General features: G+C 64.6%; 55 protein-coding genes (1 of these 55 running past the window's edge). 37 read left to right on the plus strand and 18 right to left on the minus strand.

Annotated features, from left to right (window positions below; all coding sequences use genetic code 11):
* From ASE31_RS05905 to ASE31_RS05920, 4 genes are all read left to right on the plus strand, one after another.
* Window positions 1–643 (plus strand): MBL fold metallo-hydrolase (locus tag ASE31_RS05905; RefSeq protein ID WP_235514278.1); only part of this gene is annotated, 643 nt, incomplete at its 5' end.
* 104 nt (window positions 644–747) lie between these two features.
* Complete coding sequence (locus ASE31_RS05910) at window positions 748–1662, plus strand: DMT family transporter (RefSeq protein ID WP_235514279.1); 915 nt, start codon at window positions 748–750, stop codon at window positions 1660–1662.
* Between the two features lie 15 nt (window positions 1663–1677).
* Window positions 1678–2877: an NADH:flavin oxidoreductase/NADH oxidase gene (locus tag ASE31_RS05915; protein ID WP_057200589.1), complete on the plus strand. Its 1200-nt coding sequence runs from the start codon at window positions 1678–1680 to the stop codon at window positions 2875–2877.
* Window positions 2874–3593, plus strand: a complete 720-nt coding sequence (locus ASE31_RS05920) for an EthD family reductase (RefSeq protein ID WP_057200590.1) — start codon at window positions 2874–2876, stop codon at window positions 3591–3593. The genes ASE31_RS05915 and ASE31_RS05920 overlap by 4 nt, the downstream gene beginning before the upstream one ends.
* Before the next feature lie 11 nt (window positions 3594–3604).
* Here the strand turns inward: ASE31_RS05920 and ASE31_RS05925 are convergent, their stop codons facing one another.
* Window positions 3605–3952 (minus strand): hypothetical protein, encoded by a 348-nt coding sequence (locus ASE31_RS05925; protein WP_057200591.1) that lies wholly within the window; start codon window positions 3950–3952, stop codon window positions 3605–3607.
* A gap of 9 nt (window positions 3953–3961) precedes the next feature.
* Window positions 3962–6886 carry a DNA topoisomerase III gene (locus ASE31_RS05930; protein ID WP_057200592.1) on the minus strand — a complete coding sequence of 975 codons (2925 nt, stop codon included), beginning with the start codon at window positions 6884–6886 and terminating at the stop codon, window positions 3962–3964.
* A 119-nt stretch (window positions 6887–7005) separates the two neighbouring features.
* Here ASE31_RS05930 and ASE31_RS05935 point away from each other — a divergent pair, with 119 nt between their 5' ends.
* The 4 genes from ASE31_RS05935 (at window position 7006) to ASE31_RS05950 (ending at window position 9961) form a co-directional block, all read left to right on the plus strand.
* Window positions 7006–7611 carry an SET domain-containing protein gene (locus ASE31_RS05935; RefSeq protein WP_057200593.1) on the plus strand — a complete coding sequence of 202 codons (606 nt, stop codon included), beginning with the start codon at window positions 7006–7008 and terminating at the stop codon, window positions 7609–7611.
* The gene (locus ASE31_RS05940) at window positions 7608–8456 is read left to right on the plus strand and encodes a biotin--[acetyl-CoA-carboxylase] ligase (protein ID WP_057200594.1); all 849 of its coding nucleotides are present in this window, start codon (window positions 7608–7610) and stop codon (window positions 8454–8456) included. The genes ASE31_RS05935 and ASE31_RS05940 overlap by 4 nt, the downstream gene beginning before the upstream one ends.
* 13 nt (window positions 8457–8469) lie before the next feature.
* Window positions 8470–9138, plus strand: coding sequence for a hypothetical protein (locus tag ASE31_RS05945; RefSeq protein ID WP_057200595.1), 669 nt, complete (start codon window positions 8470–8472; stop codon window positions 9136–9138).
* A 79-nt stretch (window positions 9139–9217) separates the two neighbouring features.
* Window positions 9218–9961: a DUF6882 domain-containing protein gene (locus ASE31_RS05950; RefSeq protein ID WP_057200596.1), complete on the plus strand. Its 744-nt coding sequence runs from the start codon at window positions 9218–9220 to the stop codon at window positions 9959–9961.
* A 33-nt stretch (window positions 9962–9994) separates the two neighbouring features.
* Here the strand turns inward: ASE31_RS05950 and ASE31_RS05955 are convergent, their stop codons facing one another.
* From ASE31_RS05955 to ASE31_RS05980, 6 genes are all read right to left on the minus strand, one after another.
* Window positions 9995–10963: a tripartite tricarboxylate transporter substrate-binding protein gene (locus tag ASE31_RS05955; protein WP_057200597.1), complete on the minus strand. Its 969-nt coding sequence runs from the start codon at window positions 10961–10963 to the stop codon at window positions 9995–9997.
* Window positions 10964–11083: 120 nt separating this feature from the next.
* A complete protein-coding gene (locus ASE31_RS05960; protein WP_057200598.1) occupies window positions 11084–12100 on the minus strand; it encodes an MBL fold metallo-hydrolase in 1017 nt (338 codons plus the stop codon).
* Window positions 12101–12179: 79 nt separating this feature from the next.
* Entirely contained in the window at window positions 12180–13628 is a 1449-nt protein-coding gene (locus ASE31_RS05965; protein WP_057200599.1) for a sensor histidine kinase, read from the minus strand.
* A gap of 37 nt (window positions 13629–13665) precedes the next feature.
* Window positions 13666–14340, minus strand: coding sequence for a response regulator transcription factor (locus ASE31_RS05970; RefSeq protein WP_007860685.1), 675 nt, complete (start codon window positions 14338–14340; stop codon window positions 13666–13668).
* Window positions 14341–14438: 98 nt separating this feature from the next.
* Window positions 14439–15371, minus strand: a complete 933-nt coding sequence (locus ASE31_RS05975) for an N-formylglutamate amidohydrolase (RefSeq protein WP_057200600.1) — start codon at window positions 15369–15371, stop codon at window positions 14439–14441.
* Window positions 15372–15509: 138 nt separating this feature from the next.
* Entirely contained in the window at window positions 15510–16475 is a 966-nt protein-coding gene (locus ASE31_RS05980) for a tripartite tricarboxylate transporter substrate binding protein BugE (protein WP_057200601.1), read from the minus strand.
* Between the two features lie 108 nt (window positions 16476–16583).
* Between ASE31_RS05980 and ASE31_RS05985 the strand changes: the two genes are divergently transcribed.
* Window positions 16584–17507, plus strand: a complete 924-nt coding sequence (locus ASE31_RS05985; RefSeq protein WP_057200602.1) for a LysR substrate-binding domain-containing protein — start codon at window positions 16584–16586, stop codon at window positions 17505–17507.
* A gap of 14 nt (window positions 17508–17521) precedes the next feature.
* On the opposite strand, the gene ASE31_RS05990 is transcribed toward ASE31_RS05985, so the two are convergent.
* The gene (locus ASE31_RS05990) at window positions 17522–18064 is read right to left on the minus strand and encodes a MarR family winged helix-turn-helix transcriptional regulator (protein WP_057200603.1); all 543 of its coding nucleotides are present in this window, start codon (window positions 18062–18064) and stop codon (window positions 17522–17524) included.
* 143 nt (window positions 18065–18207) lie between these two features.
* Here ASE31_RS05990 and recA point away from each other — a divergent pair, with 143 nt between their 5' ends.
* Both recA and recX read left to right on the plus strand, forming a co-directional pair.
* Window positions 18208–19287 carry a recombinase RecA gene (recA, locus tag ASE31_RS05995; RefSeq protein WP_057200604.1) on the plus strand — a complete coding sequence of 360 codons (1080 nt, stop codon included), beginning with the start codon at window positions 18208–18210 and terminating at the stop codon, window positions 19285–19287.
* 146 nt (window positions 19288–19433) lie between these two features.
* Complete coding sequence (gene recX / locus ASE31_RS06000) at window positions 19434–19892, plus strand: recombination regulator RecX (protein ID WP_057200605.1); 459 nt, start codon at window positions 19434–19436, stop codon at window positions 19890–19892.
* A 36-nt stretch (window positions 19893–19928) separates the two neighbouring features.
* On the opposite strand, the gene ASE31_RS06005 is transcribed toward recX, so the two are convergent.
* Complete coding sequence (locus ASE31_RS06005; protein ID WP_082604036.1) at window positions 19929–20966, minus strand: OmpA family protein; 1038 nt, start codon at window positions 20964–20966, stop codon at window positions 19929–19931.
* Window positions 20967–21078: 112 nt separating this feature from the next.
* Window positions 21079–22011, minus strand: coding sequence for an N-acetyl-gamma-glutamyl-phosphate reductase (gene argC, locus ASE31_RS06010; protein WP_057200607.1), 933 nt, complete (start codon window positions 22009–22011; stop codon window positions 21079–21081).
* Between the two features lie 193 nt (window positions 22012–22204).
* Between argC and sucC the strand changes: the two genes are divergently transcribed.
* The 14 genes from sucC to ASE31_RS30870 all read left to right on the plus strand — a co-directional run bounded on the left by sucC (window position 22205) and on the right by ASE31_RS30870 (window position 38827).
* Window positions 22205–23365 carry an ADP-forming succinate--CoA ligase subunit beta gene (sucC, locus tag ASE31_RS06015; RefSeq protein ID WP_057200608.1) on the plus strand — a complete coding sequence of 387 codons (1161 nt, stop codon included), beginning with the start codon at window positions 22205–22207 and terminating at the stop codon, window positions 23363–23365.
* A 15-nt stretch (window positions 23366–23380) separates the two neighbouring features.
* Window positions 23381–24277 (plus strand): succinate--CoA ligase subunit alpha, encoded by an 897-nt coding sequence (gene sucD, locus ASE31_RS06020; protein ID WP_010464520.1) that lies wholly within the window; start codon window positions 23381–23383, stop codon window positions 24275–24277.
* A gap of 134 nt (window positions 24278–24411) precedes the next feature.
* A complete protein-coding gene (locus ASE31_RS06025; RefSeq protein ID WP_057200609.1) occupies window positions 24412–25101 on the plus strand; it encodes a TerC family protein in 690 nt (229 codons plus the stop codon).
* A 143-nt stretch (window positions 25102–25244) separates the two neighbouring features.
* Window positions 25245–27911, plus strand: a complete 2667-nt coding sequence (locus ASE31_RS06030) for a CHASE2 domain-containing serine/threonine-protein kinase (RefSeq protein ID WP_235514283.1) — start codon at window positions 25245–25247, stop codon at window positions 27909–27911.
* 19 nt (window positions 27912–27930) lie between these two features.
* On the plus strand, window positions 27931–28719 hold the full coding sequence (locus ASE31_RS06035) for a Stp1/IreP family PP2C-type Ser/Thr phosphatase (RefSeq protein WP_057200611.1): 789 nt from the start codon (window positions 27931–27933) through the stop codon (window positions 28717–28719).
* Between the two features lie 40 nt (window positions 28720–28759).
* Entirely contained in the window at window positions 28760–29416 is a 657-nt protein-coding gene (locus ASE31_RS06040) for an FHA domain-containing protein (RefSeq protein WP_057200612.1), read from the plus strand.
* A gap of 83 nt (window positions 29417–29499) precedes the next feature.
* Complete coding sequence (locus ASE31_RS06045) at window positions 29500–31758, plus strand: CHASE2 domain-containing protein (protein WP_057200613.1); 2259 nt, start codon at window positions 29500–29502, stop codon at window positions 31756–31758.
* A gap of 65 nt (window positions 31759–31823) precedes the next feature.
* The gene (locus tag ASE31_RS06050; protein WP_057200614.1) at window positions 31824–32615 is read left to right on the plus strand and encodes an MBL fold metallo-hydrolase; all 792 of its coding nucleotides are present in this window, start codon (window positions 31824–31826) and stop codon (window positions 32613–32615) included.
* Between the two features lie 224 nt (window positions 32616–32839).
* The gene (locus ASE31_RS06055; RefSeq protein WP_057200615.1) at window positions 32840–33376 is read left to right on the plus strand and encodes a pilin; all 537 of its coding nucleotides are present in this window, start codon (window positions 32840–32842) and stop codon (window positions 33374–33376) included.
* A 72-nt stretch (window positions 33377–33448) separates the two neighbouring features.
* The gene (locus ASE31_RS31450; RefSeq protein WP_235514284.1) at window positions 33449–34255 is read left to right on the plus strand and encodes a hypothetical protein; all 807 of its coding nucleotides are present in this window, start codon (window positions 33449–33451) and stop codon (window positions 34253–34255) included.
* Window positions 34256–34272: 17 nt separating this feature from the next.
* Window positions 34273–36000 carry a phosphoethanolamine transferase gene (locus ASE31_RS30860; RefSeq protein WP_082604037.1) on the plus strand — a complete coding sequence of 576 codons (1728 nt, stop codon included), beginning with the start codon at window positions 34273–34275 and terminating at the stop codon, window positions 35998–36000.
* Window positions 36001–36135: 135 nt separating this feature from the next.
* Entirely contained in the window at window positions 36136–36639 is a 504-nt protein-coding gene (locus ASE31_RS31455; RefSeq protein ID WP_157412371.1) for a hypothetical protein, read from the plus strand.
* A 1-nt stretch (window position 36640) separates the two neighbouring features.
* Entirely contained in the window at window positions 36641–38176 is a 1536-nt protein-coding gene (locus ASE31_RS30865; RefSeq protein WP_082604038.1) for a spermidine synthase, read from the plus strand.
* 87 nt (window positions 38177–38263) lie between these two features.
* Window positions 38264–38827, plus strand: a complete 564-nt coding sequence (locus ASE31_RS30870; RefSeq protein WP_082604039.1) for a pilin — start codon at window positions 38264–38266, stop codon at window positions 38825–38827.
* 159 nt (window positions 38828–38986) lie between these two features.
* Here the strand turns inward: ASE31_RS30870 and moaC are convergent, their stop codons facing one another.
* Window positions 38987–39508: a cyclic pyranopterin monophosphate synthase MoaC gene (gene moaC, locus ASE31_RS06060; protein WP_057200616.1), complete on the minus strand. Its 522-nt coding sequence runs from the start codon at window positions 39506–39508 to the stop codon at window positions 38987–38989.
* A gap of 276 nt (window positions 39509–39784) precedes the next feature.
* On the opposite strand from moaC, the gene ASE31_RS06065 reads away from it, so the two are divergent.
* Window positions 39785–41278 carry a M48 family metalloprotease gene (locus ASE31_RS06065; RefSeq protein WP_369819438.1) on the plus strand — a complete coding sequence of 498 codons (1494 nt, stop codon included), beginning with the start codon at window positions 39785–39787 and terminating at the stop codon, window positions 41276–41278.
* Here ASE31_RS06065 and ASE31_RS06070 read toward each other — a convergent pair.
* The 3 genes from ASE31_RS06070 to ASE31_RS06080 form a co-directional block, all read right to left on the minus strand.
* Window positions 41246–41599, minus strand: coding sequence for a phage holin family protein (locus tag ASE31_RS06070; protein ID WP_057200825.1), 354 nt, complete (start codon window positions 41597–41599; stop codon window positions 41246–41248). The two genes, ASE31_RS06065 and ASE31_RS06070, sit on opposite strands and share 33 nt — an antisense overlap.
* Before the next feature lie 89 nt (window positions 41600–41688).
* Complete coding sequence (locus tag ASE31_RS06075; protein WP_057200618.1) at window positions 41689–42153, minus strand: hypothetical protein; 465 nt, start codon at window positions 42151–42153, stop codon at window positions 41689–41691.
* A gap of 85 nt (window positions 42154–42238) precedes the next feature.
* Window positions 42239–42973 (minus strand): TerC family protein, encoded by a 735-nt coding sequence (locus tag ASE31_RS06080; RefSeq protein WP_057200619.1) that lies wholly within the window; start codon window positions 42971–42973, stop codon window positions 42239–42241.
* A 537-nt stretch (window positions 42974–43510) separates the two neighbouring features.
* Between ASE31_RS06080 and ggt the strand changes: the two genes are divergently transcribed.
* The 3 genes from ggt (at window position 43511) to ASE31_RS06095 (ending at window position 46304) form a co-directional block, all read left to right on the plus strand.
* A complete protein-coding gene (ggt, locus tag ASE31_RS06085) occupies window positions 43511–45376 on the plus strand; it encodes a gamma-glutamyltransferase (protein WP_057200620.1) in 1866 nt (621 codons plus the stop codon).
* A gap of 88 nt (window positions 45377–45464) precedes the next feature.
* Window positions 45465–45956: a DUF3717 domain-containing protein gene (locus ASE31_RS06090; protein ID WP_057200621.1), complete on the plus strand. Its 492-nt coding sequence runs from the start codon at window positions 45465–45467 to the stop codon at window positions 45954–45956.
* 42 nt (window positions 45957–45998) lie between these two features.
* Window positions 45999–46304: a hypothetical protein gene (locus tag ASE31_RS06095; RefSeq protein WP_057200622.1), complete on the plus strand. Its 306-nt coding sequence runs from the start codon at window positions 45999–46001 to the stop codon at window positions 46302–46304.
* A gap of 23 nt (window positions 46305–46327) precedes the next feature.
* Here ASE31_RS06095 and ASE31_RS06100 read toward each other — a convergent pair whose 3' ends face one another.
* Together ASE31_RS06100 and purB are read right to left on the minus strand one after the other, a co-directional pair.
* Window positions 46328–46888, minus strand: coding sequence for a YaeQ family protein (locus ASE31_RS06100; RefSeq protein WP_057200623.1), 561 nt, complete (start codon window positions 46886–46888; stop codon window positions 46328–46330).
* A 160-nt stretch (window positions 46889–47048) separates the two neighbouring features.
* A complete protein-coding gene (purB, locus tag ASE31_RS06105; protein WP_057200624.1) occupies window positions 47049–48428 on the minus strand; it encodes an adenylosuccinate lyase in 1380 nt (459 codons plus the stop codon).
* Window positions 48429–48679: 251 nt separating this feature from the next.
* Between purB and ASE31_RS06110 the strand changes: the two genes are divergently transcribed.
* The 8 genes from ASE31_RS06110 (at window position 48680) to ASE31_RS06145 (ending at window position 55924) form a co-directional block, all read left to right on the plus strand.
* Entirely contained in the window at window positions 48680–49294 is a 615-nt protein-coding gene (locus ASE31_RS06110) for a glutathione S-transferase N-terminal domain-containing protein (RefSeq protein WP_057200625.1), read from the plus strand.
* A gap of 50 nt (window positions 49295–49344) precedes the next feature.
* On the plus strand, window positions 49345–50064 hold the full coding sequence (locus tag ASE31_RS06115) for a TetR/AcrR family transcriptional regulator (RefSeq protein WP_057200626.1): 720 nt from the start codon (window positions 49345–49347) through the stop codon (window positions 50062–50064).
* A 106-nt stretch (window positions 50065–50170) separates the two neighbouring features.
* Complete coding sequence (locus ASE31_RS06120) at window positions 50171–50746, plus strand: TRAP transporter small permease (protein ID WP_057200627.1); 576 nt, start codon at window positions 50171–50173, stop codon at window positions 50744–50746.
* Between the two features lie 34 nt (window positions 50747–50780).
* On the plus strand, window positions 50781–52061 hold the full coding sequence (locus ASE31_RS06125) for a TRAP transporter large permease (RefSeq protein WP_057200628.1): 1281 nt from the start codon (window positions 50781–50783) through the stop codon (window positions 52059–52061).
* Window positions 52062–52117: 56 nt separating this feature from the next.
* Window positions 52118–53122, plus strand: a complete 1005-nt coding sequence (locus tag ASE31_RS06130) for a TRAP transporter substrate-binding protein (protein ID WP_057200629.1) — start codon at window positions 52118–52120, stop codon at window positions 53120–53122.
* Window positions 53123–53213: 91 nt separating this feature from the next.
* Window positions 53214–54074 carry a shikimate dehydrogenase gene (locus ASE31_RS06135; protein WP_200961077.1) on the plus strand — a complete coding sequence of 287 codons (861 nt, stop codon included), beginning with the start codon at window positions 53214–53216 and terminating at the stop codon, window positions 54072–54074.
* A 36-nt stretch (window positions 54075–54110) separates the two neighbouring features.
* Window positions 54111–55004 (plus strand): 4-hydroxyphenylpyruvate dioxygenase, encoded by an 894-nt coding sequence (locus tag ASE31_RS06140; protein ID WP_057200630.1) that lies wholly within the window; start codon window positions 54111–54113, stop codon window positions 55002–55004.
* A 14-nt stretch (window positions 55005–55018) separates the two neighbouring features.
* Window positions 55019–55924, plus strand: coding sequence for a sugar phosphate isomerase/epimerase (locus ASE31_RS06145; RefSeq protein WP_057200631.1), 906 nt, complete (start codon window positions 55019–55021; stop codon window positions 55922–55924).
* 12 nt (window positions 55925–55936) lie between these two features.
* Here the strand turns inward: ASE31_RS06145 and ASE31_RS06150 are convergent, their stop codons facing one another.
* Window positions 55937–56356: the 3' portion of a nuclear transport factor 2 family protein gene (locus ASE31_RS06150; RefSeq protein WP_057200632.1), read on the minus strand. 36 nt of this gene lie beyond the right edge of the window; only the last 420 of its 456 coding nucleotides appear in the window; the start codon falls outside the window, past its right edge; it ends in the stop codon at window positions 55937–55939.

The raw sequence follows: 56356 nt of genomic DNA on the forward strand, positions 1-56356 counted from the left end.
TTTGATCGTCGAGCGCGGCCAGTTCGACAAGGACAGCGAGATCGGCCGCTTCCCGCGCCTGTTCCAGAACGTGGAAAGCGTGCCCGAAGGCCTGACCTGGCCGACCATGACCTTCAACAAGAAGATGACCCTGTGGCTCGGAAAGCTGGAAGTGCAGATCCTGCAGCTGGGCCGGGGCCACACCAAGGGTGACACCGTGGCCTGGCTGCCGGCGGAAAAGATCCTGTTCTCGGGCGACCTGGTGGAATTCGGTGCCACGCCGTATGCGGGCGATGCCTACTTCAAGGACTGGCCACAGACCCTGGACAACCTGGCGGCGCTGAAGCCCGAGAAGCTGGTGCCCGGACGCGGCGCCGCGCTGCAGACCCCGGCGCAGGTGCAGGAAGGCTTGGCGGGCACGCGCGCTTTCATCAGCGACCTGTACGAGAGCGTCAAGGCCAGCGCTGCCAAGGGCGAAGACCTGCGCAAGGTGTACGAGGCTACGTTCGCCAAATTGCAGCCCAAGTACGGCAACTGGGTGATCTTCAACCACTGCATGCCGTTCGACGTGACGCGGGCCTATGACGAAGCCACGCAGTACCCGGACCCGCGCATCTGGACGGCCGAGCGGGATGTGCAGATGTGGAAGTCGCTGGAAGGCTGAGCGCCCCACCCTGACCGCGCGGCAACCGTGCGGTCGCAATCCATGGCCCGCCCGTCGGTCGCACGGGTGATGCCGCCCTGTTGGCGCTTGCAGGAGCTCTGGACATGAATGACCGCCAAACGCTGGCCGTGCAGGCCGTCCTGATCGGTGCGATGGCTGTGTGGGGCCTGAACCTCACGTCCGTGAAGTGGCTGACCGCCTGGTTCGAGCCCACCATGCTGGCCTGTGTGCGCATGCTGGTGGCCTGCATCGCGCTCACCGCCATCGTCGTGGCCAAGCGCTGCGCGCGCATGCGCTTCACCGGGCGCCAGTGGGCGGCGATGGGACTGTGCGCGGTGTTCATGGTGTACGCCAACCAGGTGCTGTTCGCCCAGGGCCTGCAGCGCTCCACGGCGACCAATGCGGCGCTGGTGATGGCGCTGAGTCCCCTGGCCTCGGCCCTGCTGGCGGCGCTGGCGTTCCGCGAGCCGCTCACGCTACAGCGCGGCTGCGGCGTGCTGCTGGGCTTTGCCGGCGTGGCGGCGGTGGTGCTCAGCTACCCGGGCTCGGGGCTGTCCAGCGCGGGCGTGGGCGACCTGCTCATCATCTGCTCGGTGGTGAGCTTCGCCGCCGGCGGTGCCATGGTGCAGCGCCTCGCGCGCCAGATCCACCCGCTCACCCTGTGCTGGCTCACCTACTGCATCGGCACCGCATTGCTGGTGGTGCACCTGGCGCTGGGGCCATCGGCCGTGACGGTGGCCACGCTGTTCCCGGGTTGGTGGCCATGGGCGCTGGTGCTGTTCTCGGGCATTTTCGCCACGGCGCTGTGCAACGTGGTGTGGAACCAGGCCATCGCCTCCATCGGCGTGGCGCGCACCGCCGTCTTCCTCTACTGGGTGCCGGTGTTCGGCGTGCTTTTTGCCGCCCTGCTGCTGGGCGAGCAGCTCACGCTGTGGCATCTCGTGGGATTTGCCGCCGTGATGGGTGGTACCTGGCTGGGCACGCGCCGGCACGTGGCCGTGGCGCCTGCCGTGCCCTGAATCTTCTCTCTGACCATGACCTATTCACAACCTCCCCTGCTGTTCCAGCCCCTGGCCCTGCGCGGGCTCACCCTGCGCAACCGCACCGTCATCTCGCCCATGTGCCAGCACGCCGCAGAAGGCGGGCACGCGACGCCCTGGCACCTGGTGCACCTGGGCAAGTTCGCCCTGGGCGGCGCGGGCCTCATCCTCACGGAAAGCACGGCCGTGGACCCGCGTGGGCGCATCGGCACCGCTGACCTCGGGCTGTGGAAAGACAGCCACATTGACGCACTCAAGCCCGTGGTGGATTTCGTGCACGCCAACGGCAGTGCCATCGGCGTGCAGCTGGCGCACGCCGGCCGCAAATCCGGGAGCCAGCCGCTGTGGGAGGGCGGCGCGGCACTGGGCGACGCGCAGATGGCCGCCGATGCGGAGCCCTGGCAGCGCCTGGGCCCGAGCGCCTTGCCTGCCGGGCCCGGCTGGTCTGCACCCATGGTGCTCGATGCGGCTGGCATCGAAGACATCGTGCAGCGTTTTGCCGATGCTGCGCTGCGTGCCGACCAGGCCGGGATGGACGTGGTCGAACTGCACTTCGGCCATGGCTACCTGGTGGCCAGCTTTCTCTCGCCCCATTCCAACCACCGCGGCGACGAATGGGGCGGCAGTTTGCAGGGGCGCATGCGCCTGGCCCTCACCATCGCGCGCCGGGTGCGTGCCGTGTGGCCTGCCCACAAGCCGCTGTTCGCCCGCCTCTCGGTCGTGGACGGCAGCCGCGAGGGCGGCTGGGACGTGGAGGATTCGATCGTGCTGGCGCGTGAACTCGCGCAGTGCGGCGTCGATGTGATCGACTGCTCCTCCGGCGGCCTGACCGAGGAGACGCGCGCCCTGCCCGTGCCACGCGGCCTGGGCTTCCAGGTGCCGTTTTCCGCCCGCATCCGGGCCGAGGCCCAGGTCAAGACCCAGGCCGTGGGCATGATCGTCGATGCCGCGCAGGCCGAGGACATCCTCGACCGCGGCCAGGCCGATCTCATTGCCCTGGGCCGCGAGGCGTTGCTCGACCCCTACTGGCCCCACCACGCCGCAGCCGCCCTGGGGGCCGACCCAGGCTACGAGCGCTGGCCCGTGCGCCACGGTGTCTGGCTGGCCAAGCGGGCTCCGGGCCTGGCGCGTGCGCGTGCCGATCAGGCGGACGGTACGTCCTTCACCAGTGACAACCACAAGGAGACACGATGAGCAGCCACCACATCCCGAGCCGTGTGAGGATGGGCCTGATCAGGAAGCAGCCCGACTGGAGCATCGAGCGCTTCGATGCCTACTGGCGTGACCACCACGGCGCACTGGCGGCGCGCGTCCCCGGCTTGCAGGCCTATTGGCAAAACCTGGTGACCGACCGGCTGCAGCGCGGCATCGACTACGCGCGCGGTCCGTGGGATTTCGACGGCTTCTCGCAGCTGTGGCTCGACGGGGAGCGGCGCGCAGAGGCTGCCTTCGGGCAAGGCAACCTGGCCGCCGAGCTGGTAGCGGACGAACAGCATTTCCTCTCGGGCCTGCACATTGTGACCACCGAGCAGACCGAGGTCATCGCCCTGCCCGCCGACCCGGCGGCCCGCGCGCGGCTGCTCAAGCGCATCTCCACCCTGCGCCGCCGCGCCGATATCTCCGAGGACGATTTCAGGCGCGAATGGCGCGTGCACGCCGGCCTGGTGCGCACCATGCCCGGCGTGAGTGGCTACCGCCAGAACGTGGTGACCGAACGCGAGCGCGTGAAGGGCCAGCCCTGCGGCTATGGCGATCTGCCCATTGACGGCATCGTGGAGCTGTGGTTCGAAAGCCCAGAGGTACTGACGGCTGCGTTTGCGTCACCTGAGGGACAGCGCACCATGGCCCATGCCAGGACCTTCCTGGCGGAGATCACGGCCTTTCTGGTGACCGAACGCCGCGTGGTCTGACGGGCCGGTCCTCACGGTGAGCGTGGGAAGGATGTGACTTCGCCATTCACCTTGTGCTCCTGGCCGCCGGGCGCGCAAGGCTGGTCGGTGTAGACCGTGCGCCCCTCCTGGACGCACTTGCGCAGCTGGGGTGCGGGCGCCGATGCAGCGCCTCGCGCGCCCGCGGCAGTGCCTTGCGCGTTCTTCTTTTCCGGCGGCAGGGAGTCTTCTCCGGGGCGCATCAGCCTGCCCCACGTCTTTTCGACCCACGGCCCGGCCTGGGGCAGCCATTGGTCGGCTTTCCACCAGGCCACGGCGGCGCCAGCCACCAGCAGCACCACGGCGATGGTCCAGGCGGTACGTTCGCGGGCGCTGCGCATGCTGCTGCGTCAGCCCAGGTGCTGGCCCAGAATGCCGGCCAGCTCGAACATGCCTGCACTGTCCTTGCCGAACACCGCCCGCAGCTTGTCGTCGGCGACGATGGTGCGCTTGTCCTTGGGGTCCTGCAGGTTGTTCGCCTTGATGTACTCCCAGAGCTTCTTCACGGCCTCGGGCCGGGCCACCGGCTCGCTGCCGATCACGGCGGCCAGGGCGGCGCTGGGGGCGGCGCCGGCGGCGGCCTTGCGCGGCGCCTTGGCGGCGGCGGTCTTGGTGGCTGCGGCCTTCTTGGCAGGGGCCTTCTTCGCTGCAGCTGCCTTGGCCGGGGCCTTGGCGGCCGCTCCGGCCGTCTTGCCGGCAAAGGCGCCGGCAGCCGGCTTGCGCGGCGGGAACTTGCTCGGCGCGAACTCGAAGTTCACCTTGCCCGCCTCCTTGTCCCAGGCCAGGAAGGCCTTGAACGCGCGGCGCGTGCGCATGGAGACGAATTTGTCAAGCAGGTCGGTCTTGCCGGTCTCCAGCAGCTTGTGCATCTGCTCGCGCTCCACCGGCTGCTGCAGGATGATCTTGCCGCTCTTGAAGGTGCAGCTCGGCGTGGGCTGGGCAGCGGTGGGCACGGCCTTGCTGCATACGTAGTTGGCGCCATGCTCGTGCACGCCGGCGCCGCAGATCGGGCAGGGGCCCAGGGACGCATCGGCAAACTCCACCAGCTCGCCCGATTCCTCGGCGTTCTTGTCGTCGCCGAAATCGAACTCGAGCTTGTAGTTGTGCGCTTCGTCGTCGTACTTGATGACGATCTCGGAGGTGAAGGGCCAGCCCGCCTTGGAGCGGAATCCTTCGAGCGGCCCGATCTTCTTGTCGCGCAGCAGGGCCTCGGCCTCGGCGGTCTCGAAGGTGCGGCCCGCAGGCGACTTGCCGAAGCTGAAGCCGCAAGGCTCGGCACCGGGCTTGCCCACGCAGGCGAAGCGGCGGTAGTTTTCCTTCACCACGCCGCCGCAGTTGGGGCAGGGCGTGGTCAGCGTGGCGTAGTCACCGGGAATGGTGTCGCGGTCGTACTCCTTGGCCTTCTTGACCATGCGCTCGGTCATGGCGGCGATGTCGGCCATGAAGGACTCGCGGCTCAGTTGCCCCTTTTCCATCTGCGAGAGCTTGAACTCCCACTCGCCGGTCAGGTCGGCGCGGCACAGCTCCTCCACCTCCAGCCCGCGCAGCAGCGTCATGAGCTGGAAGGCCTTGGCCGTGGGGATCATCTCGCGGCCTTCGCGCAGCATGTACTTTTCGGTCAGCAGGCCTTCGATGATGGCCGCGCGCGTGGCAGGCGTGCCCAGCCCCTTCTCCTGCATGGCCTCGCGCAGTTCCTCGTCATCGATCTGCTTGCCGGCGCTTTCCATGGCGCCCAGCAGCGTGGCTTCGGAGTAGCGCGCCGGCGGCTTGGTCTTGAGGCCCTTGGGGTCGACCTGCTGGGTCTGCACCGTTTCGCCGGGCTTCACGGGCACCAGGTTCTGGCCCTTGTCGCCGTCCTTGCCACCCTCCACTTCGTCGGCGGCTTCCTTGCCGTAGATGGCCAGCCAGCCGGGGCGCACCAGCACCTTGCCCTCGGTCTTGAAGCTGTGGCCCACGGCCGTGCTGATGCGGGTCGTCACCGTGTACTCGGCACTCGGGAAGAACACCGCCATGAAGCGCCGCACCACCAGGTCGTACAGCTTTTGCTCGGCCTCGGACAGGCCGCTCGGCGCCTGCAACGTGGGGATGATGGCAAAGTGATCGCTCACCTTGCTGTTGTCGAAGATGCGCTTGGAAGGGCGCACGTAGTTGTTGGTCAGCGCCGTGCGCGCATGCGGTGCCAGGTGGCGCATGCTGCTGTCGGCCAGCATCTCGAAGGTCTGGCGTGCCACGGGCACATAGTCCTCGGGCAGCGCGCGCGAGTCGGTACGCGGGTAGGTCAGGGCCTTGTGGCGTTCGTACAGGCTTTGCGCCAGTGCCAGCGTGGTCTTGGCCGAGTAGCCGAATTTGCCGTTGGCCTCGCGCTGCAGGCTGGTCAGGTCGAACAGCAGGGGCGATGCCTGGGTGGTGGGCTTGCTCTCCTCGGTGACGCTGGCCTTCTGGCCGCGCACGGCGTCGGCAATGGCCTGGGCTTCGCGCTGCGACCAGACGCGGTCGGCGCGCATCTCCACGTCCTCGTTTTTCTTCCACTTGGGGTCGAACCACTTGGCGGGGTACTCGCCGGCCTCGGCCTGGAAGGCGGCATGGATTTCCCAGTAGTCGCGGCTCACGAACTTGCGGATCTTTTCCTCGCGCTCCACCACCAGCGACAGCGTGGGCGTCTGCACCCGGCCCACGGTGGTCAGGAAGAAGCCGCCATCGCGCGAGTTGAAGGCCGTCATGGCCCGCGTGCCGTTGATGCCCACCAGCCAGTCGGCCTCGCTGCGGCTGCGCGCCGCATGCGCCAGGCCCGCCATCTGCTGCTCGCTGCGCAGGGCGTCGAAGCCATCGCGGATCGCCTGGGGCGTCATGGACTGCAGCCACAGCCGCTTGACCGGCTTGCCCAGGGGCTTGGCGCCGCCGGCGTACTGCTCGATCAGGCGAAAGATCAGCTCCCCCTCGCGACCCGCGTCACAGGCGTTGATGAGTTGCGTCACGTCCTTGCGCTTGGCCTGCTTGACCACCGCGTTCAGGCGGGTCTTGGTCTTGTCCACCGGCTTGAGGTCGAAATACGGGGGGATCACCGGCAGGTGGGCAAAGCTCCACTTGCCGCGTTTCACGTCGAATTCCTCGGGTGCCTGGATCTCCACCAGGTGGCCCACGGCGCTGGTGACTACATAGCGGTCGTTCTCGAAGTGGTCATCGTGCTTTTCGAACTTGCCCGCCACGGGCGTCAGTGCGCGCACGATGTCCTGCGCCACTGAGGGTTTTTCTGCAATTACCAGGGTCTTGGTCATTTTTTGGTTTCTCGCCAGTCTGGCTGTCCGGCATCCGGCCGGTCGCTTCTACAATTCGTTGCCTCACGCGTACACGCGCACGCGCATGTGTGCATATTCAAGTTAACAGAGTTTTTGCCATGCCCCGCACCGCATTGCCCGCCGCCCCTTCCAACCCACCGGGCCGCCGCATCCAGACGCGGCGCTCGGGCGTGCACGGCAACGGCGTGTTTGCCGTGCAGGATATTGCAGAGGGCGAAGTCCTTGTCGAGTACACGGGCGAGGTCATCGGCTGGGAGGAAGCCCAGGATCGGCACCCCCACGATCCCCTGCAGCCCAACCATACCTTCTACTTCCATGTGGATGAAGACCGCGTGATCGACGCCAAGTTCGGCGGCAACTCCTCGCGCTGGATCAACCACAGCTGCAACCCCAACTGCTATGCCGACGAGCGGGACGGCCGGATCTTCATCACCGCCCTGCGCAACATCCACGCTGGTGAGGAACTCAACTACGACTACGGCCTGATCATCGACGAACCCTACACCAAGAAGCTCAAGGCCGAGTATCCCTGCTGGTGCGGCAGCGACAACTGCCGGGGCACCCTGCTTGCGCCCAAGCGGGGCTGGCGCCCTCCCATGCCGGCTGAGCCTGTAGCGCCCCCGCGTAAAAAGAGTAACAAAAAAAGCGGCGACGATGACACGGGCAACAAGGCCTCCCAGCCCGGGCGGCGCGCAAAGCCATGACCCCGCTTTCCATCCGCTGGCCTGCCGAAGCCCTCTGGGAAGCCGTGGTGCCCCAGTTGCCGGGCTTTTCCGTCGAGGTGCTGCCCAGCATCGACTCCACCAACACCGAACTCATGCGCCGCGCGCGCGCAGGCCTGTGCGACCCCACCCTGCTCGTGGCCGAGCAGCAGACGGCGGGGCGCGGGCGCCTGGGCCGGGTCTGGCAAAGCGATGTGGGCGCCTCGCTCATGATGTCGCTCGGCCTGCCCCTGGCACCGGCCGACTGGTCGGGCCTGTCGCTGGCCGTGGGGGTGAGCGTGGCCGAGAGCCTGCAGCCGGTGCTGCCGCCGGAGGTCGAGGGCCAGCCCCCCCGCGTCGGCCTCAAGTGGCCCAACGACCTGTGGACCACCGGCGACCGCAAGCTCGGCGGCATCCTGGTCGAAACGGCCAGCTTTGTGGCGGCGCAGGGCAGCAGTGCCATGCCGGCGGGCAGCGCGGCCCGCTACGTGGTGGTGGGCATCGGCATCAACGTGCTGCCGCGGGGCGGCGATGGCATGAGCATGCCCCCGGCCAGCCTGCAGGAGGTGGAACGCGGCCTCACTGCCCCCGAGGCGCTGCGGCGCATCGTGCCGCCCCTGGTGGCCATGCTGCAGTCGTTCGAGGGCTATGGCTTTTCCCCCATGCAGGCGCGCTTTGCGCAGCGCGACATCCTGCAGGGCCGCGCCGTCACCATGAGCGACGGGCAGGCCGGCACCGCCCACGGCGTGGGCGAGGATGGTGCGCTGCTGGTGCAGACGGCCAACGGGATGCAGGCCATCACGAGTTCGGAAATCAGCGTGCGGCCCAGCCCCGCGCTGCCGTCATGAAAGAAGGATCTGCATGCTGCGCCTTCTCATCCTGATCCTGCTGTTGGCCAATGGCGGCTACTACGCCTGGTCGCAGGGGCATCTGCGCGAATGGGGCTTTGCGCCAGTGCAGGAGGGCGAGCCCCAGCGCATGGGCCAGCAGCTGCGCCCTGACACCTTGCAGATCCTGCGGGCCAGGCCGACCAACCCCGCCCCGCCAGTTCCCGTGTCCGAGGCCACGCCACCCGCGGGCACCGCGGCCGAATGCCTGCAGGCCGGCGTGCTCGACGAACGGCAGGCCGAAGCCGTGCGCACGGCGGCAGCCGCTCTGCCCCAGGGCAGCTGGGTGCTCGAATCGACACCCACGCCGGCCCGCTGGATGGTCTACATGGGCCGTTTCGAAGACCAGGAGACCCTGGACAAGAAGCGCGCGGAGTTGCGTGCCCGCAAGGTCGACTTCGACCGCCCCGGCGGCACGCTGGAGATCGGCCTGTCACTGGGCCGTTTCACCACGGAGGACGCGGCCAAGCGCGAGCTGGCGTCACTGGGCGAAAAAGGCGTGCGCACCGCCCGGGTGATCCAGGAGCGCACCGAAACCCCCGGCTTCACGCTGCGCCTGCCCGCCGTGACCGATGCGCTGCGCTCGCAACTCGACACGCTGCGCAGCGCACTGGCCGGCAAGGCGCTGCGCAGTTGCAGCTGAGCTGAGCTGCCGGCGCCTGCAGGCTCTGCACGCGGTGGCGCTCGATGCCGTTCCCTTTTTCCTTTGCGAACCTGATCCCATGACCGAAGAAGCCTCTTCCATCCAATGTGGCGAGCACGGAGAAGCCACGCCCACCTATGTCTGCGGGCACCTGCACCGCCACCCCGCGCAGCGCTGGTTCTGCGACGCCCCCGAGGCCGACTACCCCTTCCCCGACGCCTGGTGCGCCACTTGCAATGCCGAGTTGGTGAAGGAAGGCGGCGAGTGGAACGACCGCAACGAGGGCTGTCTGGACCTCAAGATCCTGTGCAACCACTGCTACCAGGGCTCCATGGCCCAGAGCATTGGCGCCATGCCCGAGCCGCAACTGCACGCCTGGGAAGACGCGGTGGTCGATGCCCACCATGCGCTGGTGCACAAGCAGCAGGCGCTCGAATCCGACCACGGCGTCTCGCGCTTCGAGCGCTGGGACTACGACCAGGCGCAAGGCACGCTGACCTTCTCGCACGAGGGGGCTCCCCGGGTCGTGGCGGACATCGAGTTCATCGGCTCGGTCTCCAAGGCCAGCGGCACCTGGCTCTGGGCCTGGGCGAACTTCAGCCACCATGCCAAGGTGAGCACCCGCATCCCTGCGGTGCGCGAGTGGGGCGAGGTCCAGGGCTTTCTGCCGCTGACCGTGCCCCGCTGGGATGCGGACGTGACGGACGGCTGGGAGCTTTCGGGCGTGGCCGCGCAGGTGCTCGGTGCGCGCGGGGTGTACCGGGCGCCCACGGACAATGGCTACCTCTTCATGGCGTTGATGTCGGTGCGGGCGGTAGGGTAGCTTTGGGATGGCGCCTGTGCCATCCCAGGGCCTTCAGTCCAGCACGATGCGCGCGAAACGGCTCACGCGCCGCATCTTGTCGACTTCCTTGCGGATCTGCGCGCCGAACTCCTCGGGCAGGCTGCCGGAGCCGAAGAGACCCTGGTCCGCCAGCTGGGTCTTGACGCTGGGTTCCTGCAGCACGGCGGCCACGGCATCGCGCCACTGCCTGGCCATGGCGGCTGGCATGCCCGCTGGCGCCACCAGGCCGAACCACGACGGGTCGTTGCTGGAAAACAGGCTCAGCTCGGCATAGGTGGGCACCGTGGGCAGCACCGCCAGCCGCTCCTTCCACGACACGGCCAGTGCCCTCAGCCGGCCGGCCTGGATGTGCGGCAGGGAGGAGGCCACCTGGTCGAAATAAACGGGTACCTTGCCGCTCACCACGTCGGCCAGTGCCGGTGACGCGCCCCGGTAGGGCACATGGGTCATGAAGGTGTTGGTGGTGCTCTTGAGCAGCTCGCCCCACATGTGGCCGATGGTGCCATTGCCGGGCGAGGCATAGGCCACCTTGCCGGGTTGCGCCTTCACGTAGCGGATGAACTGCGCGAAATCCCGCGCCGGCAGGTCGGGGTGCACCACCAGCACGCCGGGGGCCTTCACGATTTCGGTGATGGGCGTGAAGGCGTCGATGTTGTAGGGCAGGTGGCGGTAGACCGCAGGGTTGACACCGTGCGTGGACAGCGTGGCGATGCCCAGTGTCAGCCCATCGGGCGCGGCGGCCGCGACCTCGGTCATGCAGGTGGCGCCCCCCGCGCCGGGGCGATTCTCCACGGTGATGGGCCGCTGCATCCGCTGCGACAGCGGGCCGGCGATGGCGCGTGCCGTGATGTCGGTGGCACCGCCCGCTGCAAACGGAACCAGCAGCCGCACCGGGCGCGTATCGGCCGTGGATTGGGCCCATGCGTGGCCTGCAGCCCATGGAATGGGGAATGCCCCGGCCAACAGAGTGCGTCGTTTCATCGGGGGCCTTGTCGGTAGTGAAAGGCCCATTCTGGAGAGTTGGTGCCGCCGTGGATAACGACGTTTGGCACTCAGCATAGTCCTGGCAGGAATGTCCCGGTCGTGCCACGCCTGCGATGGCTACTCCAGCGGGATCGCCCGCGTCTCCCCGTGCCGCATCAGCCACACGCGTTCGGTGGGCACGCCGCGCTCGGCCAGGGCGGCGGCCAGGTCGCGCGGCGGGTGGTCGAAGGCCTCCTGGGTGAGTGCAAAGGTGCCCCAGTGCACGCCCATGGCCTGGCGCGCCTGCACGTCCAGCATCAGCTGCACGGCGTCGGCCGGGTTCACGTGCATGGGCTTCATGAAGTCGCGCGGCAGGTAGGCGCCGATCGGCAGGGCCAGAAAATCGACGGCACCGATGCGCTGGCGGATGGCCTTGAAGTCGTCGCTGTAGCCCGTGTCGCCCGGAAACAGGAAGCGCCAGGGCCCTGCCGCATCGGGCCGGCTCCACTCGAGCAGGTAGCCGCCCCAGAGCGAGGCATTGGTGTCGTTCAGGCTGCGGCGGCTCCAGTGCTGGGCGGGGGTGAAGTGCACGCGCACGCCAGGCGCCAGCTCCACGGACTCCCACCAGTCGAGTTCGGTCGTGTTGTCCATTGCGCGCCGCACGAACCAATCCTTGAGCCCCATGGGCACGATGAAGCGCGGGTTCTGCCCCGCTGCCCTCAGGCGCTTCAAGGTGGCACTGCACAGGTGGTCGTAGTGGTTGTGCGAGACCAGCACGGCATCGATGCGCGGCAACTGTTCGGGCGCGAGCGGCGGCGGCACGCGCCGCGGGGCGCCAAAGCGCCCCAGCGGACCGGCATGGCTGGCCAGCGTGGGGTCGATCAGCACGTTCAGCCCCGCCACCTGCAGCAGCATGGAGACATGGCCCAGCCAGGTGACCAGCGGCGCCTCGTGCCTTTGCGCCAGCAGTGCATGGTCCACGGGCTGGGTCCAGTCGCTCACGAAGCGCGCGTAGCCCCCGGCGGGTTCGGTGCGGGGCTTGAAGTCACCACGCAGCGAGCGCCAGGCCATCTCGTACCAGGGGAAGTCGCCGATCACGACCCCTGCATCGGTGTTGCGAAAGCGGCGCGGTGGCGAAGAGGGAGAAGCAGGCATGGGGCATCCGGCAGAACGGGATTTCATGATGCCTCAAACCAGTCCTTCCGGCTGCTGCCTCGGGCCGATGGCCCTGGTTTCAGGCGGGCGCGTGCTCGCTGGCCGCAAAGCGCACGCTGAAGCGCGCCCCCGGCGGCTGCATGCCGGGGTGGGCATCTTCGAGCACCACCTCGGCCCCGTGCTTGCGTGCGATCTCCAGCACAATGGGCAGGCCCAGGCCCGATCCGTCCGCATCGCTGCCCAGTGCCCGGTAGAAGGGCTGGAAGACCAGATCGCGCTCGGATTCGGGCACGCCCGGGCCCGAGTCTTCCACCTGCAGCAGCAGCACGCGGCCGAAGGTGTCGGCCAGCACGCGCGCGGTGACCACGCCGGGCCTGTCGGGGGTCGACGGGGTGTAGTTGAGCGCGTTGTCCACCAGGTTGCGCACCAGCTCCTTGAGCAGAGTCGGGTTGCCGTCCACCCAGACACCGGGCGAGCCAGGCTCGGCGCCGTCGTAGCCCAGGTCGATGTGCTTTTCGAGCGCGCGCGGCACGGAGTCGCGCACCACCTCGATGGCCAGGCGCGCCAGGTCGCAGGGCTGGCGCGCAAAACCCACGCCGCTGCCCTCGGCGCGTGCCAGCGCCAGCAACTGGTTGACGGTGTGCGTGGCTCGGATGCTGGAGCGGCCGATCTGCTGCAGCGAGCGCTTGAGCTCCTCGGTGCTGGTTCCCTCGCGCTGCGCCAGGTCGGCCTGCATGCGCAGGCCCGCCAGCGGTGTCTTGAGCTGGTGGGCCGCGTCGGCCAGGAAGCGCTTTTGCGTGGCCAGCGAGTCGTGCAGGCGCGTGAGCAGGTCGTTCACCGAGGCGACCAGCGGCGCCACCTCCAGCGGCACGGTGCGGTCGTCCAGCGGCGAGAGGTCGTCCGGGTTGCGCGCGCGGATGCGCTGCTCCAGCTGGTTCAGCGGCTGAATGCCGCGCGCCAGCGCCAGCCAGACCAGCAGCACGGCCAGCGGCAGGATCACGAACTGCGGCAGCATCACGCCCTTGATGATCTCGGTGGCCAGCACACTGCGCTTCTCACGGGTCTCGGCCACCTGCACCAGGGCCAGCGGGCTGTCCTTGAGGGCCAGGCGCACCCAGATGTAGGCCACGCGGATGTCGATGCCGCGCAGCTCGGCATCGCGCAGGCGCACCTCGCCGGGCATGGGCACTTCGTCGGAGGGGGGCGCTGGCAGTTCGCGCTCGCCCGAGAGGAACTCCCCGCCCACGCCCTTGACCTGGTAGTACACCACGTCGGAATCGTCGGCGCGCAGGATCTCGCTGGCGGGCTGGGGCAGGTTGAATTGCACCGTGCCCTTCTGCACCCCCACCAGCTGTGCCAGCGCGTGGGCGTTGTACTCCAGCGCGCGGTCGAAGGGCTTGTTGGCCAGGCCCTGGGCCACCAGCCAGGTCAGCGCCAGGCTTACGGGCCACAGCAGCAGCAGCGGGGTGAGCATCCAGTCCAGGATCTCGCCAAACAGGGAGCGCTGCTCGCGCTGGAAGATTTTCAAGGTGTAGGGTGAAGAGCTGCAAGTGCCGAGGGAAGGGTCAGCCTGGGATTTTTTCCAGACAGTAGCCCAGACCGCGCACCGTGGCAATGCGGATCGGGCCGCGCTCGATCTTCTTGCGCAGGCGGTGGATATACACCTCGATGGCGTTGTTGCTCACTTCCTCGCCCCACTCGCACAGGCGTTCGACCAACTGCTCCTTGCTGACCAGGCGCCCGGCGCGCTGCAGCAGCACCTCCAGCAGGCCGAGCTCGCGCGCCGACAGCTCCACCATCTTGCCGTCGATGGTGGCCACCCGGCCCGCCTGGTCGTACACCAGCGGGCCGTGCTTGATGGCGCTGCTGGTGCCACCCATGCCGCGGCGTGTGAGGGCGCGCACGCGGGCTTCGAGCTCCTGCAGGCTGAAGGGCTTGGCCATGTAGTCGTCGGCCCCGAAATCCAGGCCCTTGACGCGCTCCTCCACGCTGTCGGCCGCAGTAAGAATCAGCACCGGCAGCGCCGAGCCGCGGCTGCGCAGCTTCTTGAGCACTTCCAGCCCATGCATGCGCGGCAGGCCCAGGTCCAGAATCAAGAGGTCGAACTCGTTGTTGGTCAGCAGCGCGGCATCGGCCTCGCTGCCGCTGGCCACATGGTCCACCACGGCGCCGGAGCTGCGCAAGGTGCGCAGCAGGCCATCGGCCAGCACCTGGTCGTCTTCGGCAATGAGGATGCGCATGCGGGTGTCTCCTGTTGGGTGGCATCAGTCTGGTGCTGAGCCTCCCTGGATTCTAGGCGTGCACCGCGTCCAGGGCCTTGCGGCCAGCTTGCGCCGGATCAGCCGCGCGGGTCGTGTGCCAGCAACTTGTCCACCAGCGCGCGCAGGTCGGTGCGCAGCCGCGCCATGCCCTCGGGGTGCTGGGCCAGGGTGGTCTCGTCCATGTAGAGCTTGCGGTTGATCTCCAGCTGGATGCTGTGGCGCTGGCCGGCAGGGTTGCTGTAGCGGCGCACCAGCTCCACGCCCTTGTAGGGGTGGTTGTATTCCACGCTGTAGCCACAGGCGCGCAGGTGCTCGCACACCAGGGCCGAAAGGGCCGGGTCGGCGGTCGTACCATCGCGGTCGCCGACCACGAAGTCGGCATGCACCAGGCCCGGGAAATCGGTGGCGTGGCTCGCGGCCACGGCGGGCATGGAGTGGCAGTTGATGTGGATGCTGTAGCCGTGGCGGGCGTGCGCGGCGGCTATGGCCTGCTGCACGGCACCGTGGTAGGGCCACCAGCAGCGGTCGATGCGGGCCCGCACCTCGTCCACGCCCAGCAGCCGGTTGTAGATGGGCTCGCCCTCGTCCGTGAACTTCCAGATCAGGCCCTTGCCCAGGCGCACCTTGGAGAGCACGCGCGGGTCGGTGGAGATGGGGTCGGTCCACTCACCGTCGAGCAGCGTGGTGTCCAGCTCGGTGGTGTCGCGGTTGGCATCCAGGTAGATGCGGGGAAAGTGGGCTTCCACCCAGGCCACGCCCAGCGCGGGGGCGAAGTCGTAGATCTTCTCGACATGGGTGTCTTCGGCGCGGCGCAGCGTGGGCAGGTCGCAGGCGGATCCGAAGTCGTCGGGGTAGCGGGTGCCGCTGTGCGGCGAGTCGAGTACCAGGGCGGTGGTGCCCGGCAGGTAGGTGAAGGTTGCCGCAGGCGCCAGCGGGGTGCCGGGGGAACCGGTGGCACCGGGCTGGGCCTGCTGGAATCGTCGGTTGATCAGTTTCAAAGCGGCATGCATAGGCAGAGTGTGCGCAATAAGGGGCGGCTGGCCTAGCCGCCCGGACCGGTTGGAGACTATGGTTATCCCTGAAAGGGATCCCGCAGTGCCGCCGGCTGTGGCCTTTGCCGACCCCATTTCTCGGAGGCCGGCGGGGTGTCAGTCGAGCGCGATCTTGGCGTAGGCCGCCACGCGCTTCATCTTGTCGATCTCGCGTACCAGCTGGGCCGAGAACTCCTTGGGCGTGGTGCCCGAGGGGTACAGGCCCTGGCCGGCCAGGCGCTCGCGCACGGCCGGCTCCTTGAGGGCCTGGGCCACGGCCTGCTGGATGCGGTCCACGGCAGCGGCGGGCGTGCCCGCAGGGGCCACCAGGCCGAACCACGAGGGATCGTTGTTGTTGGCGAAACCCAGTTGTGCATAGGTGGGGACGTCCGGCAGCACGTCAAGCCGCTCGGGCCAGGAGACCGCCAGCGCCTTGAGCTTGCCCGACTTGATGTGCGGCAGCGACGAGGCCACCTGGTCGAAATACACGGCCACCTGGCCGGCCAGCACGTCGTTGATGGCCGGGCCTGCACCACGGTAGGGGATGTGCACCATGGAGGTGCCGGTGCTGCTCTTGAACAGCTCGCCCCACATGTGGCCGATGGTGCCGTTGCCGGGCGTCGCGAACGACACCTTGCCCGGGTTGGCCTTGAGGTACTTCACCAGGTCGGCGAAATCCTTGACCGGCAGCGCGGCAGGATTCACCACGACCACACCGGGGGCCTTGACGATCTCGGTCACGCCCACGAAGTCCTTGAGCGGGTTGTAGGGCAGCTTGCTGTAGACGGCGGGGTTCACACCGTGGGTGGACAGGGTGGCCACGCCCAGCGTGAGGCCGTCGGCCGGGGCGCGCGCCACTTCGGCCATGCCGATCGAGCCGCCTGCGCCGGCACGGTTGTCCAGCACCACAGGCTGCTTGAGGATGCGGGTGAGCGACTCCTGCAGGGCGCGCACGGTGATGTCGGTGGCGCCGCCGGGTGGAAAGGGCACGACGATGCGCAGGGGCTTGCCTTCTTGCGCAAAGGACATTCCAGGAATGAAAGATGCAGCAGCCAGGGTGGTGAGCAGGTGACGGCGTTTCATGTGCGGTTTTCCTATGAAGGGGGTTTGAGATTAAATGATCCGGTGCCCACTACCAAGCAATGGATGTGCCTGATAACATTCCAATATGGAATGATTTGAGAACTTACTATGTCTTCTCTTCGACGCCTCTCCCCACCCTTGCACCTTCTGCGTGCCTTTTCCACCGTGACCCGGTTCGGCGGCGTTTCGCGCGCGGCCGAGGCCCTGCACCTGACTCAGAGTGCAGTGAGCAAGCAGGTCAAGGAACTGGAGGGCTGGGTGGGTGTGCCGCTGTTCGAGCGCAGCCGCAAGCGCCTGGCGCTCACGCCCGCCGGGGAGCGCTACGAAAAGGCCGTGCGGGCCGTGCTGGCCCAGCTCGAAGCCGCAACGCTGGAGCTGATCACCAGCGACGACGGCGGCGGCGCGCTGCACCTGTCGAGCCTGCCCACCTTCGCTGCCAAGTGGCTCATCCCGCGGCTGCCGCAGTTCCAGCAGCAGCACCCGCAGGTCACGCTGCACTTCGTTCCCTATGTGCACAGCTACAACTTCGAGCGGCCCGAGCTCGACTGCGCCATCCTCTTCGGCGATGGCCACTGGCCTGGCGCGCATGCCCACTACCTGACGGGGCAGGACGTGGCGCTGATCGCGCCGCGCACCCGCGTGGCGGACTGGGCCATCGACAGTCCGCGCGACGTGGCGCGCCACACCTTGCTGCGCCACGTTACGGTGCCCGAGGCCTGGCTGCGCTGGAGCGAAATGCATGGCGTGCAGGGGCTCAATCCGCTGGCCGGTCCGCAGTTCGACCAGTTCCAGTCCATGATCCGCGCGGTGATGGCCGGCATGGGCCTGGCGCTGGTGCCGCGTTGCCTGGTGCAGGACGAGATCACCAGCGGCCTGGTGCGCGAACCGCTGCCCGGCTGCGGCTACCAAAGCGAAGTCGGTTATTGGTTCTGCTACCCCGAGGGGCGCAACCAGCTGCAGACCCTGCAGCAGTTCCGCCAATGGCTGCTGGCCTGTGCCGAACCTTCGGGCATGCCCACGCCACCTGCCTGAACAGGTTCCTGTCCTCAGCCCCTGGCGCTGTCCCTGCGGCTGGCGCCGTCACCCGTCGTGTCGCCACTGGCGTAGGCTTCCAGCCCGATGGCCACCACCGTGGCCACGTCCCTGCCCACCTCGGCCCGGAACTCGGCTTCGGCCTGGGCCACCGCATCGCGAAAGGCCTGCAGCCAGGCCAGGCCGGTGGGCGTGAAGCACACGCGCCGCGCGCGTGCATCCAGCGGGTCCGCCTCGCGCGTGACCAGGCCCCAGGCCTCGCACTGGTCCACCAGGGTGGCCATGGCCTGCTTGGTCATGCCGGCACGCTGGGCCAGGTCGGTCAGGCGGTCGCCCTGCAGTGCCAAGTGGCGCGTGATGTGCACGTGCGCCGCGCTCACCTGGTCGCGTGCCGCCAGGTTGGACAGGGCCAGCGGCACCTCCACATTGCGCGCCATGAGCTGCAGCACCCGGGCATCGAAGCGGCGCATTGCGTGGCCGAGCAGGCGGCCCAGGTGGGTCTGGCGCCAGCCATCGTCGGCAGGTGCCTGGGGTGGGGCGGATGAAGAATCGGGCATGCTTATATTGTCAGGCAAACTGACCAAATAGCACGTTGCGGCCGTTCAATGCCTCGCATAAACTACTGTTCAAGCATCCAGCCTGTAGTTAATTGCAGACGAAGTGCAAACACCCAACCTGTTGTTTCTCAAGGAGTTTTCTCATGGACGTCGCAGTCAAAGGCACCAACCCCGCCCTCCCCGTCAACACCGAAAAGGCCAAGGCGCTGGCGGCTGCGCTCGCCCAGATCGAGAAGCAATTCGGCAAGGGCACCATCATGCGCCTGGGCGAAGGCGAGGTGATCGAGGACATCCAGGTCGTCTCCACCGGATCGCTGGGCCTGGACATCGCGCTGGGCGTGGGCGGCCTGCCACGTGGCCGGGTGGTCGAGATCTACGGCCCGGAATCCTCGGGCAAGACCACGCTCACGCTGCAGGTGATTGCCGAGATGCAAAAGCAAGGCGGCACCTGCGCCTTCGTGGACGCCGAGCACGCCCTGGACGTGCAGTACGCCCAGAAGCTGGGTGTGCAGTTGTCCGACCTGCTGATCAGCCAGCCCGACACCGGTGAGCAAGCGCTCGAGATCGTGGACAGCCTGGTGCGCTCGGGCGCCGTGGACCTGATCGTCATCGACTCGGTCGCCGCACTCACGCCCAAGGCCGAAATCGAAGGCGAAATGGGCGATGCCCTGCCCGGCCTGCAGGCCCGCCTGATGAGCCAGGCGCTGCGCAAACTGACGGCCACGATCAAGAAGACCAATTGCATGGTCATCTTCATCAACCAGATCCGCATGAAGATCGGCGTGATGTTCGGTAGCCCCGAAACCACCACCGGCGGCAATGCGCTCAAGTTCTACGCCTCGGTGCGCCTGGACATCCGCCGCACCGGCACCATCAAGAAGGGCGACGAAGCCATTGGCAACGAAACCAAGGTCAAGGTGGTCAAGAACAAGGTGAGCCCGCCTTTCAAGACGGCCGAGTTCGACATCCTCTTCGGCGAGGGCATCAGCCGCGAGGGCGAGATCATCGACATGGGCGTGACCGCCAAGATCGTCGAGAAGTCGGGTGCCTGGTATGCCTACAACGGCGAGAAGATCGGCCAGGGCCGTGACAACGCGCGCGAGTTCTTGCGCGAGAACCCCGACCTCGCCCGCGAGATCGAGAACAAGGTGCGTGAAGGCCTGGGCATTGCGCTCCTGCCCGACGCGCTGCAGGCCGCGGCCCCGGCTGCATCCGAAGAGTGATGCATTGAGCATCGCCAGGCAAAGGCTGTCATAGGCAGCCTCTGCCGCAGACGATGGCGGCCATCGCTCTTGCATGGAGCGGTGGCCGTTGTCGTTTGCGACTTCGCTGTCCCATCCACTTGTCGTTCAACTGCGGATCGAAACCCATGGGCTTTGGCACCCTCTCCCTCAAAGGCCGCGCTCTGCGGCTGCTGGGCCAGCGCGAGCATTCACGCGCCGAACTGCTGCGCAAGCTGCGCCCGCATGTGCAGGAGGGCGAGGACCTGGATGCGGTGCTGGCCGAACTGGAGGAGAAGGACTTCATCAGCGAGGAGCGCGTGGTGGCCTCGGTCGTGAACCTGCGTGCCGGCCGCATGGGCGCCGCGCGCATCCGCCAGGAGCTGCAGGCCAAGGGCGTGGGCGGCGAGGTAGTGCAGCAGGCCCTGGCGCAATTGCAGGACACGGAACTGGCGCGCGCCCGCGAGGTGTGGCGCCGCCGTTTTGGCGAGCCCGCTGCCGACCCTCAGGCGCGTGCCAAGCAGGTGCGCTTCCTGATGGCGCGGGGCTTTTCGGGCGACGTCGTGCACCGGGTGGTGCGCGGTGTCGGGGACGACGAAGAGGTCTGAAGTCGGGCGCGAGCCCTGGGGCGCAAAGTGGATGCGCTACTGGAGAACCAGCTCCACGCGCCGGTTCCTGGCGCGCCCTGCGTCGGACCCGTTGGAAGCCACGGGTGCCAGGCTGGCCACCCCGTTGGCGGTGAGCCGGTCGCGGGCAATGCCGTAGTCCCTGGCCAGCGCTGCCGCCACGGCATCGGCGCGGCGGCGGCTCAGGTCGATGTTGGCAGGCAGGTTGCCGGCGTTGTCGGTATGGCCCACCACATGGAGCTTCAGGCCGGCCTGTTGCTTGAGCAACGCGCCGATCTGGTCCAGCGAGGCCTTGCTGTCAGGCTTGATGTCCGCCTTGCCGGTGTCGAACAGGATGCCGTAGATGGCGACCTTGCCGTTGGCATCGAGCCCCTTGGCGATTTCGCTCGACGACAGCGTTTCCATCTGCTGCTCGCGCGCCTTGGGTTCCACGCGTACCACGGTGATGGTGGTGTGCTTCTGGAACTCTTTCTCGTCGCAGTAGGCCGAGGTGATGTCGGGGTTCCAGGTCATCACCGCCATGCCCACTCCGGTGGCCTTGTTGTCGAGCAGGGCGTAGCGCAGGTCGGCCAGGGTACCCGAGGCGCAGGCGGCGGGGCTGTTGTCGCCCACCTTGCCGGCCCAGCCGCCGGGCAGCAGCGAGCGCGGCAGGCTGTGGGCAAAGATGTTGGAGCCGCCGCAGGCATCGCCTGCGCATTCGAAGGAGGTCTCGAAGCCGGCGGCCTTGAGCTCCTGCTGGTAACCGCGCAACACTTCGAGCGAGGAGCGGCCGGCGGGCGCCACGTACTGCAGCGCGGTGCGCTGGCCGGCGCGGTCCAGGCTGCGGGGCGCCACCAGCTTGTCGTCGCTCTGGCTGACCACCTTGGCGGCGGGGAAACGCAGTTCATCGTAGGCGGCGTCATCGCGGTACAGCAGCACCGAGCCGGCGTAGCGCTTGAGCCCTGCGGGATCGGTCAGGCCCTTGATGTCCTGTGCCGGCACCCGGGTCTGGGCCGAGGCGGGCCCTGCCAGTGTGGCCACCAGGGCCGCAGCCACCCACCATGGAGATGTCTTCATGCCAGCCCTTTCGCTCACCGGGGCAGGGGCCCGGTGTGGCGCAATTATGGGTGGCGGGGTGCCGTGCACGCCATGGCGCGGGCCGTGCCTGGCCCGCCCGGCGTGCAGAAAATCACAGACCCAGCATGAGCTTGAGGTTCTGCACTGCGGCGCCGCTGGCACCCTTGCCCAGGTTGTCGAGGCGCGCCACCAGCACCGCGTGGCGGTAGGTCTCGTTGGCGAACACGCGCAACTCCAGCTTGTTGGTGTTGTTGAGCGCCAGGGCATCGAGCTTGCCGTCGGCCGTGGCGGGCAGCACGCTGACCCACTGCTCGGGGGTGTTGCTCTTGGCGTAGTGTGCGGCCAGGGCGTCGTGCAGGTCGCTTGCCTTGGGCGCGCCGGGGAGGGTATCGAGGTGCAGGGGCAGTTGTACCAGCATGCCCTGCTCGAAGTTGCCCACCGAGGGCACGAAGATGGGCCGGCGGGTGATGCCGGTGTAGTGCATGATCTCCGGCAGGTGCTTGTGCGCCAGACCCAGGGCGTACAGCTCGAACAGCGGCGCTTCGCCCTTTTGGTAGGCCTCGATCATGGTGCGCCCGCCACCCGAATAGCCACTCACCGAGGGCAGCGCAAGGGGAAAGTCGGCGGGAACCAGCCCGGCATCGACCAGGGGGCGCAGCAGTGCGATGGCGCCGGTGGCATAGCAGCCGGGGTTGGCCACACGGGTCGCGGCGGCCACGGCCTCGGGTTGGCCGGCGGCCAGCTCGGGGAAGCCGAAGACCCAGCCGGGCGCGGTGCGGTGCGCGGTGCTCGCGTCGATGATCCTGATCTTGCGGGCGGTGGATTGCTCGATGCCGTCCACCATGGCCACGGTGTCGCGCGCGGCTTCGTCGTGCAGGCACAGAACGACCAGGTCCACGCCCGCGATCAGGTCGCGCTTGGCAGCCGGGTCCTTGCGCAATTCGGGTGCAATGCTGACCAGCTCGACCTCGGGCATGGCCTGCAGGCGTTCACGGATCTGCAGGCCCGTGGTGCCGGCTTCGCCATCGATAAAGACTCTGGACATGGGGTGCTCCTGCTGGTCTGGCAGCGTGGACTGCCGGGGGTAAGAATGGATGGACGCCAATGCTGTACGTGTTAGGCACAGGGGATGGTGCGTCGCAGCATGATACAGTCGCCGGTTGCCATGTCCCAAGCCCGCGGCCAGACAACTGTTCATGGTAAACGGGTAACTACCACCCTTCCCTGAGAGAGACCTCATGAAGATTCACGAATACCAAGGCAAGGAAATCTTGCGCAATTTTGGTGTGCCCGTTCCGCGTGGCATTCCCGCGTTCACGGTGCAAGAAGCCGTCGAAGCAGCCCAGAAACTCGGCGGCCCCGTGTGGGTCGTCAAGGCCCAGATCCACGCCGGTGGCCGTGGCAAGGGCGGCGGCGTCAAGGTCGCCAAGACCATTGACGACGTCAAGCGCATTTCTGGCGAAATTCTGGGCATGCAGCTCAAGACGCACCAGACCGGCCCCGAAGGCCAGAAGGTCCGCCGCCTGTACATCGAAGACGGTGCCGACATCAAGAACGAACTGTACGTCTCGCTGGTCACCGACCGCGGCACGCAGAAGGTCGCGCTGATCGCTTCGAGCGAAGGCGGCATGGACATCGAGGAAGTGGCCCACTCCACGCCCGAGAAGATCATCACCGAGATGATCGATCCCCTGACCGGCATCACCGTCGAGCAAAGCAAGAAGGTTGCCGCAGCCATTGGCCTGACCGGCGCTTCCATCGACCAGGCCGTAGACATCTTCGCGAAGATCTACAAGTGCTACATGGACACCGATGCGTCGCTGGTGGAAATCAACCCGCTGAACTGCGACTCCAAGGGCAACCTGATGGCGCTGGACGCGAAGTTCAACTTCGACGCCAACGCGCTGTTCCGCCATCCTGAAATCGTGGCCTTCCGCGATCTGGACGAAGAAGATCCGGCCGAAGTGGAAGCCTCCAAGTTCGACCTGGCCTACATCAGCCTGGACGGCAACATCGGTTGCCTGGTCAACGGCGCCGGCCTGGCCATGGCCACCATGGACACCATCAAGCTGTTCGGCGGCGAGCCGGCCAACTTCCTGGACGTGGGCGGCGGTGCCACCCCCGAGAAGGTCACCGAAGCCTTCAAGATCATGCTCAAGAACCCCAAGGTCGAAGGCATCCTGGTCAACATCTTCGGCGGCATCATGAAGTGCGACACCATCGCCACCGGCGTGATCACGGCCTGCAAGGCCGTGAACCTGAACGTGCCGCTGGTCGTGCGCATGAAGGGCACCAACGAAGAGCTGGGCAAGAAGATGCTGGCCGAGTCCGGCCTGCCCATCATCGCCGCAGACACCATGGCCGAAGCTGCGACCAAGATCGTTGCTGCCGTCAAGTAAGCCCGGAGAACACACATGTCGATCTACATCAACAAAGACACCAAGGTCATCACCCAGGGCATCACGGGCAAGACCGGCCAGTTCCACACTGAAAAGTGCCAGGAATACGCGAACGGCAAGAACGCCTTCGTGGCGGGCGTGAACCCCAAGAAGGCCGGCGAGTCGATCTTCAACATCCCGATCTACGCCTCCGTCAAGGAAGCCGCATCGCAGACCGGCGCCACCGTGTCGGTGATCTACGTGCCGCCCGCAGGCGCTGCTGCCGCCATCTGGGAAGCCGTCGAGGCCGACCTGGACCTGGCCATCTGCATCACCGAAGGCATCCCGGTGCGCGACATGCTCGAAGTGCGCAACAAGATGAAGGCCAAGGAAGCCGCCGGCGGCAAGCGCACGCTGCTGCTGGGCCCCAACTGCCCCGGCCTGATCACGCCCGACGAAATCAAGATCGGCATCATGCCCGGCCACATCCACCGCAAGGGCCGCATCGGCGTCGTGAGCCGCTCCGGCACGCTGACGTACGAAGCCGTGGCCATGCTGACCGAAGTGGGCCTGGGCCAATCGAGCGCCGTGGGCATTGGTGGTGACCCCATCAATGGCCTGAAGCACATCGACGTGATGAAGGCTTTCAACGACGATCCGGACACCGATGCCGTGATCATGATCGGCGAAATCGGCGGACCCGATGAAGCCGAAGCCGCCCAGTGGTGCAAGGCCAACATGAAGAAGCCTATCGTGGGCTTCATCGCTGGCGTGACGGCGCCTCCCGGCAAGCGCATGGGCCACGCCGGCGCGCTGATCTCCGGTGGTGCCGACACGGCCGATGCCAAGCTGGCCATCATGGAAGAGTCCGGCTTCATCATCACGCGCAACCCCTCGGAACTGGGCAAGCTGCTCAAGGCCCAGCTGAAGTAAGCACACCCGTCCGTAAGCACAATTACGGACGCATCGGGCGCAAGTGCCCGATACACTGGCCGCTCCAAAAAAAGAAGCGCCCGGAACCCCGGTTCCGGGCGCTTCTTGCATTCATAACAGTGGAGTCATCGACAATGGAATTTCTGCAAGGTGCCGACTTCTGGATCGGCCTGATCAAGATCGTCTGGATCAACATCATCCTCTCGGGTGACAACGCGGTGGTGATCGCCCTGGCGGCACGCTCGCTGCCACCTGAGCAGCAACGCAAGGCAGTGTTCTGGGGCTCCGGCGCAGCGGTGGTGCTGCGCGTGCTGCTCACAGTGGTGGCAGCCAAGCTGCTGGCCCTGTCCTTCCTGCAGATCGTGGGCGGCTGCCTGCTGCTGTGGATCGGCTTCCAGCTGCTCAGCGATGGTGACGAGGACGAAGGCGAATCCAAGACCTATGGGAGCCTGATGGCCGCAGTCCGTACCATTCTGGTGGCCGATCTGGTCATGAGCCTGGACAACGTGATCGCCGTGGCTGCTGCCGCACAGGGCAGCACCCTGTTGCTGGTCCTGGGCCTGGCCATCAGCATTCCGCTGGTGGTGTTCGGCAGCACGATGATGATCAAGCTGATGGAGCGTTTCCCGGTGATCGTGGTGCTGGGCGCGGCCCTCATTGGCTGGGTGGCGGGCGAGACCATCGCTGGCGATACGGCACTGCAGGGCCTGGTGGCGGCGCATCCTTCGCTGCACTATGTGGCTGCGGCATTGGGCGCCATTCTGGTGGTGGGCGGTGGCAAGCTCTGGCAGCGCCGCGCCAGCCGCGCGGCCGCCTCGACCTGACAAAAATGGCACTTGCAGCGCCGAGCGTTGCGTGCCAGCGACAAGAACGGCAGGCAAGGGCCGCGACCATGGGGTCTGGGGCGCGCCAAGGGCCGCCCGGGGCCGGGCTTGGAAATTGCTTCTAAAGGTATCTCATTACCTCCGTGGATCGATTGCAAGTGGGCAGAACAACATCGGGACAGCAGCTGGTTTGGTGGCGTACCGATGGCTTTGTCTGCGCACTGGTGGCCGCCGTCGTGGTGGCCGTGGCCAGCGCGATGGGCTGGGTGCACCGGCTGGATCTGGCCATGTACGACGCCGCCGTCGGCAGCACGTCGGCCGAGCCCGCTGCAGACCTGGCGGTTGTCGGCATCGATGACCGCAGCTTCAAGACCCTGGGGCCCTGGCCCTGGCAGCCCGAGGTCCACGCCCGTTTCGTAGACCAGCTCACGGCCGCCGGCGCCCGGGCCATCGTCTACACCATGCCGCTGCCGGAAACGCCGGCCCGCCCCTTGCCCCTTCCTGCTCCCGCCGTGTCTGGCGAGCCACAGGCGGCTGGCGTGCCTGGCGCGGACAGCGCCGCCCTGTCGGGCGATGCGCGGCTGGCTGCGAGCATGCAGCGCGCAGGCAACGTGGTGCTGGTGTCGCAGTATGCGGCGACCGGCCCTGCCACACCGCTGCCGCCGTATGTGCGCCGCAGCGCGCTGGCCAATCCGGGAGAGCATGCCGTGCCTGCGGCCTCGGGGCGGCATCCCCCCGCGGTCCTGGGTGCGGCGGCATCTGCCATTGGCCACCTGCAGCTGGACTCTGACCCCGACGGTGTGCTGCGCCAGATGCCTCTGCTGCTGGCGCATGACAGCGCCGCAGTGCCATCGGTCGCGCTGTTGACGGTGCTGCGCAGCCTGCAACTGGGCGCGTCCGATCTGCGCCTGCAGGCCGCTGCGCCCTGGTTGCGCCTGGGCAGCCTGGGTATTGCGACCGACAGTACGTCGGTGCTGCGGCCCCTGTTCCATGCGCCGGAAAGCGGCCAGCCGGTGTTTGCCCGGACCGCGTTCGCACAAGTGCTGTCTCCGGCGGGCGCCTCCGGCTTCCAGGGCAAGACCGTGCTGGTGGGTTTCACTTCGGCCGCACAGGCGGCGCCCCTGGCAACGCCGGGCGGCCAGTCGCTGTACCCGGTGGAGGTGCTGGCGCAGATGGTGTCGACCATCCGCCAGGGCCATGCCGTGACGGCGCCGGATTGGGAGCTGCCAGTGGCATGGCTGGCCATCGTGGCGGCAGTGCTGTACCTGGCGTTGGCGTTGCCGCAGGTGAGTGCACTGGCCGGCCTGGCCGTGAGCATGGCCTTGCTGCTGGCACTGGCCGGGGCCCAGTGGCTGGCACTGGAGCACGCGCTGATCTCCTTCTCCCTGCTGGGGGCTGCGCTGGTGGTGGCCGTGGGGCAGGCCGCCATGCTGGCGCTGAAGCTGCGCGGTGGTGGGGGCTCTTCCCGCACGAAGTCTGCCGAGGCAGCCGAGTCCAAGCGCATGCTGGGCTTGGCGCTGCATGGCCAGGGCAAGCTGGAGCAGGCGTTCGAGCACTTTCGCCGCCTGCCGATGACCGAGGCCCTCAAGGACAACCTGTACCACCTGGCACAGGATTTCGAGCGCAAGCGCAACTACGCCATGGCCAAACTGGTGTACGAGCGCATCCTGCGCCACGACAGGCAGTACAAGGACGCCAAGACCCGCTACCGGAAGATGCGCGCCCGGGCCAAGTCGGCTTCGGGCCAGCCCGACACGGCGCCGCCACCGAGTTCGGCACCGATGCCCATGCCCAGCGTGCCGGCCACGCCGCGCCTGCCGGGCGACGCGACCATCGGTCTGCCCATGCTGGGCCGCTACGAAATCACCAAGGAGCTCGGCAAGGGTTCCATGGGCGTGGTGTACCTGGGGCGCGATCCGAAGATCGGCCGCATGGTGGCCATCAAGACGCTGGCCCTGGGACAGGAGTTCGAGGGCGACGGGCTGATCGACGCCCGTGCGCGCTTCTTTCGCGAGGCCGAGACGGCGGGGCGCCTGCAGCATCCCTACATCGTGACCATCTTCGATGCGGGCGAGGAGCACGACCTGGCCTATATCTCCATGGAGTTCCTCAAGGGGACGGACCTGTCGCCCTTCTGCAAGGAGGGCAACCTGCTGCCGGTGCCGCTGGCGCTGTCGGTGGCGGCCCGCGTGGCCGAGGCGCTCGACTATGCCCATGCCAACCAGGTGGTGCACCGCGACATCAAGCCGGCCAACGTCATGTTCGACGCGGCGACCGATGCGGTCAAGGTGACCGACTTCGGCATTGCGCGCATCACCGATTCCAGCAAGACCCGCACGGGGCTGGTACTGGGCACACCGAGCTTCATGTCGCCCGAACAGCTGGCGGGCAAGAAGGTGGACGGGCGCTCGGACCTGTATTCGCTGGGCGTGACGCTGTTCCAGATGCTCACCGGCTCGTTGCCGCTGCGCGGAGCCTCCATGCCCGAGCTGATGCATAAGATTGCCAGCGTGCCGGCGCCCGACGTGCGCACGCTGCGGCCCGAGCTGTCGGCCGAGGTGGCTGAGGTGGTGGCGCTGTCGATGATGAAACGCCCCGAAGCCCGTTACCAGACGGGGCGCCAGTTTGCGGCCGAGATCCGGCGTGCACTGGCAGCGCTGGTAGCCGCTGAAACCGGCACAAACCAGCGGACAGTCGTCTATGATGCGGCTCGCAAGGCAACACGGAACGACATGGCGGACTTTCAGGAAACAGTGACGGAATATCCTGCACAGAGGGACTCTTCGCTGCCGCCATCCAGCGCCCGATGAGGCCTGTGCCGCTTTATCCATGAATTACGATTTTTTTGCGCGCACCGATCGGGGGCGGGTGCGCAGCAACAACGAAGACGCCGTCGCGATCGACCGGGATGCCCAGCTGGCCATCCTGGCCGATGGCATGGGGGGCTACAACGCAGGCGAAGTCGCCAGCGGCATGGCCACCACCTTCATCCGCACGGAAATGGCCCGCTGGCTGTCCCAGGCCGGCAGTACCCCCCAGGCGACGGATGTGCGCCGAGCGCTGGAAATCTGCGTGGAAAACGCCAACCATGCCATTTTGGGGGCGTCGCTTTCGAACCCGCAGTACGCCGGCATGGGGACCACGCTGGTGGCGGGCATCTTCCAGGGATCCCGGCTGATTCTTGGGCACATCGGCGATTCACGCTGCTACCGCCTGCGCGGCGGAGTGCTGCAGCAGATCACGCGTGACCACTCGTGGCTGCAGGAGCAGGTGGATGCCGGCATCCTCACGCCGCACCAGGCGGCGATCTCCTCGAACCGCAACCTGGTCACCCGCGCTCTGGGCGTGGAGCCCAATGTGCTCATGGAAGTCAATGAATTCCAGGTGGCGCCGCACGACCTGTTCCTGATGTGCTCGGACGGGCTCACGGACATGGTGTCCGATGCCGATCTGGCGGAGATGGTGCGTGCATCCCTCCCGCTGGAGGAAAAAACCACATTGCTTATTGATACCGCCAATGCACACGGCGGTCGTGATAACGTTAGCGTACTGCTGGTACAGGCTGGTGCGGGGGGCAAGAAGCGCAGCCTGATGTCCCGCCTGCTGGGTGCTGCATGACGGTGCCGGCCCATAACAAATCTCAAATCAGGAGTGGATCATGCCCAGAATGATCGTTTCGATCGACGGCGTCGTCATCAAGGAAGTTCAGTTGACCAAGGACCGCACCACCCTTGGACGCAGGCCGTACAACGATATCGTGATCGACAACCTGGCGGTGAGCGGCGAGCACGCGATCTTCCACATGGTCGGGAATGACGTCGAGATCGAGGACCTGGGCAGCACCAACGGTACCTACGTGAATGCCAAGGCCGTCAAGCGCCAGGAGCTGCGCAATGGCGATACGGTGGAAGTGGGCAAGTACAAGATCCGCTTCCTGCACGAGGCCGAGGGCGAGAATTTCGAGAAGACCATGATCTTCAAGCCCGGCATGGTGCCGCCGCTGGGCGCCGTATCGCGCCCGGCAGGGCTGCCGGGTGCCCCGCCACCCGCACCGATCACGGCGGTGATCAAGGTCATGTCCGGCGCAGCCGCAGGGCGCGAGGTCTCGCTGCTCAAGGTGGTGACCACCATTGGCAAGCCGGGCGTTGCCGTGGCCTCCATCACCAAGCGCCACCACGGCTTCGTGCTGGCGCATGTGGAAGGCCCGGACATGCCGCTGCTCAACGGCTCGGCCATCGGGCTGTCGCCGGTGCCGCTCAAGCACGGCGACAAGCTGGAGCTGGCAGGCACCGAGATGCAGTTCGAGCAGACCTGACGGGCGCGCTGGCCTCCGGCTACCCAAACCGGCCTGTGCCATGGACATTGCCATGAACCACCAGGCACTGCCGGGTTAGGTCCATGCGCCAACGGATCGCCCACTGGTTGGCGCGCCGCTGGCGTCGCATGGCGGTGACGATGCTCCCGCTGGCGTTTGCGCTGCTGCATGTGGTGGGTATCCTGCACCTGCCGGTGCTGGACCGGCTTGAGAGCATTGTTTACGACACCCGCTTGCTGGCGACCATGCCGCGCACGATGGACGAGCGCATCGTCATCGTCGATATCGATGAGCACAGCCTGGAGCGTGTGGGCCGATGGCCCTGGGGGCGCGACAAGATGGCCCGCTTGGCCACAGAACTGCTGGAGCGCCAGCAGGTTGCGGTGCTCGGTTTCGACGTGCTCTTCGCGGAGCCTGACTCCAGCTCGGGCCTAGCGAACCTGCGGCGCCTGGCCGATGGTCCCTTGCGCGGGCAACCCGGCTTTTCCGAGCAGCTTAGCCGTCTGGCACCGTCGCTGGACTACGATGCGCTTTTTGCCGAATCGCTGCGGGGTCGGCCCGTGGTGCTGGGGTACTACTTTACCAGTGACCGCGATGGCCGGAGTCGGGGCGCTTTGCCCGAACCTGCGCTGCCTGTGGAACGCCTTCGGGGGCGTCCCCTCGCTTCTACCTCCTGGGTCGGTTATGGCGGAAATGTAGAGACGTTCGCTCTGGCGGCTGCCTCGGCCGGATTCTTCAATTCCGCCACCGACCCCGATGGCATCGTGCGCGCCTTGCCGCTGCTGGCGGAGTACCAGGGGCGCTACTACGAGTCGCTGGCCCTGGCCATGCTGCGGACCGCACTGGGCATGCCGGACCTGTATCCGCTCTACGCACGCTCAGAGGGGGACCATGATGTGCTGCAGGGCCTCATTCTGCGCACGGGCGGACGCTCCCTCACGCTGCCGGTCGACGACAGGCTGACCGCCTTGGTGCCCTACCGCGGTCTGGGCGATGTAACGGGAGGGTCGTTTCGCTACATCTCGGCCAGCGATGTACTGGAAGGGCGGCTGACGGCGGGCAGTCTGAAGGACCGCATGGTGCTCGTCGGATCCACTGCACCCGGGTTGGTGGATCTGCGCGCGACTCCCGTGGCAAGAAATTATCCTGGTGTGGAGACGCATGCCAATGTGCTGTCGGCTTTTCTGGACGGCACGAACATCGTCCAGCCGGAATACGCGCGGGGCTTTGACGTGCTTCAGCTGTTGTTTTCCGGCCTGCTGTTGGCATTGCTGCTTCCGTTGCTGACGGCGGGGTGGGCGGTACTGCTCAGTGCGGCCCTGGTGTCAGGCTTGGTGGGGGGCAATCTCTGGCTGTACCTGGCGCATGGCCTGGTCATGCCCCTGGCAACGGCCCTGGTGATGGCGCTTTCCGCCTTCGCGCTGAACATGGTCTACGGCTATTTCGTGGAAAGCCGGTCCAAGCGGGAGCTGGCCACCTTGTTCGGCACCTATGTGCCGCCCGAGCTGGTGGACGAAATGGTCAAGGAGCCCGAGCGTTACAGCATGCAGGCTACCAACCAGGAACTGACGGTGATGTTCTGCGACATGCGCGGCTTTACCGCCCTGTCGGAGCGCATGGAGCCGTTGCAGCTGCAGGCGCTGCTCAATGGCGTGTTCAGCCGCCTGACGCATATCCTGCGCAGCCGGCACGGCACCATCGACAAGTACATGGGCGACTGCGTGATGGCGTTCTGGGGGGCCCCGGTGGTGACCCCGGAGCATGCCCACATGGCGGTCATGGCCGCGCTGGACATGGTGCGGGCCGTGGCCGAGCTCAACGAAGAGCACCGCAGCAAGGGCCTGCCGGAGATCGGCGTGGGCATCGGCCTGAACACCGGCACCATGTGCGTGGGGGACATGGGCTCGGACATCCGGCGCAGCTACACGGTGATCGGCGACGCCGTCAACCTGGGCTCCCGTCTGGAAGGGCTGTCCAAGACCTACGGCGTGACCGTGGTGGTCAGCGACACGACCCGTGCCATGGCCCCGGGATTCATCTGGCAGGAGCTGGACCGGGTGCGCGTGAAGGGCAAGGCCCAGGCAGTCACCATCTACACGCCCGTGGGCACGGTGGCCGAGCCGCTGTCGCCCGAGCGGGAGCAGCAACTGGCCCTGTGGCACGAGTTCCTCGCCAGCTACCGGGCCCAGGAATGGGATGCATGTGCCCTGCTTTTGCAGAATTTGCAGGCATTGCAACCTGCGAGCATCCTGTATTCGCTGTATGCCGGCCGCATGGAGGCCCTGCGGGTGTTACCCTTCCAGCCGGACTGGGATGGTGCCACCCAATTCGATACCAAGTAGCCGGCAGACGCAGACGAACAACAGACAGCCAGAAGAGACAGACGGAACAAACAGGACTGCATGACATGAAGGTTCGCGTACTGGGGTGCTCCGGGGCCATCGCCAAAGATTGCCGGACCACCTCCTTCCTGGTCAATGACAACATCCTCATCGATGCAGGGACAGGGGTGGGCGACCTAGCGCTGGACGAAATGCGGCGCATCGATCATGTGTTCCTCACGCATTCCCACCTGGACCACATTGCGGCACTGCCGCTGATGCTGGATGCGGTGTCGTCGCTGCGCAGCAGCCCGGTACAGGTGCACGCGCTGCCCGGCACCATCGCCGCCCTGCAGGCGCATATGTTCAACAATGTCATCTGGCCGGACTTCAGCCGCATTCCCACGCCCGATCAGCCGTTTCTGCAGTACCAGACGATCTCGGTAGGGGAGCGACTGCACGTCGAAGGCGTGCACCTGGAGGTTCTGCCTGCCGTGCATACGGTGCCTGCCGTGGGCTACGCGGTGGCCGGAACCACTGGCTGGTGGGTGTTCAGCGGTGACACGGGCCGCAACCCGGACTTCTGGCAACGCGTCAATGCCTTGCCCGTCACCATGCTGGTCATCGAGACCGCCTTCAGCAACCGCGAAACCGCCCTGGCCCAGCGCAGCCTGCATCTGTCACCCCACACCCTGGCGCAGGAACTGGCCCAACTGACGCCCGGCAAGTGCTGCCCCATCTACATCACCCATACCAAGCCGTCAGAGACTGAGCTGATCATGGAAGAGATCCGCCGCTTCGACCAGAGCGCGGGGCTCCGGGGGGCCGCTCCGCATGACATTTATTGGCTCAAGGCAGGGGACGAGTTCGAGTTCTGACGACTGTGTTGCAGATGGTGACGTTTGTGGTGTGACAAGAATGTCGCGATGAAGCCCTCAGTGGTGGTGGGGAAACACTTTGGTGACAAATGACCCATTTGGGGGAGCGGTTCAGGCCCGGTGACGCAGTGTTAGAGGGGTGGCACGGAACCTGCTGATGTGGAGTCAGCCTGGAGAAATTTTCGACAGGTGTTCACTTGCAACCGACTCCCAGGAGAATTTATATGAAGCGTTCCATGCAAAAGGGCTTTACCCTGATCGAATTGATGATCGTTGTGGCGATTATCGGTATTTTGGCTGCTGTCGCTTTGCCTGCTTACCAAGACTACACGGTGCGCGCGAAGGTTTCGGAAGCCGTTATCGCTGCGTCGTCTGCCAAGTCGCTGATGTCCGAAGCATTCCAAACGGACGGTATTACCGGTCTGACGGCTGCAGCCACTGCCTATGCGGCGGTTAGCTCTTCGCAGAAGCAATCCAAGTATGTTGACGATGTGGTCATCGCAACGGCTTCCCCATGGAACATCACCGTAGCGGTTGCTGCTACTGCGGGCAATGGTATTCCCACGGGCTTGAATGGCAAGGTTCTGAATTTCTCGCCCAACGTGCAAAAGCTTACTCCTTCGTCGACTGCACAAGGCGCCATCGACTGGGCATGCACCAGCACCACTGATGCTACGGCCACCGCGCGCGGATTGGGCAACAAGGTTCTGGATGCAGCCAACGGCCTGCCAGCCAAGTACGCACCATCTGAATGCCGTTAATTATTCGCTAGTTGCGGATGAGGTATGAAATGCCCGCATTCGCGGGCATTTTTTTTGGAAAATTAATTGGATATGCGCGGTTTCAATTTCAGCAGCAATCGTTGGTTGTTTGCCATGCGGGCGGCGGGAGCCCATTTGGTGGCTTCAGGTATTGTTATTTCTTTGCTCGCTTATGTTGCATTTTCTACCTGGTTTGTTCAGCCTTGGGGAGAAATATCGGGAGGGATGGGGATTCTGCTACTGGTACTGTGCGTAGATGTAGTTTGCGGACCGATATTGACATTGATTGTCTTTGATCCCAAGAAGGAAAAGAAAGAACTGCTGATGGACTTGGGATTTATCCTTGTGCTTCAATTGACAGCTCTCGGCTACGGAGTTCATACTCTTAGTCAAACTCATCCTTTGGCGATCGTTTTTGAAGTGGATAGATTCAGAGCAGTTGGATATGCTGACTTGGATGAATCTGAAGCTGATCGCTGGCCTGAATGGGTCAATCCCTGGACGCTATCGGCGCCTCGCGTGCTCGCGGCAAGGCGTGCTCACACTGGGGAAGAAAAATTTGCGAGCATTGATGCATCACTTCAGGGAGTTGAGCCAGGTCAACGGCCAAGTTGGTGGCAGGATTATCAATCGCAAGTGCCGGAAGTTCTTGTGAAATCCCGATCTGTAGTCGATTTAAATGCTCGACGACCGGATCAATCGAACGTTCTGCAGAATTCTCTACAAAAGGCTGTTCAAACTGCGCTGGACTCTGAGACCAAAAATCCGGATGAACTTCGGTGGCTGCCTCTCGTTAGTCGCAAGTCCACAGATTGGGTGGTAATTATTGACCCCGTCACAGCGCGAATTCGCGGCTATTCCCATGTCGATGGGTTTTGAGAATAGAGGGTAGCCGTATGCCTTCCCTCTCAATGGAAAATGCCAGGCGGAATTTTGCGTGGCTATTATTTTATGCCCTCTGTGGGGTATTTGTTTCGGCTAGTTTGACGGCTACCCTTGACGGAACTCCAACTCAATATATCCGATATGGTGAAGCGCTGTTTTTTTCTTCATCCATATTGGTTGTCTTTTTTTCCGTGCTGAAGAAGATATGGATCGGGCTCCTGGTGGCATTACCATTGGCAATCCTGGTGCCTATCGAACTCTGGTCGCGCATCAATTTAGGTGTGCCTGTATCTCCGCAATCGATGGCGCTGGTATTGGAAACATCCGCGGCCGAAACGGTCAATTTTTTCCTGGCATATGGCGAAAAGTTGATTCCTGTTTCATCACTTTGGATTGGTGTCTATTGCGCGGCCTTGTTGGCATCATACCGTCAAGGGTTGGAGTGGCCACAGAAGACGAGATTGCTGGCGCTTACCGCCTTGCCTCTCATTATTTTTATCTCCTACGCTAATCTTGGGATGCCGCCTTGGATTGCTAAAAAAGATTCGTCTAATCCGTTTGATGGTCGTGTTGCCCAAGGGTGGAGTCAGCAGTGGCTCGATATTTTTCCAGTAAATATAGTCGTAGCATTTCAACAATACGGCATTGAAGAGAACAAGATGGCAGGAGTGCAGGCCGCAATAGCAAGTAAGAAGGTCAATATAAAGCTATCGCAACATGTGGAAATGCCAGAATTAGTTGTGATCGTTGTCGGCGAGTCTTCTAGCGCTGGTCGATGGAGCTTGCTCGGTTACGAACGGGAAACAAATCCACGCCTTTCAAAAGAAAGCAACATGGTCGTATTCGGGGACGTGATTGCATTGTCAACGGCTACACGAAGTGCAGTTCCTGGTGTTTTGTCGAATCGCCCGGCATTGCGACCTGATGGCAGTGTTGATTTAAATCCAGACCCATCCTTTATCACTGCATTTAAAGAGGCCGGATACAAAACATATTGGTACTCTAATCAGGCACCCTTTGGTAAGTTTGATTCTTCAATTGCCGTTCATGCAAGAGAATCTGCAGTCGTTAGATTTTTCAATCCGGCTACATTCGATTCGTCGGGGAGTTTCGATGGGGTGCTGATCAGTCCTCTGGCTGAAGTGTTGAAAGAAAATGGAAAAAAATTAGTAGTTCTTCACACAATGGGTAGTCATTTTGACTATAAGCAGAGATATCCCAAGGAGTTTGGAATTTTCGATGAGTCTAGGGGTGGGGATGTCTCAGAGGAGATGTTGCTGAATGACAGCTATGACAATAGTGTGGTTTACACTGACTACTTTTTAGCGGAAGTAATACGTCTTGTAAGTAAGAGCGCCTCCAAGGCTGTTGTTGCATATTTTTCGGATCATGGGGTTGATTTACCTGGCGGTAAATGTAAATACAGAGACGCCTCGCGTTTTACTGAGTCTGCTTATCATGTTCCTCTCATTGTCTGGTTCAGCGCTGAGATGCGGAATGTAAGAGGAGACATCTGGGAAAAGTTGCTCGCGAACAAGAATGCACCATTTACCACCGGAGCACTTTCTTCCACGCTTCTTGAAATTTCTGGTATTAATGTATTGGGTAGAAATGATAGCGAGAATCTCTTGGAGAAGCAGGGGGGGCGAGAAAAGACGCGATTGGTTGGCGTCTCCGGCGCTTTGATTAATTTTGACTCAGCGAAAAAAAGAAATTTCTGCTTTATTTCGGCTGGCTAGATTATCTGGGATGGAATTTTTGGGGATTTTATGGTCACGGTGCTAATATTGGTGAGTTTTTTTGTATCAGGGGTGAGCGCTCTTGTCTATCAAATCTGTTGGCAAAGATCGCTCTATGGAATAATTGGAGTAGACATGGATTCCGTCACCATCGTGGTTTCCGTGTTCATGCTGGGTATTGGTTTTGGTGGAATGATTGGTGGATGGGTTGCGGATAAATATTCGTCCATGCGTTTAAAAATATACATATCGGTTGAGTTGTCAATCGCTGCCTATGGCGCAGCTACTGTGATTACATTGCCAATGATTGATTACTACCTTGCGGCTGCAGGCGGAGGTATCGGCGTCAGCTCAGTTATTTCCTTTTTGTTCCTTGTCGTTCCAACGACTTTGATGGGTATGACGCTTCCTATTTTGACCTTGCTGATCAACGAGTCAAAAGAAAATATCGGGGTATCTGTGGGAATGCTCTACTTTGTAAATACTATGGGTGCTGCTGTTGGTGCCGCAATTGTGCCTTTCGTCATGTTCCCTGCTCTGACGATTTCTCACAGCATTCTCGCAGCTGCTTCTGGAAATGTCCTTGTTTCTCTTTTGGCTCTGACCGCTGTTTTGCTGTCAACTCGAGTTGAGCATTAACATGATCAATAATAATAAATATGCACCCGTTTTGTCATTTATTTGTGGCTTTGCAAGTCTAAGTGTCGAAATACTTTGGGTTAGGCTGTATGGGTTTTCTCGATACTCGATACCGCTTGCATTCGGTTTCGTCCTCATGGCGTATCTGATTGGTATTGCAATTGGTGCACACATGGGCAGTCGCGCATGCAAGAGGAATGCAGATCATTCCGTACTTTGGAAATACTCTATCATCCTGCTTGGGTTTGCGGGAATTCTTACTTTCATGTTGCCTGCTTTGTTTGGATGGATGACCTCTCACGGTATTGAAGATCCATTGAGCGCATTCTTGGTGATTTCTTCCTCTTCAGTGGTCATTGCCTTCATCTTTCCAATTGCTCACCATCTAGGGGCTGATCAAGGAAACGAGGGAAAACAGGGGCGCAGGTTCGCAGCAGTCTATACGTCAAACGTGCTCGGTGCTGCACTTGGACCGCTGGTAACGGGTTACTTACTCTTAGACTCGTTCAGCCTCCAGAATAGCTTTGCCATCATCGGTGTTTTTCAACTGATCGCATCCATGGTCCTTTCTTTGCTTCTTTTGAAAGCTCACCACCGAAGTTTGGCGACGTTGTTTTTTGCTGTTGTGACAGTAATTCTTGTTGTGCTGACCATGAAGCAGGACCCGCATGAACTAGTGCAAATGGCAAATCAAAACCCGGGCCGAGCAAAGACCATTGTAGAGAATCGCCACGGAATAATTACCATTATTCACAAGAAGGAAGGAGACGATGCGATTTTTGGCGGAAATGTATATGATGGAACAACTAACTTGGACCCGGGCTTGAATACGAATGGCCTTCAACGACCACTGCTTGCCGTTGCTTTGCACCCGGAGCCAAAAAGAGTTCTGATGGTCGGTCTTTCAATCGGAACATGGCTAGCCTTGGTAAATACATTTCAAGATGTTCAGCATATTGATGTAGTAGAGATCAATCCAGGGTACTTGGATGCAGCCAAGGCATACCCCTTTCAATCAGAGGCCCTCAGGGACCCGCGAGTGAACGTTGTGGTGGACGACGCACGAAGATGGCTTCGAAACAATAAAAATCAAAAATATGATGTTGTGATTATGAACACAACTTGGCATTGGCGTGCCAACTCCAGCTTGCTTCTTTCTTCAGATTTCATGGAAATAGTGAAACATAGAATGGCAGAGGGGGCAATACTCGCATTCAATGCGACGGGTTCAGGCGATGCGTTTTATACGGCTGCCAATGTATTTCCCAATGTTTATAGGTATAAAAACTTTGTATATGCCGCCAATTTTGACTTTCGCGCTCAAAAGAATTCGCGCCGGATAAAAGATTTGTACTCAGCACTAAAAATCCAGGGCAAAGAATTTTTCAATTCCGGTTCGATTTCAAAAATTGATGAATTTCTGAACGAGCCTTTTGTTGAGTTGGATTTAGCCCAGAAGGCCGCGACTCGGAAGTTTGAAAAAGTTACAGATCAAAACATGTTAACGGAATTCAAATATGGTGAAGCACTCTATTGATTATGTGAATTCCATTTTTCGAGGTTTGATGGGTTTTGCAGTTCTTGATGGTGGCGTTTGATTAAATTACCTAATCGAGGTTACAAAATGCGTTTATTCAACAAAGGGTTTACCCTCATAGAGTTGATGGTTGTGGTTGCAATCGTTGGAATATTGGCCGCAATTGCTCTCCCTGCATACCAGGACTATACTATACGTGCAAAAATCAGCGAGGTTATTCTTGCTGGCTCGGCTGCGAAAACAATAATGAGCGAAGCTTTTCTTTCCGATAGTACCACCGGGCTAGATGCTGCTGCCGGCGCTCTTAATAATATACCGCCAATCCAAAAATCTTCAAAATACGTTTTGAATTATTGCGTGGGGGCGGGAACCGCTGCGCCAACCGCCGCAATCTGCGCGGCAGGTTCTTCTCCATGGGTTATTTCTATTGCGGTTTCAGCTACGGCTGGTAATGGGATGCCGATCTCTTTGAATGGCGCCTATATCAATTTAGCCCCGAATGCAAATAACGCCGTACCGGTTGCCGCGGCAATAGGACCGATTGATTGGGCTTGTACGAGTGCAACCGGAGCCGTGGCCACGGCCCGTGGACTGGGGAATCGGGTGCTCGCAAATATGCCCGCTAAATATGCACCATCCGAATGCCGTTGAGTATTTTATCAAGACGGTTGTCGCGCACGCAATCCCATCCGAATGGGTACCTAAATATTGGTTTACAGTATAGAATACTGCGCTGGAATTTTGCAATGCGGTTTATAATATTGGAGCCGTAGTTGCTGCTCGTGCAGCATCAATTCTCACGATGAGAGGTTAAGAATGGCCGCAGTGGATGTATTCTCCGGACTTGCCACCACGCTTCTCGGCCAACCGCACTCCCTCCACCACCATCTCCCGATCCACCGCCTTGCACATGTCATAAATCGTCAGCAAGGCAATCTGCACCGCAGTCATTGCCTCCATCTCCACCCCCGTCTGGCCCACGGTTTCAACGGTGGCCGTGCAGGCGATCCCGATCACGCCAGGATGCTGCACACCAGCCACCTCAAACTCCACAGCCACCCGCGTCAATGCCAGCGGATGGCACAACGGAATCAGATCACTCGTCCTCTTCGCCGCCTGGATGCCGGCAATCCGTGCAATACCCAGCACGTCGCCCTTCTTGGCGGTGCCGGCCTCGATGATGGCCAGCGTGGCAGGCTGCATCTCGATGCGGCCCGTGGCAACCGCGATGCGGTGGGTCGCGGGCTTGGCGCCCACGTCCACCATGTGGGCTTGGCCCTGGGCATCGAAGTGAGTGAGGGTTGGCGTGGAGGTCTGATCAGGGTTGGACATGGGATCTTTTGCCGGAGACGGCTATGGCAGGCGGCAGGCGATTTCTTGGTAACCAGTTGAATCCTCGGGGAAACACTGGAGCGTCAGGGCATCATACGGTCCATGCGGAAAATCCCAAGCGTGGCGACCCTCCCCACCCTGCCTATCGAACCTGTATATGGCCCGGCAGCGGGCGACCACCCTGGTGCGGCCCACACGCTGGCTTCAAGCGACATCCGCGTGGGGACCGGGCGCCAGGTCCCACGGGCGCACCGCCTCTGGCGTGCGCGCGCGGTGGTGACATCCCTGGTGCTCGCCCTGGCCAGTACGGCCATTCTCCCTGTGCGTCTGGCCCACGCCCAACTCCCCACCCTGGGCGACGGCAGCGAGCTCACCACCAGTGGGGAGCGGCGACTGGGTGACCGCATCATCCGCGAGCTGTACCGCGACCCGGACTATATCGACGATGCTGTGCTGTCCGAGTATGTCCAGAGCCTGTGGCTGCCGCTGATGGATGCGGCGCGCAAGCGCGGTGAACTCTCGCCGGAGCTGGACGAGCGCTTTGCGTGGGAGATTCTGCTCGGGCGCGACCGCTCGGTGAATGCCTTTGCGTTGCCGGGCGGCTACCTGGGCGTGCACCTGGGCCTGATCGGCGTGGTGACTTCGCGCGACGAACTGGCCTCGGTGCTGGCGCATGAGCTCAGCCACGTCACCCAGCGCCATATCTCTCGGCTGATCGCGCAGCAGAGCAAACAGACGCCCCTGCTCCTGGGTGCCATGATCCTCGGGGCCCTGGCGGCCAGCAAGAACCCGGGTGCCGCGCAGGCCATGGTGGTCGGGGGGCAGGCGCTGGCCATGCAGACGCAGCTCAATTTCTCGCGCGACATGGAGCGCGAGGCCGACCGCGTCGGCTACGGGCTGATGGAGCCCGCGGGGTTCGCTCCCCAGGGCTTCGTGAGCATGTTCGACAAGCTGCAGCAGGCCAACCGCATCAACGACAACGGCTCCTGGCCCTACCTGCGCAGCCACCCGCTGACCACGCAGCGCATGGCCGACATGCAGTCGCGTCTGCCGCCGGGCAAGGCACAACAGCCCGCCCCCGTGTCCACGCAGGAGCACGCCATGGCCTCCGCGCGAGCGCGGGTGCTCTCCAATCCAGGGGTGGACACCCAGCGCCAGTGGATCGCGGAACCGGCCAGCACCGGCTTTGCAAGCCAGAGCGCGCCGCGCAAGGCGGCCATCCTCTATGCCTCGGCCCTGGGGAGCAGCCAGCTGCGCGATGCCAAGGCGGCACGCACGACCTGGGCGCTGCTGGAGGCGCAGGTCCGTGGCGACCTGCCAGCCCAGCGGCTGGCGCAACTGCTCAAGGCAGAAATCGAACTGGCCGCTGGCGATGCCGACGCGGCCCTCGCTGCGCTGCCTGCAGGGGCCGCCAACGACCACCGGCCGGAGCTGCTGCTGCGCACCCGCGCGTTGCTCAAGCTCGGTCGCTCGGGCGAGGTCACGGGGGCGCTGCAGACTTGGATCGCCAACCACCCGCGGGACGCCACCGTGTGGCAGTTGATGGCCACCGTGTGGCAGGCCAACGGCCAGCCCCTGCGGGCTGTCCGTGCCGAGGCCGAGGCCCATGCCACGCGCTATGACTATGCCGCAGCGGTAGACCGTTTCAAGGCGGGGCAGGACCTGGCCAAGCGCAGCGGTGCGTCAGCGGACCACTTCGAGGCGTCCATCATCGACACCCGCCTCAAGGCCATGGAATCACTTCTTCGTGAACAGGCCGCCGAGCGCTGATTCGATCACCACGCCGAGCAGCGAGTAGATCAGCGAGCCGATCAGCGCGGCAGCAAAGCCGGTGACCTGGAAGCCATCGAGCACGCTCGCCGCAGCCCAGAACATGAGCGCGTTGATGACAAAAAGGAACAGCCCCACCGTCACAATGGTCACGGGCAGTGTCAGCACCACGAGGATGGGGCGCAAGATCACATTGAACAGGCCGATCACGAAAGCTGCGATCAGCGCCGACGGAAAGCTCTGCACCACCACACCGCTGTAGACATAGGCCACGAACAGCAGCGATGCGGCGCTGAGCAGCCATTTCAGAAGAAGTCGGATCATGGGCCACAGGATAGCATTTGGCTGTGGCGAGAGGGAGGGCGCGCAGGCGGCCGGAACACTTCGACCACCTTCCCCTCGAAGCCTGGTTACTCGGTGCCCAGCACCATCAGCAAACCCACGCTGGCAAACAGGCTGCTCAGCGTGCCCGGCAGCGACCAGCGGCCGCCGGCCGGCACGGGCGTGCCCGCATCGGGGGCCATTGCATCCAGCTTGGGGCGGCGCGCGTCCACCACCTGGGCCTTGGTGCTGCCCATGTCGGCCTGCAGCCGGTCCGTCAGCTCCGGCAGCGGGCCCTTGGCCAGCACCATGGTGACGTGGTCGGGGTGGGCCCTGAGGCCCGGCACCACCTGGGCGAACAGCTTGTCGGCCCATTTGGCGCGCCAGTTTTCGCGCGCGCTGTGGCTGACCCACTTGCTGATGCGATGGGTCATGCGTGGCGCGCACGCCACCAGCACCCAATGCGTATTGCCCGCCGAACCGCGCGCAAACAGGGGCGCGAGGATCTGCTGTGCATGGTCTGCGTCGTCCACGTACACGATGACTTTGTCCATATGCGTAAGCTCCCTGGTCGGGGGCTGCCGCCAAAGGCGCTCGGCGAGCGCCCCGCAGTCAGCCCATGGGGTCATTGAAGTCCGCTCAACCGTGTTCCACCGGGGCGGCAGTGGCAGTGCGGCGTGCCAGGATCATCTTGCCAAGCGCCAGCACCAGCAAGGCACCTGCCACGCTTGCACCATACCTGATCATGTCGGTCTGCGGGATCTTGATCATCCACTGCCACTTGTCAGGATTGGAGAAGACCGGGTCGGTCACCAGCATGCCGCCAGCGATCCAGCCCAGCAGCATCCCGCCCAGCGTGATGATGAACGGGAAGCGCTCCATCAGCTTGATCACCAGCTGGCTGCCCCAGACGATGATCGGGATCGAGATCAGGAGGCCCAGCACCACCAGCAGGAACTGGTGCTCGCCGGCGTTCTGTGCAGCGCCAGCGATGGCGATCACGTTGTCCACGCTCATCACCAGGTCGGCGACGATGATGGTCTTGATGGCGGCCAGCAGCTTGTCGCTGCCCTGCACGTCACCGTGGCCATCTTCATCGGGGGCCAGCAGCTTGACGCCGATCCACACCAGCAGCACCGCGCCCACGAACTTGAGGAACGGCAGCGCCAACAAGGTCATGGCGAAGGCGATCAGGATCACGCGCAGAACGATGGCGCCTGCCGTGCCCCAGATGATGCCTTTGGTACGCTGCGCGGGGGGCAGCTTGCGGCAGGCCAGGGCAATGACCACCGCATTGTCGCCACCCAGCAGGATGTCGATGATGATGATCTGTCCCAGCGCGAGCCAGAATTCGGGCGAAGCCAAAAATTCCATAAATTCCTCAATATCGGTAGATAAAAGGAGGGCTTGGCGACAATGTAGCGCCAAGTCCATCCGGGGGATAGAGGGCCTGCGGTCGGAGGATCAAGGGCTCGCCCGCGTTGCGCGGGTCGTCGAATCGGGAGGGCGGCCTTGATCAGCCCACAGAGGGCCCATCAAAGGTCTTGCTCGGCCCAGCGCCCTTCCTGCGCGCTGAACCCGGCCTGCCGGAAGCGGTGTTTCGCTTCGTATTGACGACAGGTCCGATGCCACGCGATGGCTGTGCCCTGTGGGCGCAGTGCGGGTGCGTGGCGGGAGCTACTCCCCTTCGAAGTCGCAATTGGACCATCCCCCGTCCGTGAACGCAAGCCCCGCAGAGCGCGGCCGGCTGGCACCAAAGGGATAACGAGCACATGCCGCCACGCATTTTGATCGGCACCTTTTTGCCTTTGCGGTGTGACAAAACCGTGACTATCATGTGTTTCGCCATGCATCTGCACCACCCGCAGGCTGCATCCCCGCCTTTCCCCACTGGATCGAGGACCGAGACCCATGACCATCTCCACTACCGGGCGCCGCTGGCAGCTCGCCCTGCTCAGCGCAGCCGCCGTGGCCGCTCTGGCTGCCTGCGGAGGCAGCAACGACACCCCCATCGCCGAGCCCGTGGAGCAGTACGTGCCGCCCGAGCCGCCCTCGGGCTACACGCCCAAGACCATCGCCTATGCCAACAAGGACATGGTCGCTGCGGCCAACCCGCTGGCCGTGCAGACCGGCACCGCCATCCTGGCCAAGGGCGGCAGCGCCATCGATGCGGCCATCGCCGTGCAGATGGTGCTCAACTTGGTGGAGCCGCAATCGTCGGGCATTGGCGGCGGTGCCTTCATGCTGCACTTCGACAAGGGCGCCAACCGGCTGCTGGCCTATGACGGCCGCGAGACCGCGCCCATGGCCGCCACGCCCAACCTGTTCATCGGTGCCGATGGCAACCCGCTGGCCTTCCTGACCGCGGTGGACGGTGGTCTCTCCGTGGGCACCCCAGGCGTGCTGCGCATGCTCGAAGCCGCGCACAAGGCGCATGGCAAGCTGCCGTGGAAGGACCTTTTCGATCCCGCCATCAAGCTCAGCGAAGATGGCTTTGCGATCTCCGAGCGCATGAGCGTCTCCATCGCCGGCTCGGCCGCGCGCATCAAGGCCCAGGGCGAACCCGGCGCCAGCTACTTCCTCAAGGCAGACGGTACGGCCAAGTCCACTGGCACCCTGCTCAAGAACCCCGAGCTGGCTGCCACGCTGCGCACCATTGCCGCTGGCGGCGCGGATGCGTTCTACAAGGGCGCCATCGCCGCCGACATCGTGGCCAAGGTCTCGGGCCACCCCACCAACCCCGGCAAGCTCGCGCTGTCCGACCTGAACAACTACACCGCCAAGGTGCGTGAACCCGTGTGCGGCGTGTACCGCACCAAGTACCGCGTCTGCGGCATGCCCGCGCCCAGTTCGGGCGGCATCGCCGTGCTGCAGACCCTGGGCATGCTCGAAAGCTTCGATCTGGCGGCGATGAAGCCCAACACGCTTGACTCGGTGCATGTGGTCTCCGAGGCTTACCGCCTGGCCTATGCCGACCGCGCCCTGTACGTGGCCGACCCGGACTTCGTTGCCGTGCCCCAGGCCGGCATGATCAATGCCGACTACCTCAAGGGCCGTGCGCGCCTGATCGACATGCAGCGCAGCATCGGCACGCCCGTGGCCGGCACGCCTCCCGGCGTGGTGGCATCCCGCGGTGCCGACAGCTCGCTGAACCTGCCTTCCACCACCCACCTGTCCATCGTCGATGCCTCGGGCAATGCCGTATCGATGACCACCACCATCGAGAACGGCTTCGGCAGCCTGCAGATGGTGCGCGGTTTCCTGTTGAACAACCAGCTCACCGACTTCTCGTTCACCGCCACCGACTCCGCCGGCAAGGCCATCGCCAACAGCGTGCAGCCTGGCAAGCGGCCGCGCAGCTCCATGGCGCCGACCATCATCTTCAATGCCGCCACCGGCGACTTCGAAGGGGCCATCGGATCGCCCGGCGGCAGCGCCATCATCCAGTACACCGCCAAGAGCATCCTGGGCATGACCGACTGGGGGCTGAACGTGCAGCAGGCCATCAACCTGCCCAACTTCGGCGCGCAGACCAACGCCACCACCTCCATCGAGAAGGGCTCGGTCATCGACACGGCCGCCATCCGCGATGGCCTCAGGGCCCGTGGCCACACCGTGGCGCAGACCGATACCTTTGCCAGCGGCCTGCACGGCGTGGTGTTCAACGGCGTGCGTGCCAACGGCAATGCCGGCCTGCTCTCGCGCAACCCTGCAGCGGGTACTTACGCCGGCGGCGCTGATCCGCGGCGTGAGGGCATTGCGCTGGGCAACAACTGAGCCGATTAACCTCCTTGCCCGCATGCCGGGCAAGGCCGGTTATGCTCCGGGCCCCTGCCGGTTAGAACCTGGCGGGGGCTCTTTTTTTATGCCCCCCTCGTCCATCCACATCACCGACATCGAAGCCGCCATCAACCACTGGCGCGAGCGCTCCCCCTCGCCCGATGGCATGACCCTGGCGCCGCAGATCCGGGCCCTGGCCGAGGTGTATGCGCTGATGGTCTACTGGCACGAGGACGAGGCGGACGAGGCCAGCTTTCCGCCAGAGGCCATGGCGGCATGGAAGGCCTGGTACGACACCACGCCCGACACCCCGTGCATCGCCATCTGCTCCACCAGCCAGGGCGATGACCAATGCAAGGGCTGCGGCCGCAGCTTCGACGAGGTGCAGCACTGGCTCGCCTACACCGCAGCTGAAAAGCGCAGTGTGTGGCGCCGCATCACGCTGGAGCACTCGGCCTGGCGCTTCAACCGGTACTCGGAGCGCGCGGCAGAAGGGCCATCGGCGAAGCCCCCGGTGCCAGAGGCCGCTGTAGGCTTACCGGTGCCCCCGGCACGGAGCCGGCTCCGCCAGGCATAGCGGCCCCTGTACGCCGCGCCCCCAAACCGGTATGGTGGGGCCATGCTGCGACTGACCCAGGCCCCCAACATCGCGATTGCCACGCTCTGGGCCGACATCCTGTGCGAGGCCGGCATGACCGCCTCGGTGCAGCGCCAGTATCTGGGCGCCGTCGCTGGCCACCTGCCGCCCGACCAGTGCCTGCCCGAGATCTGGCTCGAATACGATGAGCACGCCACGCGTGCGCGCACCCTGCTGCAGGACCTGCAGAACATCCCGCAGCGCCACTGGGTGTGCCGTTGTGGTGAGACGGTGGAAGGTGGTTTCGAGCAGTGCTGGCACTGTGGTGCCCTGATGCCCCTGGACTGAGCGGAGCGGGCTCCGCTACCGCCCTACTTCCAGCGCACCGGCTCCACGACCACGCTGCCCAGATTGCTGCTCAGCGTCAGGGCGCTCTCCTGTACCGTGGCCTGCAGCTGCATGCTGCGCTCGGCCAGGGCCGCAAGGGCCTGCGATGCCTCAGTGGGGATGCGCCAGACCTGCAGTTTTTCCAGACGCGAGAGTTTGGTCTCGATGCCCTTCCACCAGATCTCGGCCGCGTGGTTGAAGCAGTACACCACCACGCTGTCGGACTTGCTGCAGGCCTTGGTCAGCGGCTTGTCCTCGGGCTGGCCGACCTCGATCCACACGCGCTTCCTGCCCGTGAAATCGGTCAGCGACGCGTCTGGATCGTCCGGGTCCGACAGACCGGCGCCAAAGGCCAGCGTGCCGTCGCCATTGCAGATGTCGTTGAGGTCGTGCGCATGGATGGCCAGCGCCGCCAGGCGCACCATCATGCGCTCGTCGGTCTCGCTCGGGTGCCGCGCCAGCGTCAGCGCATGGTCCGCGTAATAGCCGTGGTCGATGTCGGCGATCTGCAGATTCGCCTTGAAGATGGTGGATTTGATGGCCATGCGGTCTCACTGAACAACAATTGACCGCTGCCCATGCTCGTGTGCAGGCAACAGAGGCCGTGAAAATAGGAAATCACCATGCGCCACAGGGCACAGGCGATTTTCGTCGCGGGCATGCCGCGCCTGGGCCGCTGGGCTCAGGGCTTGCGGCAGAAACTGCTCAGGCCCGACGGGCCAGCGCTGCTGCCTTGCCGGTGTAGCTGCCCGGCGTCATCGCCAGCAAGCGGTCCTTCTCGGCCTGCGGGATTTCCAGCGACTGGATCAGCCCGTGCAGCGCCTCGGCCGTCACGGTCTTGCCGCGCGTGACTTCCTTGAGCTTCTCGTACGCGCCCTGCACGCCAAAGCGGCGCATCACCGTCTGGATCGGCTCGGCCAGCACTTCCCAGGATGAGTCCAGATCCTCGGCCAGGGCTTCCTCGTTGAGCTCGAGCTTGTTCAGGCCGGTCAGCAGCGAGGCATACGCCAGCGCGGCGTAGCCCAGGGCCACGCCCATGTTGCGCAGCACCGTGCTGTCGGTCAGGTCGCGCTGCCAGCGGCTGACGGGCAGCTTTTCCGACAGGTGGCGCAGCAGCGCATTGGCCAGGCCCAGGTTGCCTTCGGCGTTCTCGAAGTCGATGGGGTTGACCTTGTGCGGCATGGTGCTGGAGCCGATCTCGCCGGCCTTCAGGCGCTGCTTGAAGTAGCCCAGGCTCACATAGCCCCAGATGTCGCGCGACAGGTCCACGAGGATGGTGTTGGCACGTGCCACGGCATCGAACAGTTCGGCCATATAGTCGTGCGGCTCGATCTGGATGCTGTAGGGCTGGAAGGTCAGGCCCAGGCCCAGGGGCTCGGGGGTTTCGATGACCTTCTTGCTGAACGCTTCCCAGTCGAAATCGGGCCAGGCCGACATGTGGGCGTTGTAGTTGCCCACGGCGCCATTCATCTTGCCCAGAATCTTCACGCCGGCAATGCGCTCGCAGGCGGCCTGCAGGCGCACCACCACGTTGGCCATCTCCTTGCCCACGGTGGTGGGGCTGGCCGTCTGGCCGTGGGTGCGGCTGAGCATGGGCACGTCGGCGTAGGCATGGGCCATCTCGCGCAGCTTGAGCACCACGCGGTCCAGTCCTGGCAGCACGACCTGGTCTCGGCCCGAGCGCAACTGCAGCGCATGGCTGGTGTTGTTGATGTCTTCGCTGGTGCAGGCAAAGTGCACGAACTCGGCGGCCTTTTCCAGCTCGGGGCGCGCCTCGAACTTGCTCTTGATCCAGTATTCCACGGCCTTCACGTCGTGGTTGGTGGTCTTCTCGATGTCCTTGATGGCGGCCGAATCGGCTTCCGAGAAATTCTTCACCAGGCCCAAAAGGTAGGCACGCGCGCCGGTAGTCAGCGGCTTGAACTCGGCAAAGCCTGCGTCCGACAGCGCGATGAACCAGGCCACTTCCACCTGCACGCGCCGGTGCATGTAGCCGTGCTCGCTCATGATGGGGCGCAGGGCGGCGAGTTTGTTGGAATAGCGGCCGTCGAGCGGCGACAGGGCAGTGATGGTGGACAGGCTCATGGGGCCAGATTGTAGGCTGCACGCACGGGGAAACCCCAATCCGCCCAGTGCACCCGGTGGCCTGGTGCGCCGCAGACAAGCTGTTGCAAATCTGCACCAGTGCGCTGCAGCTCTCGTGGCAGGCCGCTACAGGCGCTCCTGCGCGTTCTGGTATCCCCCATGCGGGGGGCTTGCGGGACAGGCGCCAGGGGGCGCAGCCGATAGAATCGGTCGTGTAACGTCAGCTTATCCCGCGCACTGGAAACCACCCCATGAAATTGATCGGAGCCTCCGCCAGCCCTTATGTACGCAAGGTGCGCGTCGTCATGGCCGAAAAGAAGCTCGACTACCAGTTCGTGCAGGAAAACGTCTGGGCCGACGACACGAGCATCGCCACCTCCAACCCGCTGGGCAAGGTGCCCTGCCTGGTGATGGAAGGCGGCGAGGCCGTCTTCGACTCGCGCGTGATCGTCGAGTACCTGGACACCCTCTCTCCTGTGGGCAAGCTCATCCCCAGCCAGGGCCGTGAGCGTGCCGAGGTCAAGACCTGGGAAGCCCTGGCCGACGGTGTGGTGGACGCGGCCATCCTCGCCCGCCTGGAAGCCACCTGGGCCCACCGCAAGGACAGCGAGCGCAGCCAGGCCTGGATCGACCGCCAGATGCGCAAGGTCAACGACAGCCTTAAGTCCATGAGCCAGGGCCTGGGCGACAAACCCTACTGCAGTGGTATCCACCTGAGCCTGTCGGACATCGCCGTGGGCTGCGCCCTGGGCTGGCTCGAATTCCGCTTCCCGGACGTAGCCTGGCGCAGCGAGTACCCCAACCTGGGCAAGCTGCTGGACAAGCTCATGCAGCGCCCGAGCTTCGCAGACACCAAGCCCTCTTGATCGCACCGGAGGGGCCAGAGGGGCTGGCCCTTGCCGTATGCTTGGCGCATATGGACGAAACGGTTCAAAATCCCCAGCCATCCGCCAGTGCCAGCCGCCCGGCGCGGCAACGCGCTGCGCGCGAGGCTGCGGCCACCCCCGGTGCCGAGCGTGTACGCGTGAACGACCCCGACCGCACGATGGCCAACATCCTGCAGGTGGCCACGGCGGAGTTCGCGGACAAAGGCCTGGCCGGTGCCCGCATCGATGAGATCGCGGCGCTCACCAGCACCAGCAAGCGCATGATCTACTACTATTTCGGTAGCAAGGAAGGCTTGTACGTCAAGGTGTTGGAGGAAGCCTATCGCCGCATCCGGCAGATCGAGTCGGAGCTGCACCTGGAAGACCTGGCGCCCGAGCAGGCCCTGCGCACCCTGGTCGGCTTCACCTTCGACTACCAGTTGGCCAACCCCGACTTCATCCGCCTGGTGATGAACGAGAACATGCACCGCGGCGAGTACATCAGCCGCTCCACGACCATCCAGGAGCTCAACATCCCGGTCATTCATGCGGTGCACAAGGTCTACCAGCGCGGCGTGGGCGCAGGCGTCTTCCGGCCCGACGTGGACCCGGTTGATCTGCACATGTCGATCTCGGCGCTGTGCTTCTTCAACGTCTCCAACCGGCACACCTTCGGCGCCATCTTCAAGCGCACGCTCGACTCGCCGGCCGCCATGGCCGAGCGCCGCGAATCCATCGTCGAGATGATCGTGCGCTTCCTGCGCCCCTGAGCTTTCGCGGCAACCACGCCCCGGCTGCGGGGGATCAGGGTTTGTACCTGGATTAAATACTAACCAGTTCGTACAAAATCTCGATCACAACGACCGGAGACTGGCAATGCTGGAATGGACCGACCGCCTGCTGGGGCGATACACCCGCCTGCTCGACATGCTCGGAGGCCTTTGCCTGGCCCTGATGGTGGTGCTGGTCTTCGGCAACGTGGTGGCGCGCTATGCGCTCAACTCGGGCATCACCATCTCCGAAGAGCTTTCGCGCTGGCTGTTCGTGTGGCTCACCTTCATGGGTTCCATCGTGGCACTGCGCGAGCACGGCCACCTGGGCACCGACATGCTGGTCTCGCGCCTGCCGCCCGCCGGCAAGCGCGCCTGCCTGGCACTGGCGCAGGTGGCGATGATTTTCGTTTCCTGGCTGCTGCTGTCGGGCAGCTGGGCGCAGATGCTGATCAACTGGGAGACCGAGGCCCCCGTCACCGGCGCATCGGTGGCGATCTTCTACGCCAGCGGCGTGCTCATGGGCGCCTCGGGCATCGCCATCCTGCTGCGCGATCTGCTGCGCACGCTGTTCACCCCACTGTCCGAACAGGAGCTGGTCATGGTGCAGGAGAGTGAGGAGTTGTCCGCGCTGGCACAACGCAATGGGGTCGATTCCGATCTGCCTGCCAAGCGCCCCTGATCCGCCGCACCGCACGCCCACAGGACACCCGCCCATGACCGTCGCCATCTTCCTCGGATCCCTGCTTCTCGCCATGGCGATCGGCATCCCCATCGCCTATGCCCTGCTGCTCAGCGGCGCTGCGCTGATGTGGCACCTGGACCTGTTCGACGCGCAGATCCTGGCGCAGAACGTCATCAATGGTGCCGACAGCTTTCCCCTGCTGGCGGTGCCCTTCTTCATGCTGGCCGGCGAAATCATGAATGTCGGCGGCCTGTCGCGGCGCATCGTCAAGCTGGCGCTGGCGCTGGTGGGCCACATGCCCGGCGGCCTGGGCTACGTGACCATCATGGCCGCCGTGCTCCTGGCCGCCGTCTCGGGCTCGGCCGTGGCCGATGCCGCAGCCCTCGCCTCGCTGCTGCTGCCGATGATGGTCGCTGCCGGGCACGACAAGGCCCGCTCGGCCGGCCTGATCGCATCGGCCGGCATCATCGCCCCGGTCATCCCGCCTTCCATCGGCTTCGTGATCTTCGGCGTGGCCGCCAATGTGTCCATCAGCAAGCTGTTCCTCGCGGGCATCGTGCCCGGCGTGCTGCTGGGTCTGTCGCTCGCGGTCACCTGGTGGTGGCTGGTGCGCAACGAGAAAGTGCAGCCCCCGCCCAAGGCCTCGCGCGCCGAACTGCGCAAGGCGCTGCGCGAAGCCGTCTGGGCCCTGGGCCTGCCCCTCATCATCCTGGTGGGCCTGCGCATGGGCGTGTTCACCCCGACCGAGGCGGCCGTGGTCGCGGCCGTGTATGCCCTGCTGGTGGCGATGTTCGTCTACCGCGAGATCGGCGTGCGCCAGCTGGCAGGCATCTTCCAGGCCTCGGCCCGCACCAGCGCCATCGTGATGTTCCTGGTGGCTGCTGCCATGGTCTCGGCCTGGCTGATCACCGTGGCCGACCTGCCCACCAAGGTCATCGGCATGCTGGAGCCCTTCATGGGCAACCAGACGCTGCTGCTGGTGGCCATCATGGTGCTGGTGATGGTGGTGGGCACGGCGATGGACATGACGCCCACCATCCTCATCCTGACCCCGGTGCTGATGCCGGTGGTCAAGGCCGCCGGCATCGACCCGGTGTACTTCGGCGTGCTGTTCATCATCAACAACGCCATCGGGCTGATCACGCCGCCGGTGGGCACGGTGCTCAACGTCGTGGCCGGGGTGGGGCGCATCTCCATGGACCAGGTCACGCGTGGCGTGCTGCCTTTCATGCTGGCCCAGTTCTTCGTGATGTTCCTGCTGGTGGTGTTCCCCTCCATCGTCATGGTGCCGCTGCGCTGGCTCACCGGCTGAAACTGTCACCGTCGTCGTTCCGTTCTGCTACCCACTACACCAAGGAGACTTTCATCATGAACCTCGTGAAGACCCTGCTGGCCACGGCCCTGGTCGCTGCATCGCTGCTGTCCGGCGCCCACGCCCAGGAGCGCACTATCAAGTTCGCCTTCCAGAACCAGAAGGAGCACCCTCAGGCCCAGGGCGCGCAGAAGTTCGCCGACCTCGTGGCCGCCAAGACCAATGGCCGCATCGCGGTCAAGCTCTTCCCCGGCGGCACGCTGGGCGGTGACCTGCAGACCGTCTCGGCACTGCAGGGCGGCACGGTGGAGATGACCGTGCTCAACGCCGGCATCCTCTCGGCCCAGACCAAGGAATTCGGCATCTACGACTTCCCCTTCCTGTTCGCCTCGCCGCAGGAAGCCGATGCTGTCACCGACGGCCCCTTCGGCAAGAAGCTGCTCGACAAGCTGCAGGCCAAGAACCTGGTGGGCCTGGGCTACTGGGAGCTCGGCTTTCGCAACCTGACCAACAGCAAGAAGCCCATCACCAAGGCAGAGGACATCGCCGGCCTCAAGATCCGCGTGATCCAGTCGCCGATCTACATCGACATGTTCAACGCACTGGGCGCCAACGCCGTGCCCATGCCCTTCCCCGAGCTCTACACCGCCATGGAGCAAAAGGCGGTGGACGGCCAGGAGAATCCGTTCTCGACCATCCTCTCGTCCAAGTTCGCCGAGGTGCAAAAGCACCTCACGATCACGCGCCACATGTACAACCCGCAGGCCGTCATCGTCAGCAAGAAGTTCTGGGACAGCCTGAACCCGGCGGACCAGAAGGCTGTTACCGAAGCCATGGCCGAGGCCACCACCTTCCAGCGCAGCGTCTCGCGCTCGCAGGCCGATGTGGCGCTGGAGGAACTCAAGAAGGCCGGCATGCAAGTGACCGAGTTCTCGCCGGCCGAGGTCGACAAGCTGCGCGCCAAGGTCAAGCCCGTGGTGGAAAAGCACAGCGACAAGGTCGGCGCCGAGACGGTGCAGGAGGTCTACGCCACGCTGGCCAAGCTGCGCGGCGGCAAGTAATCCGGCAACCCGCATGGTCCCGGCTTCGGCCAAGGCCATGCGGCAAGGCCTGTATCCCATGGACACCCTGCTTCTCGACTCCCCGCCCACCATGTCTTCCACAAGCCCCCGCAAGGTACTGATCGGGCTGATCGGTGCAGGCATCCAACAATCGCTGTCGCCCGCGCTGCACGAAGAAGAAGCGCGGCACCACGGCATGCGCCTGCACTACCAGCTGATCGACCTGGACCGATCCGCATCTTCGCCCGCGCAGCTGCCCACCCTGCTGTCGGCGGCACGCATCATGGGCTATGCCGGCTGCAACGTGACCTATCCCTGCAAGCAGGCCGTAATCGCGCATCTCGACGACTTGTCCGAGGAGGCGCGGGCCATGGGTGCCGTGAACACCGTGGTGGTGCAGGATGGCCGGCTGGTGGGGCACAACACCGATGGCTCGGGCTGGGCCTGGGGTTTCCAACGTGCCTTGCCAGAGGCCGATCTGGCCCATGTGGTGCTGCTGGGCGCAGGCGGTGCCGGCGCGGCCATTGCCCATGCCGTGCTGCGGCTGGGCGCGCAGCGCCTGGCCATCGTGGATGCGCAGCCCGAGCGCGCCGCGCAACTGGCGGCGGACGTCAATGCGCTCTACGGTGCGAGGGCCCATGCCAGCGACATCGCCACTGCCATGGCGCAGGCCACGGGGCTGATCCACGCCACGCCCACCGGTATGGACAAACTGCCCGGCGTGCCTCTGGATGTGGGCCTGCTGCGCCCCGCCATGTGGGTGTCCGAGGTGGTGTACTTCCCGCTGGAGACCGCCCTGGTCCGTGCCGCACGTGCCCTGGGCTGCCCAGTGTCGGACGGCGGTGGCATGGCCGTGGGCCAGGCCGTCGGGGCGTTCGAATTGTTCACCGGCGTCGCCCCCGATCCTGCGCGCATGGATGCGCACTTCCGCCAACTGGTCACCAGCCGCTGACCTGGTGCGCTCACCATTTCTCAAGGAGCCCCTCCCATGAGCCCCCCGATGACGGCCGACCGTGAATCCCTGGGCACCCTGCCCAACCCCCTGGGCCTGCAGGGCGTGGAGTTCATCGAATACGCCACGGCCCGCCCCCAGGCACTGGGCCAGGCGCTGGAGCGCATGGGCTTCAAGCCCGTGGCGCGCCACCGCTCGCGCGAGGTGCTGCTGTACCGCCAGGGCGGCATGAACATCATCGTCAACGCCCACCAGGGCGAAGAGCCGGCACATGGCGCGCAGGCCCCTGGTGATGCCCCGGTGCTGGCCGCCATTGCCTTTCGCGTCGGCAATGCTGCCGCCGCCTACCGGCGCGTGCTGGAACTCGGGGCCTGGGCCGTGCATACCGAGGTCGAGGTCATGGAGCTCAACATTCCGGCCATCCACGGCGTGGGCACGAGCCGCATCTACTTCGTCGACCGGCACCGTGAGTTCTCGATCTACGACGTGGACTTCGTACCGATACCGGGGGTGGACCCGCGCCCGCCAGCGCAGCACGGCCTGCACCTGTTCGGCCTGGTGCAGTACATCGGCCTCGATCGGCTGGCCGACTGGACCGCCTTCTATGGTGAGCTGTTCGGCTTTGCCGAGCTGCCGCCCGAGCAGAGCTTTGGCGTGCTCACGCAGGGGCGCATCCTCGCCAGTCCCTGCGGCACGCTGTACTGGCAGCTCATCGAGCCGCTGATCGACGCGCTCGATGCCGACCCCGGCGAACTGCTGCAGCGCGTGGCCTTCGGCACGGGCGACGTGCTGGCCACGGTGGCAGCCCTGCGCGCACAAGGGGTGGATTTCGTCGAATCGCCCACGGGCGTGCACAGCGAAGTCCGAGGAGCGCTTACGCGTGCCGATGCGGGTGGCGCCAGCTTCGAGCTGGTGCTCGACCCGCGATGAAAACGGCACTCCCCATGCGCGCCCAGGCCATGCAACGCAACGTCGCCGATTTCGGCATGGACACCATCAGCCTCGCCGGTCCGCTGGAGGCCAAGCTGGCCGCCGTGAAGGCCGCCGGCTTCGGCCAGATCATGCTGGCCGCGCGCGACCTCGTCGGCCACCCCGAGGGTATCGACGCTGCCGTGCAGGCGGTGCGCAGCAGCGGCCTGCGCGTCACGGGCTTTCAGGTGCTGCGCGATTTCGAGGGGCTCTCGGGCCACCTGCACAGCTACAAGCTGGGCATCGCCCAGCAGATGATCCTCATGGCGCGCGCGCTGGGCACCCGGGTGCTGCTGGCCTGCAGTTCCACTTCGCTGCATGCCACGGACGATCCCGAAGCGATTGCGCGCGACCTGCGCAAGCTGGCCATGCTGGCGCTGCCCCACGGTATCCGCATTGCGTTCGAGGGCCTGTCCTGGGGCCGGCACATTAACGAGGTGCACCAGGCCTGGGCCGCGGTGCAACGGGCCGATTGCCCCAACCTGGGCCTGGCCATCGACTCCTACCACCAGTTCGCCACCAGCACGCCGCTCGAAGCCCTGGAGGGCGTGGACCCGGAGCGCATTTACCTGGTGCAGCTGTCGGACTTCATGTGGCAGGAGACGCGCACGGTGCAGGAGCGCATCGACACGGCGCGGCACTTCCGCGTGTTCCCGGGCGAGGGCGTGCACAGCCAGGCGCTGGTCGATTTGGTGCGCAAGCTCGACGGCTTGGGCTACCGGGGCGACTACAGCTTCGAGGTCTTCAACGACGACTACCAGCAACTGCCCCTGCCCTATGTGGCCGGCCGCGCCTGGAACAGCGCGGTGTGGCTGGCCGAAGGCGTGCTGCAGCGTGCCGTGCCCTTGCCTGGGCATCTGCGTCTGCAAGCGCGTCCGTGACGACGGCTGTGCTCAGCTGTTGGCGCGTTTCTTGAGCCAGCGCATGAGCCCACCCACCACGGGCAGCTTTTCGTACAGCTCCTCGGCTGCATCCCAGTAGTCGCGGTGCAGCGTGACCAGGCCCTGGTCGTCGAACACCAGGTGCGAGGCGCCGCGCACCGTCTGTGCCACGCCCTTGTGGAAATTGCGGAAGGCGAACAGGAACTCCCAGGTCAGGAAGCACTGCTGCCCCTGCACCACGCGGCCCGTCACCACGAAGCGCGGCTGCTCCAGCGCCACGAACATGTGCTCGAAGATGTGCCGGATGGCGGGCAGGCCCTGCACCTCGTTGAACGGGTCCTTGAAGCGCGCATCGGCCGCATACAGGCGGCCCAGTGCCGCCACGTCGGCCGGGGCCAGGGTCTCGAAAAAGGCGATCACGCGGGTGACGGC

The sequence above is a fragment of the Acidovorax sp. Root217 genome (assembly GCF_001428645.1).
Classification (GTDB): domain Bacteria; phylum Pseudomonadota; class Gammaproteobacteria; order Burkholderiales; family Burkholderiaceae_C; genus Acidovorax.

Excerpts from the sequence above, each read along its gene's own strand:
- ASE31_RS06005 (WP_082604036.1), bottom strand. The coding sequence starts at position 20,966 with ATGAAGACATCTCCATGGTGGGTGGCTGCGGCCCTGGTGGCCACACTG.
- ASE31_RS06135 (WP_200961077.1), top strand. The coding sequence starts at position 53,214 with ATGTCTTCCACAAGCCCCCGCAAGGTACTGATCGGGCTGATCGGTGCA.
- recX (WP_057200605.1), top strand. The coding sequence starts at position 19,434 with ATGGGCTTTGGCACCCTCTCCCTCAAAGGCCGCGCTCTGCGGCTGCTG.
- ASE31_RS06035 (WP_057200611.1), top strand. The coding sequence starts at position 27,931 with ATGAATTACGATTTTTTTGCGCGCACCGATCGGGGGCGGGTGCGCAGC.
- ASE31_RS05990 (WP_057200603.1), bottom strand. The coding sequence starts at position 18,064 with ATGCCCGATTCTTCATCCGCCCCACCCCAGGCACCTGCCGACGATGGC.
- ASE31_RS06025 (WP_057200609.1), top strand. The coding sequence starts at position 24,412 with ATGGAATTTCTGCAAGGTGCCGACTTCTGGATCGGCCTGATCAAGATC.
- ASE31_RS05910 (WP_235514279.1), top strand. The coding sequence starts at position 748 with ATGAATGACCGCCAAACGCTGGCCGTGCAGGCCGTCCTGATCGGTGCG.
- ASE31_RS06040 (WP_057200612.1), top strand. The coding sequence starts at position 28,760 with ATGCCCAGAATGATCGTTTCGATCGACGGCGTCGTCATCAAGGAAGTT.
- ASE31_RS05985 (WP_057200602.1), top strand. The coding sequence starts at position 16,584 with ATGTCTTCTCTTCGACGCCTCTCCCCACCCTTGCACCTTCTGCGTGCC.
- ASE31_RS06055 (WP_057200615.1), top strand. The coding sequence starts at position 32,840 with ATGAAGCGTTCCATGCAAAAGGGCTTTACCCTGATCGAATTGATGATC.
- ASE31_RS06050 (WP_057200614.1), top strand. The coding sequence starts at position 31,824 with ATGAAGGTTCGCGTACTGGGGTGCTCCGGGGCCATCGCCAAAGATTGC.
- ASE31_RS06110 (WP_057200625.1), top strand. The coding sequence starts at position 48,680 with ATGAAATTGATCGGAGCCTCCGCCAGCCCTTATGTACGCAAGGTGCGC.
- ASE31_RS06120 (WP_057200627.1), top strand. The coding sequence starts at position 50,171 with ATGCTGGAATGGACCGACCGCCTGCTGGGGCGATACACCCGCCTGCTC.
- recA (WP_057200604.1), top strand. The coding sequence starts at position 18,208 with ATGGACGTCGCAGTCAAAGGCACCAACCCCGCCCTCCCCGTCAACACC.
- moaC (WP_057200616.1), bottom strand. The coding sequence starts at position 39,508 with ATGTCCAACCCTGATCAGACCTCCACGCCAACCCTCACTCACTTCGAT.
- ASE31_RS05970 (WP_007860685.1), bottom strand. The coding sequence starts at position 14,340 with ATGCGCATCCTCATTGCCGAAGACGACCAGGTGCTGGCCGATGGCCTG.
- ASE31_RS05915 (WP_057200589.1), top strand. The coding sequence starts at position 1,678 with ATGACCTATTCACAACCTCCCCTGCTGTTCCAGCCCCTGGCCCTGCGC.
- sucC (WP_057200608.1), top strand. The coding sequence starts at position 22,205 with ATGAAGATTCACGAATACCAAGGCAAGGAAATCTTGCGCAATTTTGGT.
- ASE31_RS06095 (WP_057200622.1), top strand. The coding sequence starts at position 45,999 with ATGCTGCGACTGACCCAGGCCCCCAACATCGCGATTGCCACGCTCTGG.
- ASE31_RS05960 (WP_057200598.1), bottom strand. The coding sequence starts at position 12,100 with ATGCCTGCTTCTCCCTCTTCGCCACCGCGCCGCTTTCGCAACACCGAT.
- ASE31_RS06125 (WP_057200628.1), top strand. The coding sequence starts at position 50,781 with ATGACCGTCGCCATCTTCCTCGGATCCCTGCTTCTCGCCATGGCGATC.
- ASE31_RS06080 (WP_057200619.1), bottom strand. The coding sequence starts at position 42,973 with ATGGAATTTTTGGCTTCGCCCGAATTCTGGCTCGCGCTGGGACAGATC.
- ASE31_RS05975 (WP_057200600.1), bottom strand. The coding sequence starts at position 15,371 with ATGCATGCCGCTTTGAAACTGATCAACCGACGATTCCAGCAGGCCCAG.
- ASE31_RS06100 (WP_057200623.1), bottom strand. The coding sequence starts at position 46,888 with ATGGCCATCAAATCCACCATCTTCAAGGCGAATCTGCAGATCGCCGAC.
- ASE31_RS06140 (WP_057200630.1), top strand. The coding sequence starts at position 54,111 with ATGAGCCCCCCGATGACGGCCGACCGTGAATCCCTGGGCACCCTGCCC.
- ggt (WP_057200620.1), top strand. The coding sequence starts at position 43,511 with ATGACCATCTCCACTACCGGGCGCCGCTGGCAGCTCGCCCTGCTCAGC.
- ASE31_RS06145 (WP_057200631.1), top strand. The coding sequence starts at position 55,019 with ATGCGCGCCCAGGCCATGCAACGCAACGTCGCCGATTTCGGCATGGAC.
- ASE31_RS06130 (WP_057200629.1), top strand. The coding sequence starts at position 52,118 with ATGAACCTCGTGAAGACCCTGCTGGCCACGGCCCTGGTCGCTGCATCG.
- ASE31_RS05935 (WP_057200593.1), top strand. The coding sequence starts at position 7,006 with ATGCCCCGCACCGCATTGCCCGCCGCCCCTTCCAACCCACCGGGCCGC.
- ASE31_RS06075 (WP_057200618.1), bottom strand. The coding sequence starts at position 42,153 with ATGGACAAAGTCATCGTGTACGTGGACGACGCAGACCATGCACAGCAG.
- purB (WP_057200624.1), bottom strand. The coding sequence starts at position 48,428 with ATGAGCCTGTCCACCATCACTGCCCTGTCGCCGCTCGACGGCCGCTAT.
- ASE31_RS30870 (WP_082604039.1), top strand. The coding sequence starts at position 38,264 with ATGCGTTTATTCAACAAAGGGTTTACCCTCATAGAGTTGATGGTTGTG.
- argC (WP_057200607.1), bottom strand. The coding sequence starts at position 22,011 with ATGTCCAGAGTCTTTATCGATGGCGAAGCCGGCACCACGGGCCTGCAG.
- ASE31_RS31455 (WP_157412371.1), top strand. The coding sequence starts at position 36,136 with ATGGATTCCGTCACCATCGTGGTTTCCGTGTTCATGCTGGGTATTGGT.
- ASE31_RS05930 (WP_057200592.1), bottom strand. The coding sequence starts at position 6,886 with ATGACCAAGACCCTGGTAATTGCAGAAAAACCCTCAGTGGCGCAGGAC.
- sucD (WP_010464520.1), top strand. The coding sequence starts at position 23,381 with ATGTCGATCTACATCAACAAAGACACCAAGGTCATCACCCAGGGCATC.
- ASE31_RS31450 (WP_235514284.1), top strand. The coding sequence starts at position 33,449 with ATGCGCGGTTTCAATTTCAGCAGCAATCGTTGGTTGTTTGCCATGCGG.
- ASE31_RS06115 (WP_057200626.1), top strand. The coding sequence starts at position 49,345 with ATGGACGAAACGGTTCAAAATCCCCAGCCATCCGCCAGTGCCAGCCGC.
- ASE31_RS05955 (WP_057200597.1), bottom strand. The coding sequence starts at position 10,963 with ATGAAACGACGCACTCTGTTGGCCGGGGCATTCCCCATTCCATGGGCT.
- ASE31_RS05940 (WP_057200594.1), top strand. The coding sequence starts at position 7,608 with ATGACCCCGCTTTCCATCCGCTGGCCTGCCGAAGCCCTCTGGGAAGCC.
- ASE31_RS05980 (WP_057200601.1), bottom strand. The coding sequence starts at position 16,475 with ATGAAACGCCGTCACCTGCTCACCACCCTGGCTGCTGCATCTTTCATT.
- ASE31_RS30865 (WP_082604038.1), top strand. The coding sequence starts at position 36,641 with ATGATCAATAATAATAAATATGCACCCGTTTTGTCATTTATTTGTGGC.
- ASE31_RS05950 (WP_057200596.1), top strand. The coding sequence starts at position 9,218 with ATGACCGAAGAAGCCTCTTCCATCCAATGTGGCGAGCACGGAGAAGCC.
- ASE31_RS06045 (WP_057200613.1), top strand. The coding sequence starts at position 29,500 with ATGCGCCAACGGATCGCCCACTGGTTGGCGCGCCGCTGGCGTCGCATG.
- ASE31_RS05920 (WP_057200590.1), top strand. The coding sequence starts at position 2,874 with ATGAGCAGCCACCACATCCCGAGCCGTGTGAGGATGGGCCTGATCAGG.
- ASE31_RS30860 (WP_082604037.1), top strand. The coding sequence starts at position 34,273 with ATGCCTTCCCTCTCAATGGAAAATGCCAGGCGGAATTTTGCGTGGCTA.
- ASE31_RS05945 (WP_057200595.1), top strand. The coding sequence starts at position 8,470 with ATGCTGCGCCTTCTCATCCTGATCCTGCTGTTGGCCAATGGCGGCTAC.
- ASE31_RS05925 (WP_057200591.1), bottom strand. The coding sequence starts at position 3,952 with ATGCGCAGCGCCCGCGAACGTACCGCCTGGACCATCGCCGTGGTGCTG.
- ASE31_RS06090 (WP_057200621.1), top strand. The coding sequence starts at position 45,465 with ATGCCCCCCTCGTCCATCCACATCACCGACATCGAAGCCGCCATCAAC.